We start from the raw sequence: 54,895 nt of genomic DNA on the forward strand, positions 1-54,895 counted from the left end.
CAACATTGCGTTATCATGCCGGGCCCATGAAAACGCGATGTTGGTTTTTCTGTCATGACCCTCCCGTCCGATCTGCCCGCTGAACTCGCCCATCGCGGCGTGCGCCCGGCCGATCGCCTCGGTTTTACCCTGTTTCTCGCGGCGCTGATTCACCTGGCGCTGCTGCTCGGTGTCGGCTTCACCATGGTCGAGCCGCAGCAGATCAGCAAAACCCTGGAAATCACCCTGGCCACCTTCAAGGCCGAGAAGAAGCCGGAAAAGGCAGATTTTCTCGCTCAGGAAAACCAGGAAGGCAGCGGCACGCTGGACAAGAAAGCCCTGCCCAAGACCACCGAAGTCGCGCCGTTCCAGGACAATCAGGTCAAAAAGGTCACCCCGCCGCCCGCCGCCAAGCCAGTGGTGCAGGAAGCCGCACCCAAGGCAGCGGTGACCACCGTCGCGCCGAAACCGAAAAAGGCGCCGACCAAGAAAGAAGAAAGCAAAACCGAAGTCAAACCGACCGTCGACGCGCCGGTGTTCGACAGCTCGCAGTTGTCCAGCGACATCGCCAGCCTCGAGGCGGAGCTGGCCAAGGAACAACAGCTGTACGCCAAGCGCCCGCGCATCCACCGCTTGAGCGCGGCCTCGACCATGCGCGACAAGGGCGCCTGGTACAAGGACGACTGGCGCAAGAAGGTCGAGCGCATCGGCAACCTCAACTACCCCGAAGAAGCACGACGCAAGCAGATCTACGGCAATTTGCGCCTGATGGTCTCGATCAATCGCGACGGCTCGCTGTATGAAGTGCTGGTGCTGGAATCCTCCGGCCAGCCGCTGCTCGATCAGGCGGCGCAGCGCATCGTCCGCCTGGCCGCGCCGTTTGCACCTTTTACCGGCGATCTGTCGGACATCGACCGCCTGGAAATCATCCGCACCTGGAAATTTGCCCGGGGCGACAAGCTCTCAAGCAACTGATATTTATGTGGCGAGGGGATTTATCTGTGGCGAGGGGATTTATCCCCGCTCGGCTGCGCAGCAGCCGCAAAACCATTCCATATGGAGTGTCAGGCAGAACCCATCAAGCGATTCAGGGGCGCTTCGCGCCCCAACGGGGATAAATCCCCTCGCCACAGATAAATCCCCTCGCCACAGATAATTCCCCTCGCCACAGATAAGTCCCCTAACCACAGATAAATCCCTTCACCACAGATAAATTCCCTGAGCACAGATAAATCCCCTAACCACAGATAAACTCCCTCACCACAGCAAATCCCCTCGCCACAAAAGCTCTGTTCCAATAATGGATCTGTGTTGTTGTCAGCATCTCCAGCTTGTCAGTTCGCCCCTCGAACGCCACACTAGCGCTCATGAAAAACGTCAGCCCCAGCTACCTCAAGCATCACTTCCTGATCGCCATGCCACACATGGCCGACCCGAACTTTGCCCACACCTTGACCTACATCGTCGAGCACACGGCCAATGGCGCGATGGGGCTGGTGGTCAACAGGCCGCAAGACTTGAACCTGGCCGACATCCTCGAACAGCTGCGCCCGGACATCGAGCCGCCGGCACGCTGCCAGGATGTGCCGATCTTCATCGGCGGGCCGGTGCAGACCGATCGCGGTTTCGTCCTGCACCCGGCGGGCCAAACGTTCCAGGCCACGGCGCAGCTGGACGGCGACCTGGCCCTGTCGACTTCGCAGGACGTGCTGTTTGCCATCGCTGACGGCGTCGGCCCCGCGCAGAGCCTGATCACCCTCGGTTACGCCGGTTGGGAAGCCGGACAACTGGAAGCCGAACTGGCCGACAACGCCTGGCTGACCTGCCCGTTCAACGCCGACATCCTGTTCAACACCCGCAGCGAATTGCGCCTGGAAGCAGCAGCGCGGCACTTGGGCATCGATCTCAATCTGCTCACCAGCCAGGCAGGTCACGCCTGATGGCCCTGCGCCTGATTCTCGGCTTCGACTACGGCACCAAACAGATCGGCGTCGCGGTCGGCCAGGTCATCACCGGCCAGGCCCGCGAGCTGTGCACCCTCAAAGCACAGAATGGCGTGCCGAACTGGGATCAGGTCGAAGCGCTGATAAAAGAATGGAAACCCGACGCCGTAGTGGTCGGCCTGCCGCTGAACATGGACGGCACGCCGAGCGAGATGTGCGTACGCGCGGAGAAATTCGCCCGCCGCCTCAACGGCCGCTACAACCTGCCCTTCTATACCCACGACGAACGCCTGACCACCTTCGAAGCCAAGGGCGAGCGACTGGTGCGTGGCGGGCAGAAAGGCAGTTACCGCGACAACCCGGTGGACGCCATCGCCGCTGCCCTGCTGCTGCAGGGCTGGCTCGATGAAAACACTGCATTGTTTGAATCCTGACAAGCGCTTCGGCGCTTTTCTTTTGGTTATAAACCGAGCTTCGTCCGGCAGGACGCAGCGCGGAATCACGAAGGAGCAACCATGAGCCTGCCCAATCCCGCCGATCTGATCAGCCAGATGGCGACCCGCCTCAAGGCGCACCTTGCCCAGCGTGACATCAGCGAACCGCGTTACATCGGCATCCGCACCGGCGGCATCTGGGTCGCGCAGGCGCTGCTCAAGGAACTGGCCAGCGATGCGCCACTGGGCACGCTGGATGTGTCCTTCTACCGCGACGACTTCAGCCAGAACGGCCTGCACCCGCAAGTGCGCCCGTCCGCCCTGCCCTTCGAGATCGAAGGCCAGCATCTGGTGCTGATCGACGACGTGCTGATGAGCGGTCGGACCATCCGCGCCGCCATGAATGAACTGTTCGATTATGGCCGCCCGGCCAGCGTTACCCTGGTCTGCCTGCTGGACCTGGACGCCGGCGAGCTGCCGATCCGCCCGAACGTGGTCGGCGCCACCCTGACCCTGGCCGGCAACCAGCGGGTCAAGTTGTCCGGCCCCGAGCCGCTGACGCTCGAACTGCAAGACGTCACCCTTTAATCCGCCCTATTGAGAGTCCCCCTCGCGATGACGCCTCTAGATACCAAGCGCCCGCTGCAGCTCAATGATCAGGGCCAGCTGCGCCACTTCCTCTCGCTCGACGGTTTGCACCGCGAGTTGCTGACGGAAATCCTCGACACTGCCGACTCGTTCCTTGAAGTCGGCGCCCGGGCGGTGAAGAAGGTCCCGTTGCTGCGCGGCAAGACCGTGTGCAACGTGTTCTTCGAAAACTCCACGCGCACCCGCACCACGTTTGAACTGGCGGCCCAGCGGCTGTCGGCGGACGTGATCACCCTGAACGTGTCGACATCGTCGGCGAGCAAGGGCGAAACGCTGCTCGATACCCTGCGCAACCTTGAAGCGATGGCTGCCGACATGTTCGTCGTGCGCCACGGCGACTCGGGCGCGGCGCACTTCATCGCCGAGCATGTCTGCCCGCAGGTGGCGATCATCAACGGCGGCGACGGCCGGCATGCGCACCCGACCCAGGGCATGCTCGACATGCTCACCATCCGTCGGCACAAGGGCGGTTTCGAAAACCTCTCGGTGGCGATCGTCGGCGACATCCTCCATTCGCGGGTAGCGCGCTCGAACATGCTCGCGCTGAAGACCCTCGGCTGCCCGGACATCCGCGTGATCGCGCCGAAAACCCTGCTGCCGATCGGCATCGAGCAATACGGCGTCAAGGTCTACACCGACATGGCCGAAGGCCTGAAGGACGTCGATGTGGTGATCATGCTGCGTCTGCAACGTGAGCGCATGACCGGCGGCCTGCTGCCCAGCGAAGGCGAGTTCTATCGCCTGTTCGGCCTGACCACCGCACGTCTGGCCGGAGCCAAACCCGATTGCATCGTCATGCACCCGGGGCCGATCAACCGTGGCGTGGAGATCGAGTCGGCGGTGGCCGACGGCCCGCACTCGGTGATCCTCAATCAAGTGACCTACGGCATCGCGATTCGTATGGCCGTGCTGTCCATGGCCATGAGCGGGCAGACTGCGCAACGTCAATTCGAGCAGGAGAACGCCCAGTGAAGCTCAGCATTCTCGGCGCACGCGTCATCGATCCCAGCAGCGGCCTGGATCAAATCACCGACATCCACGTTGAAGCCTGCAAGATCGTCGCCCTCGGCGCCGCACCGGCCGGTTTCAGCGCAGTGGAAACCATCGATGCCCAAGGTCTGGTCGCCGCGCCTGGCCTGGTCGACCTCAACGTTGCCCTGCGCGAGCCGGGCTACAGCCGCAAAGGCTCGATCGTCAGCGAAACCCGCGCCGCCGCTGCCGGTGGCGTGACCAGCCTGTGCTGCCCGCCGAAGACCAGACCGGTGCTCGACACATCCGCCGTGGCCGAACTGATCCTCGACCGCGCCCGCGAGGCTGGCAACACCAAAGTGTTCCCGATTGGCGCGCTGAGCAAAGGCCTCGACGGCGAACAACTGGCCGAACTGGTCGCGCTGCGCGACGCCGGTTGCGTGGCGTTCGGCAACGGTCTGGAGAGCTTCCGCAACAGCCGCACCCTGTGCCGGGCGCTGGAATACGCGGCGACTTTCGACCTGACAGTGATCTTCAACTCGCAGGATCACGATCTGGCCGAGGGCGGTCTCGCTCACGAAGGCGCGGTCGCCAGTTTCCTAGGCCTGCCGGGCATCCCGGAAACCGCCGAAACCGTGGCGCTGGCTCGCGATCTGCTACTGGTCGAGCAGACCGGCGTGCGTGCGCACTTCAGCCAGTTGACCAGCGCGCGCGGTGTGGCGCTGATTGCCCAAGCGCAGGCCCGTGGCCTGAAAGTCACCGCCGATGTCGCGCTATATCAGTTGATCCTGACTGACGAAGCACTGATCGACTTCAACAGCCTCTACCACGTGCAACCGCCGCTGCGCACCCGTGCCGACCGCGATGGCCTGCGGGAAGCGGTGAAATCCGGGGTGGTTTCGGCGATCTCCAGCCATCACCAGCCCCACGAGCGCGACGCCAAACTGGCACCGTTCGGCGCGACCGAGCCGGGCATTAGCAGTGTTGAGTTGCTGCTGCCGCTGGCGATGACGCTGGTCGAGGATGGTTTGCTCGACTTGCCGACGCTGCTGGCACGTCTCAGCGCAGGCCCGGCCGAAGCCCTCCGCCTGCCGGCGGGCAAACTGGCGGTAGGTGGTGCGGCGGATATCGTGCTGTTCGATCCGAAGGCATCGACGGTGGCCGGTGAGCACTGGCTGTCGAAGGGCGAGAACTGCCCGTTCATCGGGCACAGTCTGCCGGGTGTCGTTCGCTATACGCTGGTGGATGGGCGGATTACCCACCAGGCATGACCTGCTACTGAGGGAGATTGTGGCGAGGGGATTTATCCCCGTTCGGCTGCGTAGCAGTCGCGAAGGCATTGCACGCGGTGGAACAAATCCACCGCGTTCTCGGATTCAGGACCGCTTCGCGGCCCAACGGGGATAAATCCCCTCGCCACTACTTACTGAAAGGCGCCGCGATTCTGCGCGTTGCGCACCGACACCTGATCGTTCAGGGTCCAGAAGTCATACAGCACACCAATAAAGAACAACCCGCCGGTCAGCAGATACAGCAAGCCGCTGATCCATTTGCCCTGATACATCCGGTGTACGCCGAACACACCGAGGAAAGTCAGCAGAATCCACGCGACGTTGTACTCGATCGGCCCGGCAGCAAAGCGCAAATCCGCTTCGCGATCCATCGCCGGGATCAGAAACAGGTCGATCAGCCAGCCAATCCCCAGCAAACCGAAGGTGAAGAACCAGATCGTCCCGGTCACCGGTTTGCCGTAATAAAAGCGGTGCGCGCCAGTGAATCCGAAAATCCACAGCAGGTAGCCGATGACTTTGCTGTGAGTGTCTTTTTCTTTCACGCGTGGGAGCTGATAGCTGTTCATTAAGGCCTCATTGCACTCGATAGATAAATATTCTTCATTTCTTTGTGACTTTTTTACAGGTGGCCGACGTATGGCAAATGTTACCGTTGCTAGCGCGAAACCCTTGTAGAACCTGACTTCTGTCGGACAATTGCGTACTTTTTGAGCGTTTTTGGTTCCGTAGCCGGCGGAATGAATCGATGAACGGCCTCGGAACGGCAAAAAAAACTGTTATAAAGTTGCGCGCTATCACTTATGAGCCACGCCTAATGCGACCATTTTTCAAGACATGGCTGACTATTTGCCTATTAATGCCACTGGCCGCCCACGCCACCAATCGTGAGCAACGTCTTCCTAACGTCAACGGCTTCACCCCAAAATCCCATGCTTCGGCTCCTTCGAGCAAAAGCAGCAAGAGCAAGACCACCACGCTGAGCAGCAAGAGCCGCAGCAAGCTGGTGCCACCGATGGCGAGCAAGGAAAGCAGCAATGTGCTGAGCCGTGCGGTAAACGTCCTCGGTACACCTTATCGTTGGGGCGGCAGCAGCCCAAGTAAAGGCTTCGATTGCAGCGGTCTGGTGAAATATGCGTTCAACGACGCTACGTTCGACCTGCCACGCACCTCCAATGCCATGGCCAGCGGTCACGGCGAGAAAGTCGAGCGCAAGGATCTGAAGCCGGGCGATCTGATTTTCTTCAACATCAAGAGCCGTCGGGTCAATCACGTTGCCATCTACCTGGGCAACGACCGCTTCATCCACGCCCCGCGCCGGGGCAAAGCGGTGAGCATCGACACGCTGAACAAGCCGTACTGGGAAAAGCATTACGTCGTCGCCAAGCGCGTGTTGCCGAAAGAGCAACAGCAGCTGCGGGTAGTCCAGCGCTAACACCATACCGATCGTTCCCACGCTCCGCGTGGGAATGACTCAATGGACGCTCCGCGTCCGCTTCGGCAGGGACGCAGAGCGTCCCGGGCTGCATTCCCATGCAGAGCGTGGGAACGATCACTCCCTCAAAAGTTATCCGGGGTGCGCGCTTTCTCGCGTGCATGCTCGCGGCTGATCAAGCCCTTGGTGACCAGATCCTTCAGGCACATATCGAGTGTCTGCATGCCCAACGACCCACCGGTCTGAATCGCTGAATACATCTGCGCCACCTTGTCCTCGCGAATGAGGTTACGGATCGCCGATGTCCCGAGCATGATTTCATGCGCCGCCACCCGCCCGCCGCCGATCTTCTTGATCAACGTCTGCGACACCACCGCCAGCAACGACTCCGACAGCATCGAACGGACCATCGACTTCTCGTCGCCGGGAAACACGTCGACCACGCGGTCGATGGTCTTCGCCGCCGAGGTCGTGTGCAGCGTGCCGAACACCAGATGCCCGGTCTCAGCGGCGGTCAGCGCCAGGCGAATGGTTTCCAGATCGCGCATCTCGCCGACCAGAATCACGTCCGGGTCTTCACGCAGGGCCGAGCGCAGTGCAGTGGCGAAGCTGCGGGTATCTCGATGAACTTCGCGCTGATTGATCAGGCATTTGCGCGATTCATGGACGAACTCGATGGGGTCTTCGATGGTGAGAATGTGGTGATGGCGATGGGTGTTGAGGTAATCGATCATCGCCGCCAGCGTGGTCGACTTGCCGGAGCCGGTCGGCCCGGTGACCAGCACCAGCCCGCGCGGCGCATCGGTGATCTTGCGGAAAACATCGCCCATGGCGAGGTCTTCCATGCTCAGCACTTTCGACGGAATGGTGCGGAACACCGCGCCGGCACCACGATTCTGGTTGAATGCGTTGACCCGAAACCGCGCCACGCCGGGTACATCGAAGGAAAAATCCGTTTCCAGATTTTTCTCGAATTCGATGCGCTGGGTGTCGTTCATGATGTCGTAGATCAGATCGTGCACTTGCTTGTGGTCCAGCGCCGGCAGATTGATCCGTCGCACGTCCCCATCGACGCGAATCATCGGCGGCAGGCCGGCCGACAGGTGCAGGTCGGAAGCGCCCTGTTTGGCGCTGAAGGCCAGCAGTTCAGTGATATCCATAGCGTCCCTCAATTCCAGTAGAATGCCGCGAACCTACAGACCGCCGGCGCCTCTTGATGTCCACGATAGCAGACAACATCCTTCAGGTTAGTTCGCGCATCCAGGCAGCGGCCAAAGCTGCGCACCGCGACGAAAACAGCATCCATTTGCTCGCCGTGAGCAAGACCAAACCCGCCCAGGCCCTGCGGGAAGCCTATGCGGCGGGCCTGCGCGACTTCGGCGAAAACTACTTGCAGGAAGCCTTGGGCAAACAGCTGGAGCTGGCCGACCTGCCCTTGATCTGGCACTTCATCGGCCCCATTCAATCGAACAAGACTCGCGCGATTGCCGAGCATTTCGACTGGGTGCACTCCGTGGATCGTCTGAAAATTGCCCAACGCCTGTCCGAACAACGCCCGGCCGAACTGCCGCCACTGAACATCTGCATTCAGGTCAATGTCAGCGGCGAGGCGAGCAAATCCGGTTGCACCCCGGCCGATCTGCCAGCACTGGCCGAGGCCATCAGCGCGCTGCCACGCTTGAAACTGCGCGGACTGATGGCGATTCCCGAGCCGACCGAGGAGCGCGCTGAACAGGACGCTGCCTTCGCCGCCGTACAGGCATTGCAGGCGAGCCTCGCTCTGCCGCTCGACACACTGTCCATGGGCATGAGCCACGACCTTGAGTCGGCCATCGCCCAAGGCGCCACCTGGGTGCGGATCGGTACCGCGCTGTTTGGCGCCAGAGATTATTCCCAGTCTTGAACGTTTCCAGATAAGGACCACACATGAGCAACACACGTATTGCGTTTATCGGTGCGGGCAACATGGCGGCCAGTCTGATTGGCGGCTTGCGCGCCAAAGGTCTGGAAGCGGCGCAGATCCGCGCCAGCGATCCGGGCGAAGACACCCGCGCCAAGGTCAGCGCCGAACACGGCATCGAAACCTTCGCTGACAACGCCCAGGCCATCGACGGCGTCGATGTCATCGTGCTGGCGGTCAAGCCCCAGGCGATGAAAGCCGTGTGCGAGGCGATTCGCCCGAGCCTCAAGCCCAACCAACTGGTGGTGTCGATCGCCGCCGGCATCACCTGCGCGAGCATGACCGCGTGGCTCGGCGAACAGCCAATCGTGCGCTGCATGCCCAATACTCCGGCGCTGCTGCGTCAGGGTGTCAGCGGTTTGTACGCGACCAGCGAAGTGAGCGCCGAGCAGCGCCAGCAAGCCGAAGAGCTGCTGTCCGCCGTCGGCATTGCGCTGTGGCTGGAAGAAGAACAGCAACTGGACGCAGTCACCGCAGTGTCCGGCTCCGGCCCGGCGTACTTCTTCCTGCTGATCGAAGCCATGACCGCCGCCGGCGTCAAACTTGGCCTGCCAAAAGAGATCGCTGAGCAACTGACCGTGCAGACTGCTCTGGGCGCCGCGCACATGGCGGTGTCCAGCGATGTCGACGCCGCCGAACTGCGTCGCCGCGTGACCTCGCCGAATGGCACCACGGAAGCTGCGATCAAATCATTCCAGGCTGGCGGCTTCGAAGCGCTGGTTGAAACCGCACTCGGCGCCGCCGCGCACCGCTCGGCCGAAATGGCCGAACAACTGGGCAAATAAAGGAGCCTTACATGATCGGATTGAACACCGCAGCGGTTTACGTGCTGCAAACCCTCGGCAGCCTGTACCTGCTGATCGTGCTGCTGCGCTTCGTCCTGCAACTGGTGCGGGCGAACTTCTACAACCCGCTGTGCCAGTTCGTGGTCAAGGCCACTCAGCCGCTGCTCAAGCCTTTGCGCCGGATCATCCCGAGCCTGTTCGGCCTCGACATGTCGTCGCTGGTGCTGGCGATTCTGGTGCAACTGCTGCTGATGGCGCTGACCCTGCTGCTGACCTACGGCACCACTGGCAACCCGCTGCAACTGGTGATCTGGTCGCTGATCGGCGTCACCGCGCTGTTCCTGAAGATCTTCTTCTTCGCCCTGATCATCAGCGTGATCCTGTCGTGGGTCGCACCGGGCAGCCACAATCCGGGCGCTGAACTGGTCAACCAGATCTGTGAACCGGCGCTGGCACCGTTCCGCCGCTTCCTGCCGAATCTCGGTGGCCTGGACCTGTCGCCAATCTTCGCTTTCCTTGCGCTGAAATTGATCGACATGCTGGTGATCAACAATCTGGCGGCGATGACGATGATGCCGGAGATTCTGCGTTTGCTGATGTGAGGTGAGAGGGATTGGCGCTCGGCTTGATATGGCGTCGTCTGCGCCCCTCACCCCAGCCCTCTCCCAAGGGAGAGGGAGCCGATTTGTGTTGAGCTCAAGATTGGAGTTCGACTCGCAATTATCAGGTCGGCGCAGTTCGACAGAACACCTTGGTCAGTCCCCTCTCCCTCTGGGAGAGGGTTAGGGTGAGGGCTGCTTGCCGCTAACCCCCCCGGTCTTTAGACTTACGCCTCATTTCAACGAGAGCAGGGTCGATGCCAACTGCCTTTCCCGCCGATTCTGTTGGTCTGGTAACGCCGCAAACCGCGCATTTCAGCGAACCGCTGACGCTGGCCTGTGGCCGTTCGCTGGCCGCTTATGACCTGATTTATGAAACCTACGGCACGCTGAACGCCCAGGCGAGCAACGCCGTGCTGATCTGCCACGCGCTGTCCGGTCATCATCACGCCGCTGGTTATCACAGCGTCGACGACCGCAAGCCCGGTTGGTGGGACAGCTGCATCGGCCCCGGCAAGCCGATCGACACCAACAAGTTCTTTGTGGTCAGCCTGAACAACCTCGGTGGCTGCAACGGCTCCACCGGCCCGAGCAGTATCAACCCGGAAACCGGCAAGCCGTTCGGCGCCGATTTCCCGGTGCTCACCGTGGAAGACTGGGTGCACAGCCAAGCGCGTCTGGCTGACCTGCTCGGCATCCGCCAGTGGGCAGCGGTGATCGGCGGCAGCCTCGGCGGCATGCAGGCCCTGCAATGGACCATCACCTACCCGGATCGCGTACGTCACTGCCTGGCGATCGCCTCGGCGCCTAAATTGTCGGCGCAGAACATCGCCTTCAACGAAGTCGCGCGTCAGGCGATCCTCACCGATCCGGAATTCCACGGTGGTTCGTTCCAGGAAGCGGGCGTGATCCCCAAGCGCGGGCTGATGCTCGCGCGCATGGTCGGGCACATCACCTATCTGTCCGATGATTCAATGGGTGAGAAATTCGGCCGTGGCCTGAAGAGCGAAAAGCTCAACTACGACTTCCACAGTGTCGAGTTCCAGGTCGAAAGCTACCTGCGTTATCAGGGCGAAGAGTTCTCCGGGCGCTTCGATGCCAACACCTATCTGTTGATGACCAAAGCGCTGGATTACTTCGATCCAGCGGCTAACTTCGACGATGACCTGGCGAAAACCTTCGAAAACGCCACGGCCAAGTTCTGCGTGATGTCGTTCACCACCGACTGGCGCTTCTCCCCGGCGCGCTCGCGGGAACTGGTGGATGCGCTGATGGCCGCGCGCAAGGACGTCAGTTATCTGGAAATCGACGCGCCCCAGGGCCACGACGCCTTCCTGATTCCGATCCCGCGCTATTTGCAGGCGTTCGGCAATTACATGAACCGCATTTCGTTGTGAGAAAGCCATGAGAGCTGATCTGGAAATCATCCAGGAATGGATCCCCGCCGGCAGCCGCGTCCTCGACCTGGGTTGCGGTGACGGCGAGCTGCTGACCTGGCTGCGCGACAACAAGAACGTCACCGGTTATGGCCTGGAAAACGACGCCGACAACATCGCCGAGTGCGTGGCCAAGGGCATCAACGTCATCGAGCAGGATCTGGACAAGGGGCTGGGCAACTTCGCCAGCAACAGTTTCGACATCGTCGTCATGACCCAGGCCCTGCAAGCCGTGCACTACCCGGACAAGATCCTCGACGAAATGCTCCGGGTCGGCCGTCAGTGCATCATCACCTTCCCCAATTTCGGCCACTGGCGCTGCCGCTGGTATCTGGCGAGCAAGGGCCGCATGCCGGTCTCGGAATTCCTGCCCTACACCTGGTACAACACGCCGAACATCCACTTCTGCACCTTCGAGGATTTCGAAGAACTGTGCCGCGAACGTGACGCCAAGGTCATTGATCGGCTTGCCGTGGATCAACAGCACCGCCACGGGTGGGCCAGTAAGCTATGGCCTAATCTGTTAGGTGAAATCGGTATCTACCGCGTCAGCAGTCCGCAGTTGGCGGACCACCGAGTCGCGGTCTGAGCCTGGGCATTCGAAGGAGCACGAACATGAGTCGTCTAGCGTTGCTGTTACTCACCGCCTGCCTGAGCGCCAGCGCCATGGCGGCGGACGTCATCAAAGGTGAACGCAAGGAAACCTTCGGCGACATCACGGTGCACTACAACACCTTCAACTCGACGTTCCTGCAACCGGACATCGCCAAGGCTGCCGAGCTGATCCGCAGCAAGAATCAGGGCGTGATCAACGTCTCGGTGGTCAAGGACGGCAAACCGGTGATCGCCAGCGTCACCGGCACGATCAAGGATCTGACCAGCAACAGCGTGGCGCTGAAATTCCGCCAGGTCACCGAACAGGGCGCGATCTACTACATCGCCCAGTACCCGGTGCCGCAACAGGAAACCCGCACCTTTGAAATCAAGGTGCAGAACGGCGACAAGATCAACACCATCAATTTCAACCAAGAACTCTTTCCCGGCGAATGATGAACATCAAGCAGCTCGTACTGGCCAGCCATAACGCCGGCAAACTCAAAGAACTCCAGGCCATGCTCGGCGACTCGGTGCAACTGCGCTCGATTGGCGAGTGGAGCAAGGTCGAACCGGAAGAAACCGGCCTGTCGTTTGTCGAGAACGCGATCCTCAAGGCCCGCAATGCCGCGCGCATTTCCGGGCTGCCGGCACTGGCCGACGATTCCGGGCTGGCAGTGGACTTCCTCGGCGGCGCACCGGGCATCTATTCGGCGCGTTACGCCGACGGCCAGGGCGACGCGGCGAACAACGCCAAACTGCTCGATGCGCTGAAGGACGTGCCGCAAGCTGAGCGCGGCGCGCAGTTCGTCTGCGTGCTGGCACTGGTGCGCCACGCCGATGATCCGCTGCCGATCCTCTGCGAAGGCCTGTGGCACGGGCGCATCCTCACCGCTGCCAGCGGCGAGCACGGCTTCGGTTATGACCCACTGTTCTGGGTGCCGGAGCGCGACTGCTCCAGTGCCGAACTGAGCCCGGCCGACAAGAACCAGATCAGCCACCGCGCCCGTGCAATGGATCTGCTGCGCCAGCGTCTGGGCTTGAAATGACCACTGATTCTTGCGCGTCGTCGCTGATCATCGGCGGCGCCGCGTCCTCGCCTCGGGCACCGCTGCCCACCCTGCCGCCCCTGGCGCTGTACATCCACATCCCGTGGTGTGTACGCAAATGCCCGTATTGCGATTTCAACTCGCACACCGCCAGCCCGGTGCTGCCGGAGCAGGAATACGTCGACGCGCTGCTGGCCGATCTCGACCAGGATCTGCATGCGGTGTATGGCCGTGAGCTGACCTCGATTTTCTTCGGTGGCGGGACGCCGAGCCTGTTCAGCGCCGAAGCCCTCGGACGCTTGTTGCAGGGCGTCGAACAGCGCATCCGGTTCGCAGCCGACATCGAAATCACCCTTGAGGCCAATCCGGGCACCTTCGAGCAAGAGAAGTTTGTTGCTTATCGCAAGCTGGGGATCAATCGCCTGTCGATCGGCATCCAGAGTTTCCAGCAGGAAAAGCTAGAAGCCCTCGGCCGCATTCACAACGGTGACGAAGCCGTGCGTGCGGCGGACATGGCCCGGCAGGCCGGGTTCGATAACTTCAACCTCGACCTGATGCATGGTTTGCCCGATCAGTCGCTGGACGATGCCTTGAGCGATCTGCGCCAGGCCATTGCGCTGAAGCCGACGCACATTTCCTGGTATCAACTGACGCTGGAGCCGAACACGGTGTTCTGGAACCAGCCGCCAGTGCTGCCGGAAGACGACACCCTGTGGGACATTCAGGAAGCCGGTCAGGCGCTGCTGGCCGAGCACGGTTACGCGCAGTACGAAGTTTCGGCGTATGCCCAGGCCAGTCGCCCGGCGCGGCATAACCTCAATTACTGGAGTTTTGGCGATTTCATCGGCATCGGCGCCGGTGCCCATGGCAAGCTGAGTCATCCGGACGGGCGCATCGTGCGCACGTGGAAAACCCGCCTGCCGAAGGATTATCTGAACCCGGCGAAGAGTTTTCAGGCTGGCGAGAAATCGCTGAGCAATGACGAGATGCCGTTCGAGTTCCTGATGAACGCCCTGCGCCTGACTGCCGGGGTCGAATCGCGCCTGTATCCGGAGCGCACCGGCCTGTCGCTGGAGACCCTCGCCGAAGGCCGGCGCGAAGCCGAACAAAGCGGCCTGTTGCAGGTCGAACCGTCACGCCTGGCGGCGACCGAACGCGGCCAGCTGTTTCTCAACGATTTGCTGCAACAATTTCTGAACTGACTTCAGCTCAAAGGGAAAACGCATGGATTTGATACTCGACCTGCTGGCCACCGTCTCCCGCTGGAGCCGCAGCAATCTCTCGGAAATCGCTTTGGCGCTGGTCGGTTGCCTGCTGGTGCTGTTCGGCGCTGACTTCAAAGGCTGGGTCGAGCAACGCCTGGGCAGCATCGCCGGCGCCCTGCGCGTGCCCCTGATGGCCCTGCTCTGCCTGATCGGCAGCGGCGCCGCGCTGATCTACGCCACGCCGTGGGTGATCAAAGGCCTGAGCCAGTTCAACAACTACAGCCTGGCTCCGGTGCTGTTGGTGGTACTGGTACTGATCGGCGTCGTCGCCGACCGCCGCTGACCCCGCAAACACCCCAAAACGAAATGTGGGAGCGAGCCTGCTCGCGAAGTCGTCATGACATCCAACATCATCGTTGATTGTCAGACCGCTTTCGCGAGCAGGCTCGCTCCCACAGTTTTTATTGCGTGATGCTTAAGCGATCTTTTCGAACTTCAGATCCCACACGCCATGGCCAAGACGTTCGCCGCGGCGTTCGAACTTGGTGATCGGGCGTTCGGCCGGGCGCGGGACGCATCTGCCGTCTTCGGCGAGGTTGCGGTAGCCCGGGGCGACGTTCATCACTTCCAGCATGTACTCGGCGTACGGTTCCCAGTCGGTGGCCATGTGCAGAATGCCGCCGACCTTGAGCTTGCTGCGCACCAGTTCGGCGAACGAGGCCTGGACGATGCGGCGCTTGTGGTGGCGGCTCTTGTGCCACGGATCCGGGAAAAACAGCATCAGGCGATCGAGGCTGTTGTCGGCGATGCAGCGGTTGAGCACTTCGATCGCGTCGCAATCGTAGACCCGCAGGTTGGTCAGCCCTTGGGTCAGCACGCCATTGAGCAGCGCGCCGACACCCGGGCGGTGCACTTCCACACCGATGAAATCCTGCTCTGGGGCAGCTGCGGCCATTTCCAGCAGCGAGTGGCCCATGCCGAAACCGATTTCCAGCGAGCGCGGTGCCGAGCGGCCGAACACCTGGTCGTAATCGACCGGCGCATCGGCCAGCGGCAGCACGTACAGCGGCGCGCCCTGGTCCAGGCCGCGTTGCTGGCCTTCGGTCATGCGCCCGGCGCGCATCACGAAACTCTTGATGCGGCGGTGTTGGCGCTCGTCGCCTTCGTCCGGCTGGACAGGCGTGTCGTTCGATTCAGTCATCAATGGCTCTTACTTGATCAGACCATCCAGCGGCGAAGAGGCGCTGGCATAGAGTTTTTTCGACATGCGGCCGGCGAGGTACGCCAGGCGACCAGCGACGATGGCGTGCTGCATGGCTTGCGCCATCATGACCGGTTGCTGGGCGTGGGCGATGGCCGAGTTCATCAATACGGCGTCGCAACCCAGTTCCATGGCGATGGTCGCGTCGGAAGCGGTACCGACACCGGCATCCACCAGCACCGGGATCTTGGCTTCTTCGAGGATGATCTGCAGGTTGTACGGATTGCAGATGCCCAGACCGGAGCCGATCAGACCCGCCAGCGGCATCACGGCGATGCAACCGATTTCGGCCAACTGGCGAGCGATGATCGGGTCATCGCTGGTGTAGACCATCACGTCGAAGCCTTCCTTGACCAGGGTTTCGGCGGCCTTGAGGGTTTCGATCACGTTGGGAAACAGGGTTTTCTGGTCGGCCAGCACTTCCAGCTTCACCAGGTTGTGGCCGTCGAGCAGTTCACGCGCCAGGCGGCAGGTGCGCACGGCTTCGATGGCGTCGTAGCAACCGGCAGTGTTCGGCAGGAAGGTGTAGCGATCCGGCGACAGCACTTCGAGCAGGTTCGGCTCGCCTTCGATCTGGCCCAGGTTGGTGCGGCGCACGGCGAAAGTGACGATCTCGGCACCCGAGGCTTCGATGGCCTGGCGGGTTTCTTCCATGTCACGGTACTTGCCGGTACCGACCAGCAAACGCGACTGGTAAGTACGACCGGCCAGCACAAAAGGCTTGTCGCTACGAACGATGCTCATGGGGAATCCTCTTTAAGGGTGAGGGTCTTGCAGAATTCTGTGCCCTTGCGGGCCGGGACAATCAGCCGCCGCCGATGGCGTGGACCACTTCGACGTTGTCGCCGTCGTTCAACGTGGTGTCGGCATGCTGGCTGCGCGGGACGATGTCCAGATTGAGCTCGACCGCCACGCGACGTCCGGCCAGATCCAGACGGGTGATCAGGCCCGCAACGGTTTCACCGTCGGGCAATTCAAAGGACTCGCCGTTCAACTGAATGCGCATGCACAACGCCGCCATCATTTTTAGGGGCTGGCATTCTAGCCCGATCATGACCTAAAGGTCAGTACCAAGCGTCAAGCGGTTGGCTGCAAGCGCCAGGCGGCGAGGCCGAGGCAAACCCAACCGATGAGAAACGCCAGGCCTCCGAACGGCGTGATGATGCCGAGTTTGCTGATGCCGGTCATGGTCAGCAGATACAGGCTGCCGGAGAACAACACAATGCCGACGGTGAAGGACAGGCCGGCCCAAGTAATCAGGCGCCCCTGAATCTGCGTGGCCAGCAGCGCAACGCCGAACAGCGCGAGTGTGTGCACCAGTTGGTAGGTGATGCCCGTGTGGAAAATCGTCAGGTATTCCGGCGTCAGACGGTTTTTCAGGCCGTGAGCGGCAAACGCACCGAGCGCAACACCGGTGAATCCGAAAAAAGCGGCCAGCATCAAAAAGCCACGCAGCATGGGGAACTCCAGTCAGACGCCATCGGCAGGGTCTGTATAATGGCCCGCTCCACGGGTTCGGCCAAGCCATCTCTATGCTGCGTTCAATTTTCCGTCGTCTCACGAAGGCTCTGCTCTGGTTCGCCGGCGGCAGCGTCTTGCTGGTGCTGGTGTTCCGCTTCGTGCCACCGCCGGGTACGGCGTTGATGGTCGAGCGCAAGGTCGAATCCTGGGTCGACGGCGAGCCGATTGATCTGCAGCGCACCTGGAAACCGTGGGACCAGATCTCCGATGACCTGAAAGTGGCGGTGATTGCTGGCGAAGACCAGAAATTCCCCGAGCACTGGGGCTTCGATCTGCGCGCGATTCAGGCCGCTCTGGCCCACAACGAACTGGGCGGCTCGATTCGCGGCGCCAGCACCTTGAGCCAGCAGGTGTCGAAAAACCTCTTTCTCTGGTCGGGCCGCAGTTATCTGCGCAAAGGCCTGGAGGCGTGGTTTACCGCGCTGATCGAGGTGTTCTGGCCCAAGCAGCGGATTCTTGAGGTGTACCTGAACAGCGTCGAGTGGGATGACGGCGTGTTTGGCGCTGAAGCGGCGGCCCGCCACCACTTTGGCGTGAGCGCGAAGTCATTGTCGCGCCAGCAGGCGAGTTATCTGGCCGCCGTACTGCCCAACCCACGGGTGTGGAGCGCGAGTCATCCGACCGGTTATGTATCGCGACGTGCCGGGTGGATTCGGCAGCAGATGAGTCAGTTGGGCGGGGACAGTTACTTGCTCGGGCTGAATGATTCGCGACGGGCGCCTTGGGCTGAATAACACCCACATGGGTTTTGCGTAAAGCCAGAAATAAAAACGCCCCGACCATCGCTGATCGGGGCGTTTTTTATTGCTGATGCGCCGGTTACGCGGCGATCGACAACTTGAGCTTGTTCATCGCGCTCTTTTCGAGCTGACGGATTCGCTCGGCCGACACGTTGTACTTCTGCGCCAGGTCGTGCAGCGTGGCTTTCTCTTCTGCCAGCCAGCGCTGGTAGAGGATGTCGCGGCTACGCTCGTCCAGCACTTCCAGTGCTTCGTGCAAATTGGTGTTGGAGTTGTCGCTCCAGTCGGCATCTTCCAGTTGACGCGCCGGGTCGTACCGGTGGTCTTCCAAGTAGTTGGCCGGCGACTGGAAAGCGCTGTCGTCGTCGGCCTCAGCAGCCGGGTCGAAGGCCATGTCATGGCCGGTCAGGCGGCTTTCCATTTCGCGCACTTCACGTGGTTCGACGCCAAGGCTTTCCGCCACACGGTGGACTTCCTCGTTGTTCAGCCACGCCAGACGCTTCTTCTGGCTGCGCAGGTTGAAGAACAGCTTGCGCTGGGCCTTGGTGGTCGCGACTTTCACAATACGCCAGTTGCGCAGGATGAACTCGTGAATTTCCGCCTTGATCCAGTGCACGGCGAACGACACCAGACGCACGCCCATTTCCGGGTTGAAGCGCTTGACGGCCTTCATCAGGCCGACGTTACCTTCCTGGATCAGGTCAGCCTGAGCCAGACCGTAGCCGGAATAGCTACGGGCAATGTGTACGACAAAACGCAGGTGGGCGAGCACCATCTGCCGAGCCGCCCCCAAATCCTGCTCATAGTAGAGACTCTCGGCCAGTTCACGCTCCTGCTCCGGCGTCAGCAATGGAATGCTGTTGACGGTGTGCACATAGGCTTCCAGGTTCGCACCCGGAACCAGCGCATACGCAGGTTGCAAAGAATTGGTCATACGAAAAAACCTCCCACTCACATACTCGTGCCTCTCGGCACTGCGAAAAATTGACCGGGAACTCAGGTACAAGTTCCCATAAAAACCGCAAGGTCAATCACGCGCAAAAAAGATTCTACTTCGGCGCCAGCTCCCTGAGATGACGTGCGACTGCAATCCATGCACCGATATAACCCAACAGCACCGCGCCAAGCAAGAGCGACAGACCGTCGGCCACTGGCACGCCGGCCAGGGCAAAATCACTGCCGTACAAACCGGCCAGTCCGACCACCGCATCGTTCAGCCAGTTCAGGCCGAACGCCAATACACCCCAGGACAACAGCCCTGCACCGAAGCCATACAACGCGCCCATATACAGGAAAGGGCGGCGCACATAACTGTCAGTGCCGCCGACGAGTTTAATCACTTCTATCTCGGTGCGGCGGTTTTCAATATGAAGACGAATGGTATTGCCTATCACCAAAAGTAATGCAGACACCAACAACACCGTCAGACCGAAGACAAAGCGGTCGCCAAGCTTGAGGATGGCGGCCAGACGCTCGACCCAGACTAGATCAAGTTGCGCCTGTTGTACCTTCGGCAGCTCGGAAAGTTTTTGTCTTAATGCTTCGAGTGTCGGCTTGTCGACTTCGTTCGGTGTCACCAGCACCACACCCGGCAACGGGTTGTCAGGCAGCTCACGCAGGGCTTCGCCCAGGCCGGACTGCTGCTGGAATTCTTCCAGCGCCTGATCGCGGCCGACATATTCGGCATCAGCGACGCCGGGCATGCCTTTGATCTGCTCACGCAGCGCTTCACCCTGCTCCGGGCTGGCGTCGAGTTGCAGGTACAGGGAAATCTGCGCCGCGCGCTGCCAGGAACCGCCAAGACGCTCAACGTTGTTGAGCAACAGCGACAGCCCCATCGGCAGACTCAAAGCAACGGCCATCACCATGCAGGTGAAGAAGCTGCCGATAGGCTGTTTGCCGAGGCGGCGCAGGCTGTCGAGCAGGCTGGCGCGATGGCTTTCGATCCAGGCGTGAAACAGCGTGGCGAAGTCCGGGCCGTCGTCATCGTCGTGTTTTTTCTTCTTCTGCGGTTGCGGGTCGGCGGCCTTCGGGGCCACGCGCTCGGAAACCTTCGGACTGCGTGTCGCACTCATACCCCGGCCTCCCCGTCGCCGATCAGGCGGCCGCGTTGCAGGGTCAGCATGCGATGACGCATGCGCGCGATCAGTGCCAGGTCGTGACTGGCGATCAGCACGCTGGTGCCCAAACGGTTGATGTCTTCGAACACGCCCATGATCTCCGCCGCCAAGCGCGGATCGAGGTTACCGGTCGGTTCGTCCGCCAGCAGCAAGGCCGGGCGATGGACGATGGCGCGGGCAATGCCGACGCGCTGTTGCTGACCGGTGGACAGGTCGCCCGGGTACAGATCGGATTTTTCCGACAGCGCCACGCGCTCCAGCGCCGAATCGACGCGCTTGGCGATCTCGACCTTGGACAGGCCGAGGATTTGCAGCGGCAAGGCGACGTTGTTGAACACCGTGCGATCAAACAGCAACTGGTGATTCTGGAACACCACGCCGATCTGTCGGCGCAGGAACGGAATCTGCGCGTTGCTGATGGTGCTCAGGTCTTGCCCGGCGAGCAGCAATTTGCCGCTGGTCGGCCGCTCCATCGCCAGCAACAGGCGCAACAGCGTGGATTTACCGGCACCGGAGTGACCGGTGACAAACAAGAACTCGCCACGACGGACTCGAAAGCTCAGCTCATGCAAGCCGACGTGACCGTTCGGGTAGCGTTTACCGACCTGTTCGAAACGAATCATGAACGCTCCCGCTCGGCAAACAGCGCCTGGACAAAGGGTTCGGCTTCAAAGGTGCGCAAATCGTCGATGCCTTCACCGACGCCGATGTAGCGAATCGGCAAGCCGAACTGCTTGGCCAGGGCGAAAATCACCCCGCCCTTGGCGGTGCCGTCGAGCTTGGTCAGCGCCAGGCCGGTCAGTTCGACGGTCTGGTTGAACTGCTTGGCCTGGTTGATGGCGTTCTGGCCAGTGCCGGCGTCGAGCACCAGCAGCACTTCGTGCGGCGCGTCGGCGTCGAGCTTGCCGATCACCCGGCGAACCTTTTTCAGCTCTTCCATCAGGTTGTCTTTGGTGTGCAGGCGACCGGCGGTGTCAGCGATCAGCACGTCGATGCCACGGGCCTTGGCCGCTTGCACGGCGTCGAAGATCACCGAAGCGGAATCAGCGCCGGTGTGCTGGGCGATCACCGGAATCTTGTTGCGCTCGCCCCAGACCTGCAATTGCTCCACGGCCGCAGCTCGGAAGGTGTCGCCGGCCGCCAGCATGACTTTCTTGCCTTCCAGTTGCAGCTTCTTCGCCAGTTTGCCGATGGTGGTAGTTTTGCCGGCGCCGTTGACGCCAACCACCAGAATCACGAAAGGCTTGTTCTGCGAGGCGATTTTGAGTGGCTGTTCAACCGGCTTGAGCATCGCGGCCAATTCGGCCTGCAAGGATTTGTACAAGGCGTCGGCGTCGGCCAGCTCCTTGCGTGCGACTTTCTGGGTCAGGCGCTGGATGATCTGCGTCGTAGCCTCGACACCGACGTCGGCGGTCAGCAGTCGGGTTTCGAGGTCGTCGAGCAGGTCATCGTCGATGGTCTTGCGCCCGAGGAACAGGCTGGCCATGCCCTCGCCGATGCTGGCGCTGGTCTTCGACAGGCCTTGCTTGAGACGGGCGAAGAAGCCGGCTTTGGTTTCTTCGGTGCGCGGGGTTTCGACGGGCGCTTCTACAGGTGCTTCGACCGGCACGATCGGAGTGATAACCGGCGCAGCGGCAAGCGGTGCGGGCTCAGGCTCGGACGGCGGAACAACCGGGGCGGCGGGTTCAGAAATGATCGGCGCTGGCTCGACAACCGGCTCAGGCACAGGCTGCGCAGCCACTTCGGCAACCGGCGCAGGAATCACTGGCGTCACATGCGGCGCTGCTTCTTCAACCAGCGCGACCGGTTCTTCTGCCACTGGCAGGGTCAGCCACGGCTCGGCGGCGGGCGTCAGCGGCAACTCGGCAGCGGCCGGGGTTTCGGGCTCGGCGTCAACCTCCGGTTGCAGCACCGGCTCGGCGATCGGCAGCACAATCGGCGCCGGCTCTTCTTCTATTACAGGTGCTGGCGCGGGGGCCGGCTCAGGAATCGCGGGCGGCTGTTCGACGACGGGTTCTTGCGGTTTCTTCCGCAGCCATCCGAACAGGCTTTTCTTCTCGCCAGCCGCAGCTGGGCTCTTCTTGTCGTCGTTGGAACCAAACATGGAGGACGGCTATCTCACGGTAGCGACGCGCCAACAGGGCGCCCCGGCAAATAAATATTCGATGCAGAACAGACTGTGTTTCACCCAGCTTGTTCACGCGCAACATTTTGTCGAGGCACCGAAGGCACCTCAAACTTCAATTAACACGAAGGACTGGAGCGGCATCGTCGGCGAAAACGCGCAGTACAGATGAAAAACTGCTGCTATCCGCGACAAACCCATACAGCCTGACCGGGTATCGAAACCTGATAGGCGTGGCCGCCAGTAAAACGGATCAGTATCCTAGCACCCTCTCGCCCGCTGACGCTAAGACCAAGCGGGCAGCCCAACAGGTTGAAAAACGAATGAATGCTCTTGCCCGCCGCGCTGCTGGCCTGCTGCTCAGCGCAGTCTGCCTGCCCCTTTCGGCCCTGGCGGCCGACCCGCAACCGACCCATGAATTCACCCTCGACAACGGCCTCAAGGTCGTCGTGCGCGAAGACCATCGTGCGCCGGTGGTCGTTTCGCAGATCTGGTACAAGGTCGGCTCCAGCTACGAGACTCCGGGCCAGACCGGTCTGTCCCACGCGCTCGAGCACATGATGTTCAAGGGCAGCGAAAAAGTCGGCCCCGGCGAAGCTTCGCTGATCCTGCGCGACCTTGGCGCCGAAGAGAACGCCTTTACCAGCGACGACTTCACTGCTTATTACCAGGTGCTGGCTCGCGATCGCCTCGGCGTGGCCTTCGAGCTGGAAGCCGACCGCATGGCCAACCTGCGCCTGCCGGCCGACGAGTTCGCCAAGGAAATCGAAGTCATTAAGGAAGAGCGCCGCCTGCGCACTGATGACAAGCCGATGTCCAAGGCTTACGAGCGCTACAAGGCCATGGCCTACCCGGCCAGCGGTTACCACACGCCGACCATCGGCTGGATGGCTGACCTCGACCGCATGAAAGTCGAGGAACTGCGCCACTGGTACCAATCCTGGTACGCGCCGAACAACGCCACGCTGGTGGTGGTCGGTGACGTCACTCCGGACGAAGTGAAAACCCTCGCCCAGCGTTATTTCGGCCCGGTCGCCAAACGCGACGTGCCACCGGCGAAAAAACCGCTGGAACTGGCCGAGCCCGGCGAACGCCAGATCACCCTGCGCGTGCAGACCCAACTGCCGAGCCTGATGCTTGGCTTCAACGTGCCGAGCATTGCAACCGCTGAAGACAAACGCTCGGTCAACGCCTTGCGCCTGATCTCGGCGCTGCTCGACGGCGGCTACAGCGGACGCATCCCGGCGCAACTGGAACGCGGCGAAGAGCTGGTCTCCGGCGGCTCGTCGGACTATGACGCCTACACCCGTGGCGACAGCCTGTTCACCCTGTCGGCCACGCCGAATACGCAGAAGAAAAAGACCATCGCCCAGGCCGAAGCCGGCTTGTGGAAACTGCTTGAGCAACTGAAAACCACCGCGCCGTCTGCCGAAGAGCTGGAACGCGTCCGCGCTCAAGTCATCGCCGGCCTGGTCTACGAGCGTGATTCGATCACCAGCCAGGCCACCGCGATCGGTCAACTGGAAACGGTCGGCCTGTCGTGGAAACTGATGGACACCGAACTGGCCGATCTGGAGAGCGTGACCCCGCAAGACATCCAGAACGCCGCGAAAAAGTATTTCACCCGCGAACGTCTCAGCGTCGCCCACGTCCTGCCAATGGAGACGACTCATGAGTGAGCGCAAAACCCCACGCCTGATGCTGCTTGGCCTGATTGCTGTCGCAGTGATCGGCTCGGCAGCGGTTTATTTGTCGCCAAGCGCTGACAGCAAGGCCAGCGAAGCACTGGATAACGCCAAGTCCAGCCAGAAACTGCAATCGCTGGCCGAACTCGACGGCAAGGCTCCGGCCAGCCGCAAGCTCGACGTACAGACCTGGAACACCGCTGAAGGCGCGAAAGTGCTGTTCGTCGAAGCCCATGAGTTGCCGATGTTCGACATGCGCCTGATCTTCGCCGCTGGCAGCAGCCAGGATGGCAACGTCCCCGGCCTCGCGGTGCTGACCAACGCCATGCTCAACGAAGGCATTGCTGGCAAAGACGTCGGCGCCATCGCTCAAGGCTTTGAAAGCCTCGGCGCCGACTTCGGCAACGGTGCGTTCAAGGACATGGCGCTGGCTTCGCTGCGCAGTCTGAGCGCACCTGAGCAGCGTGAACCAGCGTTGAAGCTATTCGCCGATGTGGTCGGCAAACCAACCTTCCCCGCCGACTCCTTCGCGCGCATCAAGAACCAGCTGCTCGCCGGTTTCGAGTACCAGAAACAGAACCCCGGCAAACTCGCCAGCCTGGAGCTGATGAAGCGTTTGTACGGCGATCACCCATACGCGCATTCCAGCGATGGCAATGCCCAAAGCGTGCCGAAGATCACGGTCGAGCAATTGCGCGAGTTCCACGCCAAGGCCTACGCCGCAGGCAACGCTGTGATTGCACTGGTCGGCGACCTGTCGCGAGCCGAAGCCGAGGCGATCGCCAATCAGGTCTCCTCTGCCCTGCCGAAAGGCCCGGCACTGGCGAAAATCGCCGCACCGCAGGAACCGAAGGCTAGCGTCAACCACATCGAGTTTCCGTCGAAACAGACCAACCTGATGCTCGCGCAACTGGGCATCGATCGCGACGATCCGGATTACGCCGCGCTGTCGCTGGGCAATCAGATCCTCGGCGGCGGTGGTTTCGGTACGCGCCTGATGAGCGAAGTGCGCGAGAAGCGTGGCCTGACCTACGGCGTGTATTCGGCGTTCAGTCCGATGCAGGCCCGTGGCCCGTTCATGATCAATCTGCAGACCCGCGCCGAGATGAGCGAAGGCACCCTGAAACTGGTGCAGGACGTGCTCGCCGACTACCTGAAAACCGGGCCGACACAGAAAGAACTCGACGATGCCAAGCGCGAGCTGGCCGGCAGCTTCCCGCTGTCCACCGCGAGCAACGCCGACATCGTTGGCCAGCTCGGCGCGATGGGCTTCTATAATCTGCCGCTGAGCTATCTCGACGATTTCATGCGTCAGTCGCAAAGCCTGACCGTAGAGCAAGTCCGCGACGCCCTGAACAAACACCTGAGCACGGAGAAAATGGTCATCGTCACCGCTGGCCCGACCGTGCCGCAAAAGCCGTTACCGGCCCCATCTGATAAACCTGCCGAGCAACCGCTCGGGGTTCCGGAGCATTAATGGCCACTCGAGCACCGAAAAAACCTGTGCAAAACGTGCACAACGGCGTGAACCAGCTGCGCATCATTGGCGGCCAGTGGCGCAGCCGCAAGCTGAGCTTTCCCGACGCACCGGGCCTGCGCCCGACCCCGGATCGCGTGCGTGAAACCCTGTTCAACTGGCTCGCGCCGTATGTCGAAGGGGCGAAAGTGCTCGACCCGTTCGCCGGCAGCGGCGCGCTGTTTCTCGAAGCCCTGTCCCGTGGCGCGGCCACGGCCCAGGCGCTGGACGCCAGCAACGTTGCGGTTTCCAGCCTGAAAGAACACCTCGGCACCCTGCGTTGCAGCAACGGCCAGGTGCAAACCGCCGATGCGCTGCGCTACCTGGAAACCCAGACCGCGACGCCGTTCGATCTGGTGTTCCTCGACCCGCCGTTCAACCAGAACCTGTTGCCAGCGGTTTGTACCTTGCTGGAAGAGCGCCAATGGCTGGCGGCCGATTCGTGGATCTACACTGAAAGCGAAACAGCGCCATCGACGCTGGGCCTGCCGGGCAACTGGCGCCTGCATCGTGAACAGAAATCCGGTCGGGTTTTTTACGCGCTGTGGCAGCGCACGGCGGACATCGCCGGCTGACAAGGTCGCAAGCAACCTGCGGCGAGGGGGCAAGCTTCCTCGCCACAAGCCCATCGAGAATCATCGTGCCCCCTTCGCCAGAACGCTTCATCCCCGCCTTCGGCCTCGGCAATCCACATCTGCAAACCCTGTGGGGGCCGCTGTGGCGCAAGACTGTGCACATCGAGCGCGAACGCGAACGCCTGTGGCTCGAGGACGGCGACTTCCTCGACCTCGACTGGCACGGCCCGCACAGCGCCGAGGCGCCGTTGGTACTGGTGCTGCACGGTTTGACCGGCTCTTCCAATTCGCCCTATGTGGCGGGCATTCAAAAGGCCTTGGCCGACCAGGGCTGGGCCAGCGTCGCGCTGAACTGGCGCGGTTGTTCCGGCGAGCCGAATCTGTTGCCGCGCAGCTACCACTCCGGCGCCAGCGAAGACCTTGCCGAAGCCATCCAGCACCTGCGCGCGAAACGACCGTTGGCGCCGTTGTACGCGGTCGGCTATTCGCTGGGGGGTAATGTGCTGCTCAAGCATCTGGGCGAAACCGGCAGCAACAGCGGTGTGCTCGGCGCGGTGGCGGTGTCGGTACCGTTCCGTCTCGATCAATGCGCCGATCGCATTGGCCAAGGGTTTTCGCGGGTGTATCAGGCGCACTTCATGCGAGAGATGGTCGCCTACATCAGGAACAAGCAGCGTCAGTTCCAGCATGACGGGCGCGAAGACGGCCTGGCGAAACTGGCCGCGCTCGGCTCGCTGGAGAACATGCGTACGTTTTGGGATTTCGACGGCCGGGTTACCGCGCCGCTGCATGGCTTCAATGATGCCGAGGATTATTACCGCCGCGCCTCGAGCCGCTACTACCTCGGCGAGATCCGCACGCCGACGCTGATCATTCAGGCGGCGGACGATCCGTTCGTATTTCCCCACAGCCTGCCGCAAGCCGACGAGTTGCCAGCCTGCACCCGGTTCGAATTGCAGGCGCGTGGCGGTCATGTCGGTTTCGTCGACGGCTCGGTGCGCCGGCCCGGGTATTACCTTGAGCGGCGTATCCCGCAATGGCTGGCCGCACTCGGTCAATGAGCGCCGCATATCCCTTGCAGGAGTGAGCCTGCTCGCGATCGCGGTGTGTCAGTCTGGAAATTCAATGCCTGACAGGACGCCTTCGCGAGCAGGCTCGCTCCCACATGGGATCAGCGATGTTATTCGCCGGTGGCAATGCCGCGCGGCGGTTCGTTGATCCATTCGCTCCACGATCCGGCATACAGCGCACCCAGCGGGTAGCCGGCCAGGCACAGTGCAAACAGGTTGTGACACGCCGTCACCCCGGACCCGCAGTAGGCGACCAGTTCCGACGGTGAGCGATCGCCCAGTTTCGCGGCAAAGCGTTGCTTGAGCTGCTCGGCCGGCAAAAACCGTCCATCACTGCCGAGGTTGTCGGTGAACGCCGCGCACTGCGCGCCGGGAATATGCCCGGCGACCGGATCGATCGGTTCCATTTCGCCCTTGAAGCGCGGCAAGGCGCGGGCGTCGAGCAGGGTCAGGGTTGGCTGGCCGAGGCGTTGTTGCAATTGTTCGGCGCTGAGCAACAGGCTCATGTCCGGCTGACCACTGAAGCTGCCCGGCGTCACGCTCGGCGGATCCAGGCTCAGCGGCAGGCCGGCGGCGTGCCAGGCTTTGAGCCCGCCATCGAGAATGAATACGCCGTCGCGCTTGCCCAGCCATGCCAGCAACCACCACGCCCGCGCCGCGTATGCACCCGGGCCGTCGTCATACAGAACCACATCGCTGTCGTTGCTGATGCCCCAGGCTCGCAGGCGTTCGATCAGCGCCGCCGGCTCGGGCAACGGATGACGCCCGGTCACGCCCTTCTCGACTTTACCGCTCAGATCCCGTTCCAGATCGGCGAAACTCGCCCCGGCAATGTGCCCTTCGGCGTAGCTGCGCTGGCCGTAATCCGGATCTTCGAGGGCAAAACGACAATCAAGAATCACCAGCCGCGGCTGCTCTTTGCGAGCGTCCAGTGCTTGTGGGCTGATCAACTGCGCAATCGACATAACGGGCTCCTGTGGAATTCGGCTGAACGGTTTATTTCACGTCTTCAAGGGCCTGCGCCAGCGGCACGTAGAACTCGTCGAACAATGCGTTGACTTCATCCCGCGCCTGATCGGTAACAAACCCTGCTTCCAGCACCAGCACCTGATACACGCCACGCTTCACGGCCTGTTCGCTGAGGTGGTTGGAGTTTTCCCGCGTGGTGCACAGAAAACGCACCCACGAGGTCAGGATGATCCACGCATTGAGGGTCAGCGATTCGATCTGCACGCGATCCATTTTCAGGATGCCGGCGGCGACAAAACCTTCGTAGATTGCGGCCCCCTGGATCACGCAGCGCTGGGAGAAACGCCGATAACGCGCGGCCAGTTCCGCATCGCTGTCGAGCAGATGCTCGAGGTCGCGGTGCAGAAAGCGGTAGCGCCACATGGCCGAAAGCAGTTCCTTGAGATAGAAACGCTTGTCCTCGACGGTCGCCGGGCGGCCCTGAGGCGGACGCAGAAAGCTGTCCACCAGGGCTTCGTACTCACTGAACAACACGGCGATGATCGCCTGCTTGTTGGGGAAGTGGTAGTACAGGTTGCCCGGAGAAATCTCCATGTGCGCGGCGATGTGGTTGGTGCTGACGCTGCGCTCGCCCTGCTGATTGAACAGCTCCAGGCTGTTCTGAACGATGCGCTCGCTGGTTTTTATTCGTGGGGCCATGGCTTGAGCTTTAATTCAGAGTGCGTAGACGGCGCATCTTACGACCTAACCGGAAATGGATAAAACACTGACGTGCGCGGAAGTCGTTTGACTTTCTAGAGCTTAGACTCTAAAAAGTGCCCACTACAATAAAATCCGGAGCCCGCGATGACTGCCGACATTGCCTACCTGCAAACGCTGCAACAGCCTCTTGAAACCCTTGATCGGCAGTTCCAGGCACAACGCGCCGCGTACGCCGCCAACCCGATGCCACCGGCCGCACAGCGGCAACAATGGCTCAAGGCTTTGCGCGATCTGCTCAGCGCTGAGCGGCAGGCATTGATCGACGCGATCAGCGCCGATTTCAGTCACCGCAGCGCCGACGAAACCCTGCTCGCCGAGCTGATGCCGAGCCTGCACGGCATTCACTACGCCAGTCGTCACCTGAAAAACTGGATGAAGCCCTCGCGACGCAAGGTTGGCATGGCGTTCCAGCCTGCTTCGGCGAAGGTGGTTTACCAGCCGCTGGGCGTGGTCGGCGTGATCGTGCCGTGGAACTACCCGCTGTATCTGGCCGTGGGGCCGATGGTCGGCGCCCTGGCTGCCGGCAATCGGGTGATGCTCAAGCTCAGCGAGTCCACCCCGGCCACCGGGCTGCTGCTCAAAGAACTGCTGGCGCGAATCTTTCCCGAAGACCTGGTTTGCGTGGTGCTGGGCGAAGCGGATGTCGGCGTGGCGTTCTCGCGTCTGCCTTTCGATCACTTGCTGTTCACGGGCTCCACCAGCGTCGGCAAACACGTCATGCGCGCTGCGGCGGAAAACCTCACGCCAGTGACGCTGGAACTGGGCGGCAAGTCGCCGGCCATTGTCTCCACAGACGTACCGCTCAAGGACGCCGCCGAACGCATCGCCTTCGGCAAGACCCTCAACGCCGGGCAGACCTGCGTCGCGCCTGACTATGTGCTGGTGCCGGAAGACCGCGTCGGCGCTTTCGTCGAGGCCTATCGTCAGGCTGTGCAAGGCTTCTACCCGACCCTGGCCGACAACGTCGACTACACCGCGATCATCAACGAACGCCAACTGGCCCGGCTGAACGGATACGTCAGCGACGCGACCAGCAAGGGCGCGCTGCTGATCCCGCTGTTCGAACAAGGCCAGGGCCGACGCATGCCGCACAGCGTGCTGCTCAATGTCAGCGATGAAATGACCGTGATGCAGGACGAAATCTTCGGCCCATTGCTGCCAATCGTGCCCTACCGCGATCTGGAGCAGGCATTCGCTTACATCAATCAGCGGCCTCGTCCTCTGGCTCTTTACTACTTTGGCTACGACAAACGCGAACAGCATCGCGTACTGCACGAGACCCATTCCGGCGGCGTATGCCTGAACGACACCTTGTTGCATGTGGCTCAGGACGATATGCCCTTCGGTGGCATCGGCCCCTCGGGCATGGGCCATTACCACGGCCACGAAGGTTTCCTGACCTTCAGCAAGGCCAAGGGTGTGCTGATCAAACAGCGCTTCAACGCGGCCCGGCTGATCTACCCGCCCTACGGCAGATCGATTCAGAAACTGATTCAGAAACTGTTCATCCGCTAAACGTTCGTCGACGCCGGGTAATAACAACAATGCACCCAAGCCTGACCGAAACACCCGCCCTGTCGCGCCGTGGCCTGCTGAAATTCAGCCTCGGCGCCAGCGCGTTTCTCGCCACCGCCGGCCTTGGCGCCAGCCTCACCGGCTGCTCGTCGAGCGTCAGCGCTAACGGCTTTGTCGTTTTGCGCGACGGCGATCTACTGTTCCTGCGCGCGCTGATCCCGGCAATGCTCGACGGCGCCGTTGCCGCCGGGGAAATGCCCGCAGCGGTCGACGGCACGCTGAAGTCGCTGGACTACAGCCTCGATCACGTGTCGCCGGAAATGCTCAAGCTCACTCGGCAACTGTTCGACGTGCTGGGCATGGCCGTGACCCGTGGCCCGCTCACCGGCATCTGGGGCAGTTGGGAAAACGCCAGCCCTGAAGCGATGCGGCATTTCCTCGAACGCTGGGAGAACAGTTCACTGAGCTTGCTGCGCATGGGCCATAGCTCATTGCAGCAGATGGTGATGATGGCCTGGTACACCCGCGCCGAATCCTGGGCGCATTGCGGTTATCCCGGGCCGCCGAGGGTCTGAAACCGGGGCGCGGCCTTCGCGAGCAGGCTCGCTCCCATATTTGAAATGCATTCCCCTGTGGGAGCGAGCCTGCTCGCGAAGGGGCCAGCCGCCACACACACCCGCATCCAGAATAATAAAGAGAACCTGACCGATGCCCGTACCCGATCCCTTCCGCGAAGGCCTCGCCCGAGGCTGGAAAACCTACAACGGCGCGCAACTGAGCGACGACCTCACCCTCGAAGCCGACGTGGCGATCATCGGCAGTGGCGCCGGCGGCGGCACCACGGCGGAGATCCTCAGCGCGGCCGGCTACAAAGTCCTGCTGATCGAAGAAGGCCCGCTGAAGACCAGTTCGGATTTCAAACTGCTCGAAGACGAGGCCTACAGCAGCCTCTACCAGGAAGGCATCGGGCGCATGAGCAAGGACGGCGCGATCACGATCCTGCAGGGCCGCGCGGTCGGCGGTACGACGCTGATCAACTGGACCTCAAGCTTCCGCACGCCCGAGCCGACCCTCGAACACTGGGCCAGCGAGCACAACGTCAAAGGCCATAGTCCGGCAGAGATGGCGCCTTGGTTCGAAAGCATGGAGCAGCGCCTCGGCGTCGCGCCGTGGATGGTGCCGCCCAATGCCAACAACGATGTGATCCGCAAAGGCTGCGAGCAACTCGGCTACAGCTGGCACGTGATCCCGCGCAACGTGCGCGGCTGCTGGAATCTGGGCTATTGCGGCATGGGCTGCCCGAGCAACGCCAAGCAATCGATGATGGTCACGACCATCCCGGCGACGCTGGAAAAGGGCGGCGAGCTGCTGTATCTGGCGCGGGTGGAGAAACTGCTGATCAGTGGCGACAAGGTCACCGGCCTGCATTGCGTGGCGATGGACGAACGCTGCGTCGAGCCGACCGGGCGCAGCATCAGCGTCAAGGCACGGCATTACGTGCTGGCCGGCGGCGGCATCAACAGCCCGGCGCTGTTGCTGCGCTCCGACGCGCCGGATCCGCATGAGCGCGTGGGCAAGCGCACCTTTCTGCACCCGGTGAACATGTCCGCCGCGCGTTTCGCCGAGGTGGTCAATCCGTTTTACGGCGCGCCGCAGTCGATCTACTCCGACCATTTTCAGTGGAAGGACGGCACCACCGGGCCGATGGCATTCAAACTTGAAGTGCCACCGCTGCATCCGGCGCTGGCCGCCACACTGCTCGGTGGTTTCGGCAAGGAAAACGCCCAGCATATGGCCGACCTGCCGCACACCCACGCGATGCTGGCGCTGCTACGCGATGGCTTCCACCCGGACAGCAGCGGTGGCTCAGTGGAGCTGCGCGGTGATGGCTCGCCGGTGCTCGACTATCAGGTTTCGCAATACGCATGGGACGGTTTGCGCCGGGCCTTTCACGTCATGGCCGAAATCCAGTTCGCCGGCGGCGCGCAATCGGTGATGCCGATGCACGCCGACGGCCGCTATGTGAAGACCCTGGCCGAGGCGCGCTCAATGATCGATGGACTGAGCCTGGAGCTGTACCGCACGCGACTCGGTAGCGCCCATGTGATGGGTGGTTGTGCGATGGGTGAAGATCCGAAAAGCGCGGTTGCCGACAGCCTCGGTCGCCATCATCAACTGCGCAATCTGTCGATTCACGACGGCTCGCTTTTTCCCACCAGCATCGGCGCCAACCCGCAGCTGTCGGTGTATGGTCTGACCGCGCAACTGGCGACAGCCTTGGCTGACCGACTGAAAAACCCATGAAAAAGCAGAGTATTCCTATCGTCTATAGTGCTTTCTTACCCAACAGGCGACTTGGCCGACCGGGAAGGCTGCGATACCATCCGACTCCCCAACGGACTCCCGCCAGGACGACGCGATGAACCGAGTGTTGTACCCAGGTACCTTCGACCCTATTACCAAGGGCCATGGCGATCTGGTCGAACGCGCCTCGCGCCTGTTCGATCACGTGATCATTGCGGTCGCCGCCAGCCCGAAAAAGAACCCGCTGTTCCCGCTGGAACAACGGGTCGAACTGGCTCGCGAGGTCACCAAACACCTGCCGAACGTGGAAGTGGTCGGTTTCTCGACGCTGCTCGCGCATTTCGCCAAAGAGCAGAACGCCAATGTGTTCCTGCGTGGTCTGCGTGCGGTGTCGGACTTCGAATACGAATTCCAGCTGGCCAACATGAACCGCCAACTGGCGCCGGATGTGGAGAGCCTGTTTCTCACGCCGTCGGAGCGTTATTCGTTCATTTCCTCGACGCTGGTGCGGGAGATTGCCGCGCTGGGCGGCGATATCAGCAAGTTCGTCCACCCGGCCGTGGCCGACGCGCTGACCCTGCGCTTTAAAAAGTAGGAGCTGCCGCAGGCTGCGATCTTTGCTTTTGAAGATTGCAGTCTCGTGCCCTTGATCGCCCCCGCGTGCACTGCGCTCGCCAATGCGGCACAATTGCGCGCATTGATTTATAGCGCCCGGGCCTGCCGCCCCGGCTGGAGTTAGCATGTCCCTGATCATCACCGACGATTGCATCAACTGCGACGTCTGCGAACCCGAGTGCCCGAACGCCGCCATTTCCCAAGGCGAAGAGATCTACGTGATCGACCCGAACCTGTGCACCCAGTGCGTCGGCCACTACGACGAGCCGCAGTGCCAGCAGGTCTGCCCGGTGGATTGCATTCCACTGGACGAAGCCCATCCGGAGACTGAAGAACAGTTGATGGAGAAGTACCGCAAGATCACCGGCAAGGCCTGATCACATCAGCGCCAGTACCGAAGCCATCGCGGGCAAGCCCGCTCCCACAGAGTCTGTGGTGAAACACAAATTTGTGTGAACACCAAAACCCATGTGGGAGCGAGCCTGCTCGCGAATGGGCCATCAGCCACACCACTGAAACCCGATCAGCTCACTGGCGCTGCTCAAACCCCTCCCCTGTACACCCCAGACACCGCACAAACGCCGCTTTCGCCGGGTCAACCACCAGCGCCTGACCGGCATCGCCAACACCGCCGCCCAGCGCGGTAAACGGCAACGACACCACAAACGCTCCCGCACCGATCACCGTGGCCACCACCAGCAAGGGCCGGGCAATCAGCAGGTCGCCAAGCATGGCGTAGGCCGGGGGATTCTGGATGGTGTAACGCGGATCACCGCTGCCGGTATCCGAGGCCTGAACGGCCAGGCTGGAACACAACAGCAGCGTGACGAAGAAGACTTGCAGGACTTTCATGGCACGATCCTTCGGGCTGAGCAGTGAGACTTCTCACTATAGACCGAAGGATTTTTTCAGGTCTGGCAGCGCGGGCAAAACACGCTGGCGCGCTGGCCCAGCTTCACTTCGCGCAGGCCGCTACCGCAGACCTTGCAGTGCTGACCACCGCGGCCGTAGACAAACAGTTCCTGCTGGAAATAGCCCGGCTGACCATCTCCGCCAATGAAATCGCGCAGCGTCGTGCCGCCACGCTCGATGGCGGCGGCGAGGATGCGTTTGATCTCGATTGCCAGTTTCAAGTAACGCCCGCGGGAGATGCCCCCGGCTTCGCGGCGCGGATCGATGCCGGCGGCGAACAGCGCTTCGGTCGCGTAGATATTGCCGACCCCGACCACCACCGCGTTATCCATGATGAACGGCTTGACCGCCATCGAGCGCCCGCGTGACAGCTGAAACAGGCGCTCGCCATCGAACAGATCGGTCAGCGGCTCCGGCCCGAGGCGAATCAGCAGTTCGTGATTGAGCGGGTCGTTGCTCCACAGCATCGCACCGAAGCGTCGCGGGTCGGTGTAGCGCAGGGCCAGTCCCGACTCCAGTTCAATGTCGACGTGCTCGTGCTTCAACGCCGGCAACCCGGCCTCGACCAGACGCAGATTGCCGGACATGCCCAAATGGCTGATCAGCGTGCCGATCTCGGCGTTGATCAACAGGTATTTGGCGCGCCGCTCGACCAGCACGATGCGCTGCCCGGACAGGCGCACATCGAGGTCTTCGGGGATCGGCCAGCGCAGGCGCCGGTCGCGGACGATGACCCGGCTGACCCGCTGGCCTTCCAGGTGCGGGGCGATCCCGCGACGGGTGGTTTCGACTTCCGGCAGTTCAGGCATGGTGTCCTCGGATCAATGCGCGCCGAGGTCGCGAATCGTTTGTTTGAGTGTTTCGAAGTCGTAGTCCGACAGACCGACGTAATCGAGCACCAGCGGGCCGACCGCGCTCCACTCGAAATCCTCGCTCTGGTTGCCCAGCACGCGATAAGAGGCGCAGATGTGCTCGGCCATTTTCAGAATCGCCAGCAAATTCTTCAGTTGGCTGTTCTTCGACGATTCGTCGCTGAAAATCGCCAGCGCGTTGTGGTGGTTGGCGATGGCGGCGCTGACATGCTCCGGCAGGCGCCAGGACTTGGCGGTGTAGTAACCGACCACGGCGTGGTTGGTGTTGAACACACGGTTTTCCGTATCGACCACGCGGCATTCCGGGCTGGCGCTGGCGTAGGCCTCTTCCAGCACGGTCATGTAATTGGGGAAACGCTGCAGCATCAATGGCACGCCGCAATCGTGGAACAGGCCCAACGCATAGGCTTCGTCACCCGCCTGGGTGCCGATGCGCTTGGCCAGGGTCAGGCAGGTCATCGCCACATCCTGCGCGGTGTCCCAGAAACGGTTGAGGGTGACGATGGTGTCATCGTTCATCTCGCCCTTGATCGACTGCGCGTTGATCAGGTTGATGATCGAACGGCTGCCCAACAGGTTCACCGCACGCTGGATCGAGGTGATCTTGTTGCTCAGGCCGTAATACGGCGAGTTGACGATTTTCAGCAGCGCGCCGGACAGACCGGGGTCCTGGGAGATCAGTTTGGCGATCACCTCCAGGTCCGGGTCGGGCATGTACTGCTCCATTTGCAGATCCACCATGATCTGCGGTTGCGCCGGCACACTGATGCCTTGCAGCGATTGTTGAATCTGTTCGGTGGTCAGCTCTTGGGACATAAGTACACACTCCGGGGCAGGCGGCGATTCTAACCGCTGAAACCGCAGGGCGACACACCGATGGGCACATCGCCGGAACTTTCATCTGTGCGCAGGCTTCGGAATCTGTAGGGCGCATCGGACCTCAACGGTCCGATGCGAAGGCAAAATCTCCACAGACTCAGGAGCTTACCGATGGCAACTTCCCTCAATGGCAAACGCGTCGCTATTTTGGTTACCGATGGTTTCGAACAGGTCGAAATGACCGGCCCCAAGGATGCCCTCGAGCAGGCCGGCGTGCAGGTCGATATCCTCTCGGCCGAGTCCGGCACCGTCAAAGGCTGGAACCATGACAAACCGGCCGACGACTTCCCCGTCACCAACACTTTCCAGGCTGTGAGCGTCGATCAATACGATGCCGTGCTGCTGCCGGGTGGTGTGCAAAATTCCGACACCATCCGTATCGATCAGGATGCTCAGCATCTGGTCAAGACTGCCGCTTCGGCGGGCAAGCCGATTGCCGTGATCTGCCACGGCAGCTGGTTGCTGATCTCGGCAGGACTGGTCAATGGCAAGACCATGACCAGCTACAAAACGGTCAAGGACGATCTGGTCAATGCCGGGGTCAACTGGGTCGACCAGGAAGTGGTCAAGGACGGCAACCTGATCAGCAGCCGCCAGCCGGATGATGTGCCGGCGTTCAGTCAGGCCCTGATTGACGCACTGGCTGCATAAGAGCTGAAATCGCTTTCGCGAGCAGGCTCGCTCCCACAGGTGAATGCATTCCAAGTGTGGGAGCGAGCCTGCTCGCGAAGGGGCCCTCCGCTTTTCATCGCAGGCCAGACCGGAGCACGCGTCAACACGCTATACTCCCGCTCTTTTTTCCGGAGCGACGTCATGTCCCTGCCTAGCCTGCGCCTCAAAGCCAACGCCGACCGTCGCCTGCGCAACGGCCACTTGTGGGTCTACAGCAACGAAATCGACGTGGCCGCCACGCCTCTGCACGGCTTCAAGGCCGGCGATCAGGCGGTGCTCGAAGCCGCTGGCGGCAAGCCGTTGGGCATCGTCGCCATGAGCCCGAACAATCTGATCTGCGCGCGTCTGCTGTCACGCGACATCAAACTGGCACTCGACAAGTCGCTGCTGGTGCATCGCCTGAATGTCGCACTGTCGTTGCGCGAGCGTCTGTTCGACAAGCCGTTCTATCGTCTGGTCTACGGCGACTCCGACCTGCTGCCGGGTCTGGTGGTCGATCGCTTCGGCGACATCCTCGTGGTGCAGATCGCCTCGGCGACCATGGAAGCGCACAAAGACGACGTGATCGCCGCGTTGACCCAGGTGCTCAAGCCAAGCGGCATCCTGTTCAAGAACGATTCCGCCGCCCGCGACGCCGAAGGCCTCAACCGCTACGTCGAAACCGTATTCGGTCTGGTACCGGAGTGGGTCGCGCTGGAAGAGAACGGTGTGAAGTTCGAAGCGCCGGTCATCCAAGGGCAGAAAACCGGCTGGTTCTACGATCACCGTATGAACCGCGCGCGCCTGGCACCTTACGCCAAGGGCAAGCGCGTACTTGATCTCTATAGCTACATCGGTGGCTGGGGCGTGCAGGCCGCTGCGTTCGGCGCCAGCGAAGTGTTCTGCGTCGACGCCTCTGCATTCGCCCTTGACGGTGTCGAGCGCAACGCTGCGCTGAACGGCTTCGCTGACAAGATGACCTGCATCGAAGGCGACGTCTTCGAAGCGTTGAAGGAACTCAAAGCCAGCGAAGAGCGCTTCGACGTGATCGTTGCCGATCCGCCGGCCTTCATCAAACGCAAGAAAGACATGAAGAACGGCGAAGGCGCCTACCGTCGTCTCAACGAGCAAGCCATGCGCCTGCTGACCAAGGACGGCATTCTGGTCAGTGCTTCGTGCTCCATGCACCTGCCGGAAGACGATCTGCAGAACATCCTGCTGACCAGCGCCCGTCATCTGGACCGCAACATCCAGATGCTCGAACGTGGCGGTCAGGGTCCGGATCATCCGGTGCATCCGGCCATCGCTGAAACCCGCTACATCAAAAGCATCACCTGCCGCCTGCTGCCCAACAGCTGATTGCGCTTGAACACCGGGGAGCCACTGAGCTCCCCGTTTTTTTGCGCCTCCTCCGCCCTTTTTTCACACTCGACATGAGTGCCCTGCTCTCTTCCTACAACTTCTTTCTCGCCGCCTTGCAGGAAGTTTCGTCATGCCTGTAATTCATGGAAATTAAACCTACACAGTAAGCCTCCTGCAAAAGATCACTCCGACAAAATTACTGGAATATTCCTACCTAATATCCGCTTGCCAATATTCGATTACAAACTAATATGAAGTTGTCGCAACGAAGCGACTCCAACTACCAACGAACAAGGAGTTCACATCATGAAAACCATTTATCTCGAAACAGACAAACTCGCCAACCTGGCCTTTCTGGTTGCAGCCACCGGCCGCTAAGTAGCCTGGACGCTGGAGAGTGCCGGCACTCTGGCGTCCATCAGACTTTTCCTGAGTGATCTGAACCCATGTATATCAATCCTTTTCTTTTTATATTGCCGCGCCCGCCCGGACAAGTAGTCTGGAACTACAAGAACCATACTCAACACGAACTTGATCTTGAATACTCCCATCGCCTCGCCAGCCTTATACATAACCCTGATATATTTGACCCAAACAACATAATAGACAGACAACTTCTGGACGCAGGCATTCTAACAACTTCAAAAATAGACAGCCCGGATTGGGGCTGGGATGAACTGTCGAAGATCTATCACATCGGCACACAAAATATACCTTGCGCACATACGCCTCGGAATATCCACGAGTGGTCCAGGCAATATCTGGCGCACTGCAGCGAAGTGCTGGCAAAGCCGGAACCTGCGAACACCCCGGCGCCGCGATCAGTGCAGCCCTTGATTACCCTGCCCGTACCGGGCGCCATTAATGATGACAGCCTGACTCAGGCCCTGATGAGGCGCAAAACCTGTCGTTCCTACACCGGTGCGGCGGTGACACTGAACGAGGTCGGCACGCTGCTGTATCTGACCCTCGGCTATCTTCCCCCGCGCGATGATGCCCACGCCGATCCGGTCGCGCCGGGTCTCGAGGCCCGCCGGAGCTGCCCGTCCGGCGGCGGATTGAACGCCTGTGAGGGATTTGTCCTGGCGCAAAATGTCAGCGGGCTGGAACCCGGCATCTACGCCTACCACCCTGCCGAACACGCTCTGAGTCGGATCAATGCGCTGCCGGATCCGGAACTGGGCCAATTGCTCGGCGGCCAGCACTTCATCAACAACCTGCCGCTGGGCGTGTTCATCACCGCCAGGTTTGATCGTCTCTGGTGGAAGTACGAACACTCGCGCGCCTATCGCATGGCATTCATCGAGGCCGGTCATCTCTCGCAAACCTTTCAACTGGTAGCAACAACGCTGGGGCTGAACACCTGGCTGACCGGCGCATTTGCCGACGCACAGGTTGAAACCCTGCTCGGCATCGCGGGCAGCGCCGAGCAACCGTTGTTCTTCGTCGGTTGCGGACAAAGCGATGGCCAGGCCATGTGCCAGGAAATGCGTGATCTGCTCAGCGGAGCACAGTCATGATTCCCACGGCGATGGACGAGAGCGAAGCCCCGGTGTCATGGTCGCTGAAATTCACGCTTCCAGACTGGGAGAGCCGTGCATCGGTACGCAGCAGTACCCATGACTACCGGTTACCGGGCGATGTCGAGCAGCAATTGCAAACCCGCTACTGGTTCCCCCCGGCCTTCGTGCCCTATCTGGCGCATCCGGCCGTCCAGGCCAAAGGGCGCGAAACCCTGCACCGCCTTACCGCCAATCATCTGGTGTATTTCCTCGATTACACCACCCTGCTCGAACACCGCATCGTCAACCGCGCCGTGGAAGTCATTGCGCACCGCGAACTGCCCATTTACATACCGCTGCCGATGAAGCATGCGGCACTGCAGCTGTATACCGACGAGGGCTACCACGCGCTGTTTTCCAACCAGATTGCCGAGCAGATCGCTGCGTATTACAGCATCACCCGGCGTCCGGTCATTCCGAAGCGGATCAGCCGCATGAACGCCTTGATCGCGCGCACGCCGGAGAAAAACCGCGCTCTGGCCTGGTTCCTGCTGGGATTTGTCTCGGAAACGATCATTGCCCGCGAGTTGCTGGAGGTCTGCCGCGACACGCTGGTGTCCAGCGTGAACGACATGCTGCGTGATCACCTTGCCGACGAAGCCCGGCACAGCCGTTATTTCGCCGAAGCCTTCCATTATTTCTGGATTGCGATGAACAGTCGTCAGCGCCTGTTCGCCAGCAAGACCCTCGTGGAGATCATTTCCATCTTCTTCGAAGCAGATGAAAGCTGGCTGCAACAAAGCCTGCGTTCGGCCGGTATTGCCGAGATCGACGTGATGGAGATTGTCGGCAGCACGGTAACGGTGCAGGCCAACCGCGCTCGTGCACGTGCTGGCTGCAAGCCTACTGTGGAGGCCCTGCACAAGGCCGGCTTCTTTGCATTGCCCCATAACCAGACACTCTTCGCCAAAGCAGGATTGATCGATGGATAAACACAGCCGTGCAACCACCCGCCGACAACAGCGCGGAGCAATCAGCCTGCTGCTGGCGATGATCCTGCTAGGCGTGTTTCCGCTGGATGTGCTGCTGCCTTCCTTTCCGGCATTGGCAGCCCACTTTGGCCGATCGTCAAACGACATCGCGCTGTCGATCAGTCTGTTTGCCGTGGGCATCGCATTTGCCCAGTTGTTGATCGGCCCGTTATCCGATGTGATCGGGCGCAAAGGTCTGCTGCTTGCCGGCATGAGCGTGTCGCTGCTCGGCGCACTGGGCTGCGTGCTGAGCAATGACTACACGCTGTTCCTGATTTTCCGGGTGATGCAGGCGCTGGGATGCGGTTGCTTCGTGCTGTCCCAGGCACTGGTGCAGGACCTGTTCGAAGGCAACGAGCGTGATCGCCTGCGGATCCTGATGGTCACCGCCACGGGCATCTTCATTTCGGTATCACCATTGGCGGGCACGTTTCTGCAGGCCACGCTCGGCTGGCGCGGCAGCTTCTGGGTGTTCATCGCCTTGGCCGCCGTGGTTCTGGTGAAGACGTGGCGGCTGCTCGATAACAGCCGGCCCGTTCAGAATGGGCCACACGGGGGTTTCATAAAGCCCTACAGATTGGTGCTGAGCAATTTCGAATTCGTCGGCTGCTGGCTGATTTCTGCATTCGCTTTCGCCTGCCACTTTTCCTTCATTGTCATTTCCCCGCTGATCTTCATGGAGCAGCTGCAGATGGCACCTTACGATTTCGCCTTGATCCTGCTGATCTACGGCGCCGCCTATGTCTTTGGCGGCCTGTTCGCCAGCGTGCTGAATCGGCATATCAATGCGCAACAGCAGATTTTCACCGGGCTGAGTCTGATCCTGCTCTCGGGGCTGGTGATGCTCTATCTGGCGGCCAGTCATGATCTGTCAGCGGCGACTGTGTTGATTCCGATGCTGATCTGCACGGTGGGCACGACCATTTCACGACCACCGGCTACCTCACGCGCCATGAGCCTGTTCGCCGAAAATGCCGGCGCATCGGCGTCCGCCGGCAGCACCATCATCTTTATCTGTGGCGGGCTGGTCAGCGCCTTGATCAGCCTCGGCCCGGCCAACCTGCAAGCGACGCTGGGTTACGGCTTCGTGGTGTTGAGCGGCGTATCGCTGTTGCTCAACAGCGTGATTGGCCGTCGCGTCAGCAGCCGGCGCAGCAATCCGGTGATGCCGGGAGGCGACCACTGATCCTGCCAGTCGTCATCCCGCGTGCCTCTTCAGCGGGGGAACAACGCTTTGCGCCATTCCCTCGCGACGCCAGCGGTGTAGAATCGCCTCATTCATCGCCATTCATCCCCGGCGGGTTTATGAGCTCAGGCTGAGACCAGCGGCGATCCCGCAACGTCATCGGCAGCTTCCGGACACACGGCCATTTTTCGGGTGTTTCAGAGGTCAACAGAAGCTCACTCCCCTTTAGTACGTGATTAGCCGCCCGGAGTGCTCCATGCCAGATTACCGCTCGAAAACATCCACCCACGGCCGCAACATGGCCGGCGCCCGCGCACTGTGGCGCGCCACCGGCATGAAAGATGACGACTTCAAGAAGCCGATCATTGCCATCGCCAACTCGTTCACCCAGTTCGTCCCGGGGCATGTGCACCTGAAGGACCTGGGTCAACTGGTCGCCCGCGAAATCGAACGCGCCGGTGGCGTGGCCAAGGAATTCAACACCATTGCTGTCGATGACGGCATTGCCATGGGCCACGACGGCATGCTGTATTCGCTGCCGAGTCGCGAGATCATCGCCGACTCCGTCGAGTACATGGTCAACGCCCACTGCGCCGACGCCATCGTGTGCATTTCCAACTGCGACAAGATCACCCCGGGCATGCTGATGGCCGCGCTGCGCCTGAACATCCCGGTGATCTTCGTTTCCGGTGGCCCGATGGAAGCCGGCAAGACCAAACTCGCCTCCCACGGCCTCGACCTCGTCGACGCCATGGTGATCGCCGCCGACTCCAGCGCTTCTGACGAGAAAGTCGCCGAGTACGAGCGTAGCGCCTGCCCGACCTGCGGTTCGTGCTCCGGCATGTTCACCGCCAACTCGATGAACTGCCTGACCGAAGCACTGGGTCTGGCCTTGCCGGGCAACGGTTCGACTCTGGCCACCCACAGCGACCGCGAACAGCTGTTCCTCCAGGCCGGTCGCACCATCGTCGAGCTGTGCAAGCGTTACTACGGCGAGAACGATGACTCCGTGCTGCCGCGCAACATCGCCAACTTCAAGGCGTTCGAGAACGCGATGATGCTCGATATCGCCATGGGCGGTTCGACCAACACCATCCTGCACTTGCTCGCAGCTGCCCAGGAAGCCGAGATCGATTTCGACCTGCGCGACATCGACCGTCTCTCGCGCAGCGTGCCGCAGCTGTGCAAAGTCGCACCGAACATCCAGAAGTACCACATGGAAGACGTGCACCGCGCCGGCGGCATTTTCAGCATCCTCGGTTCGCTGGCCCGTGGCGGCCTGCTGCACACCGACCTGCCGACCGTGCACAGTCGCAGCATGGAAGAAGCCATCGCCAAGTGGGACATCACCCAGACCAGCGACGAAGCCGTGCATCACTTCTTCAAGGCAGGTCCTGCGGGCATTCCGACCCAGACCGCATTCAGCCAGTCGACCCGCTGGGAAACCCTCGACGACGACCGTGAAAACGGCTGCATCCGCAGCTTCGAGCACGCCTATTCGAAAGAAGGCGGCCTCGCCGTGCTCTACGGCAATATCGCGCAGGACGGCTGCGTGGTGAAAACCGCCGGGGTTGATGAGTCGATCCATGTCTTCGAAGGCAACGCGAAGATTTTCGAAAGCCAGGACAGCGCCGTGCGCGGCATCCTCGCTGACGAAGTGAAGGAAGGCGACATCGTCATCATTCGCTACGAAGGCCCGAAAGGCGGCCCGGGCATGCAGGAAATGCTCTACCCGACGTCCTACCTGAAATCCAAAGGTCTGGGCAAAGCCTGCGCGCTGCTCACCGACGGGCGTTTCTCCGGCGGCACTTCCGGCCTGTCGATCGGCCACGCTTCGCCAGAGGCTGCGGCCGGTGGCGCGATCGGTCTGGTGCAGGATGGCGACAAGGTGCTGATCGACATTCCGAACCGCTCGATCAACCTGTTGGTCAGCGACGAAGAACTGGCGGCACGCCGCGCCGAGCAGGACAAGAAAGGCTGGAAACCGGTCGAGGTGCGCCCACGCAAAGTGACCACCGCCCTCAAGGCCTACGCCCTGCTGGCGACCAGTGCCGACAAGGGCGCGGTGCGCAACAAGGCGATGCTGGACGGGCTGTAACCGTCAACTCGCCGATGCAAAAATGCCCCGCCATGTGCGGGGCTGATCGTTCCCACGCTCTGCGTGGGAATGTCTCAAGGGACGCTCCGCGTCACTGGCTGCATTCCCACGCAGAGCGTGGGAACGATCCAAAACAAGATCAAAAGATCGCAGCCTTCGGCAGCTCCTACATGCGATCGTGGGTTACTGGATTTCTTCCGGCTTGACGATCACCCAGTTCTTGTCCGCGGTCACCGGCAAGCCTTCCTTGGCCTGCGCCGCTGCGTGTTTGGCCATCATGCCGTTTATTTGCGTCATGTACTTGTCCTTGCGGTTGATCCACAAGTGAATGCCGCCCTTGGCCACATCGACATCGTGGAACAGCATGTAACCGTCGCTCGTCGGGGTATCGCCGCCGACCAGTACCGGTTTTTTCCATTCATCGATGTAGGTGAGGATCGCCGCGTGCTTGCCGGCCATCCAGGTTGCCGGGGTCCACAGGTACGGCGTCAGCTCCAGGCCCAGGTTGGCCTTCTCGTCATATTTGCCGGCAGTGATCTGTTTGCGCGCGGTGGTCAGCTCGCCGGTCTTCTGATCCTTGAGCAGCAGTGAAACGCCAATGACGTTCTGCGGTTTGACGTTGTAGCCATACTTGGGATCCGCCGCGACCATACGCACCAGTTCCTCTGAAGCGGCGGTCATCACGTAGACCTCGATGCCGTTCTCCATCAGTTTGTTATACAGCTCCTGCTGGCCGGTGAAGATCTTCGGCGGATTGACGTCGAGTTTCTTCACCACATCGCCTTCGTAATACGTCGCCGGCACCGGTTTGCCCGAAGCCATCAGTTCGTCAACGTAGCCCTTGAGCTCCTTGAGGGTGAAGCCGGAGAACACCTGCGCCACCCATGGGTAGCAGACCATGTCGTCGACTTCGCAGAGCCGGTAGTAATAACTGAACAGGCTTTCCTTGTGCTCGGCGGTGTCCTTGAAGGGCATCAGTTTCAACGAGGGGTCGAGCTTGTCGCGGGTAATAAGGCCTTTGTTTTCCATGAACGGCAGCAAGGATTCTTCGAGGTCGTAGCGGTAACTGGTGTTGTCCATGTCGAACACGGCGTAATTACCCTTGTTGGCGTTGGCAGCGATCATCGCGTCCAGCGCCTTGGCCTGATCTGCCGGCCAATGCTTGAGGTCCGTGGCCAATGCCTGGCCGGCGAGGCCAGCCGCCAGTGCCACAGCCAACAACGTGCGTGCAATTTTCATAGCGCTACTCCCCGATGCAAAGAGTTCGACGCTAACAAATCAGTGTGACAACCCTCGCCTGTCAGCGACCGCTTGCGTCCCCTGCGCGTCAGTTGCATTGCCGACAGCGACACGCGCTTATTCCAAAAACGACGGACGCCCTGCCATTTCGGTATTAAATCATTGCAAATCAAGCTGTTAGGCTTTCCGGTTCGCAGCAGCCCCGGACGGCTGTTGGCACAGTCTTTACTGGAGTTCTCATGAATCTACCGTTGATTCTCAACCTGCTGGTGTTCCTCGCCTTGCTCTTCGGTCTGGCGCAAACCCGCCACACCACTTGGAGCCTGGCGAAAAAAGTCCTGCTTGCACTGGTTCTCGGCGTGGCGTTCGGCGTTGCGCTGCACACGATTTACGGTGCCGGCAACCCGGTGCTGAAAGCCTCGATCGGCTGGTTCGATCTGGTCGGCAACGGTTACGTGCAGTTGCTGCAAATGATCGTGATCCCGCTGGTGTTTGCTTCGATCCTCAGCGCCGTGGCACGCCTGCACAACGCTTCGTCGCTGGGCAAAATCAGTTTCCTGACCATCGGCACGCTGCTGTTCACCACCGCCATCGCGGCGCTGATCGGCATCGGCCTGACCAATTTGTTCGGCCTTACCGCTGAAGGTCTGGTCGCCGGCACTCAGGAAATGGCGCGCCTGCAAACCATTCAGAACGACTACGCCGGCAAGGTCGCCGACCTCAATGTGCCGCAATTGCTGCTGTCGTTCATTCCGCAGAACCCGTTCGCCGACCTGGCCCGGGCCAAGCCGACCTCGATCATCAGCGTAGTGATCTTCGCCGCGTTCCTTGGGGTTGCTGCGTTGCAGTTGCTCAAGGATGACGAGGAAAAAGGTCAAAAAGTGATCAACGCCATCGACACCCTGCAAGCCTGGGTGATGCGACTGGTGCGTCTGGTGATGAAGCTGACCCCGTACGGTGTGCTGGCGCTGATGACCAAAGTGGTCGCCGGTTCCAACCTGCAGGACATCATCAAGCTGGGCAGTTTCGTCGTGGTCTCGTATATCGGCCTGGGTCTGATGTTCGTCGTGCACGGCGTACTGGTGTCGGCCGCCGGGATCAACCCGCTGCGCTTCTTCCGCAAGATCTGGCCGGTGCTGACCTTCGCCTTCACCAGCCGCTCCAGCGCGGCGACCATTCCGCTGAGCATCGAAGCGCAGACCCGCCGCCTGGGTATTCCGTCGTCGGTCGCCAGTTTCGCTGCCTCATTCGGTGCGACCATCGGCCAGAACGGGTGTGCCGGCCTGTACCCGGCGATGTTGGCCGTGATGGTCGCGCCAACGGTCGGCATCAACCCGCTGGATCCGTTGTGGATTGCGACGCTGGTAGCGATTGTCACGTTGAGTTCGGCCGGTGTCGCCGGGGTCGGTGGCGGCGCGACGTTCGCCGCCCTGATCGTGCTCCCGGCGATGGGCTTGCCGGTGTCACTGGTGGCCCTGCTGATTTCGGTCGAGCCGCTGATCGATATGGGCCGCACCGCGTTGAACGTGAGTGGCTCGATTACCGCAGGGGCGATTACCAGTCAGGTCATGCAGCAGACGGATAAAGCGCTGCTGGATGCCGATGAACACGCAGAGTTGGCCCAGGCATAGTTTCAAAGGATCGTTCCCACGCTCTGCGTGGGAATGCAGCCCGTGACGCTCCGCGTCACTGGACGCGGAGCGTCCCCTGAGGCGTTACCACGCAGAGCGTGGGAACGATCACGCGCGCTCCCAGACTTCGAAGTTGTACGCGGGTTTATCTTCAACCGCCGGGTTTTCAACATTCGACACCAGCTTCCATTCGCTCAGATCAAACTCCGGAAACCACGCATCCCCTTCCGGGCTCAGCGCCACGCGGGTCAGGTACAGCCGATCGGCCTGCGCCAGTCCCTGCGCATACAACTGCGCGCCGCCAATCAGCATCAGTTCATCAACGCCCTGGGCCTTCGCCCATTCCTCGGCGCGGGCCACGGCGGCTTCCAGCGACGGATAGACCTCGGCGCCTTCGAGTTGCAGATCGGTCTGGCGGCTGATCACGATGTTCAAGCGCCCCGGCAGCGGCCGGCCGAGCGAATCCCAGGTCTTGCGACCCATGATGATCGGCTTGCCGAGCGTGGTCGCCTTGAAGTATTTGAAGTCCCCCGGCAGGTGCCAGGGCATGCTGTTGTCGACGCCGATCACGCGGTTTTCACCGAGGGCTGCGATCAGGCTGAGGGGCAGTGATTTAGTCATGCCGGCGAGGATACCAGAGCCGCGCTTACCCCGATAAGCGCCACAGCGGTTATGCTCAGCGCTCGATTTAGCGACGGGACGCCGCGTGACTGAACTGACTCCACTGCAAAACCTCTGGCTCACCGAAACCATCCGCCTGCGCGAAGAACACGCGGGGCCGCTGGATGATCTGGAAGCCAATCGTCTGGCCCGCGCCGCTGGCGGCGATCTGCCGAGCCGCATTGCGCGCCGGGCGCTATGGCTGGCCGAGCGTGACGGGCTGACCGCCGCGCTCAAGCACTGGCTGCAAGGCGCGCGTCTGGCGCTGGTGCTGTTGATGATTTTCGCCGTGCTCAGCGGCGCCGGCCTGGCTTTCGCCGCACTTGGCCAAACGCCGGTGAATGTGTTCTGGGCGCTGGGCAGTCTGCTCGGGATCAATCTGATTTTGCTGCTGAGTTGGGCGCTGGGCTTGATTTTCGCTGGCGAACACGGCGCCACCCTTGGGCGCTTGTGGCTGTGGCTCAGCGAAAAATTCGCCCGCGACGCCAAAGCCGCGCAACTGGCGCCGGCCCTGCTGTTGCTGCTGCAGCGCAAGAAACTCAACCGCTGGGCGCTCGGCGCGTTGGTCAATGGTCTGTGGCTGCTGGCGATGCTCAGCGCGCTGATTCTGTTGCTGACGCTGATGGCCACGCGGCGCTACGGCTTTGTCTGGGAAACCACAATCCTCGGTGCCGACACCTTTATCCATGTCACCCAGGCCCTTGGCTATCTGCCGTCGCTGCTCGGCTTCAACGTGCCGACCGAGGAAATGATCCGCGCCAGCGGCGCCGGCGCACTGGATATTGAAAGCGCACGACAAGCCTGGGCGACCTGGCTGGTCGGTGTGCTGGTGGTCTACGGCGTGCTGCCGCGCCTGCTGCTCGCGCTGTTCTGCCTGTGGCGCTGGAACCGCGGCAAAGCTGCGCTGCGCCTGGATCTGAACCTGCCCGGCTACGCGCAACTGCGCGAACGGTTGATGCCAACCAGCGAGCGCCTCGGCGTCAACGACCCGGAGCCGGCGCAACTGCATCGCGTCGAAAGCAACGTCGGCGAACTGGCCAGTGAAGGCGCGCTGCTGGTGGCGATCGAGTTGGACGAACAGCGTCCGTGGCCACCCGCGCTGCCGAAAAACGTCGGCAACGCGGGCATCCTCGACAGTCGCGAATCGCGGCACAAACTGCTCGAGCAACTCAGTCGCTTCCCGCCGGCGCGGCTGGCCATCGCCTGTGATCCGCGACGTTCGCCGGATCGCGGCAGCCTTGCGCTGATCGCCGAACTCGCGCGCAACGCTGGCGCCACTCGCATCTGGCTGCTGCAAGCGCCGCCTGGCGAAGCGCTGGACGGGCAACGTCTGGGTGACTGGCACGCGGCGCTGCAACAACTGAACCTGCCGTTTGCCGATTGCGCGCCGATGAACTGGCTGGAGAGCGGACATGACTGATGCACGCAAAGCCCCGCTGAAACTCGCGGTGGTCGGCCACACCAACGTCGGCAAGACCTCGCTGCTGCGCACGCTGACCCGCGATGTCGGCTTCGGCGAAGTCTCGCATCGGCCGAGTACCACCCGGCATGTCGAAGGCGCGCGGTTGTCGGTGGACGGCGAGCCGTTGCTCGATCTGTACGACACGCCGGGGCTGGAAGATGCCATCGCCCTGCTGGATTTTCTCGAGCGTCTGGAACGCCCCGGCGAACGCCTCGACGGCCCGGCACGACTGGCACGGTTTCTCGACGGCAGCGAGGCGCGCCAGCGGTTCGAACAGGAAGCCAAGGTACTGCGGCAATTGCTCGCTTCCGACGCTGGTCTGTATGTGATCGACGCCCGTGAACCGGTGCTGGCCAAGTATCGCGACGAACTGGAAGTGCTCGCCAGTTGCGGCAAACCGCTGCTGCCGGTGCTGAATTTCGTCAGCAGCGCCAACCATCGCGAACCCGATTGGCGCGAGGCGCTAGCGCGGTTGGGGCTGCATGCGCTGGTACGTTTCGACAGCGTCGCACCGCCCGAAGATGGCGAGCGGCGCTTGTACGAGAGCCTCGCCCTGCTTTTGGAAAACGCCCGGCCGCAACTGGAGCGGTTGATCGCCGACCAGCAGGCGCAGCGCCTCGCCCGTCAGCAAAGCGCCGCACGCCTGATTGCCGAATTGCTGATCGACTGCGCTGCGTGCCGGCGCAGTGTGGTCAGCGAAGCCGAGCAGGAACAGCAGGCGATCAGCGAGCTGCGCAAAGCCGTACGCCAGCGTGAGCAGAAGTGCGTTGAGGCGTTGCTCAAGCTCTACGCGTTTCGCCCGCAGGACGCGGCGGCCAGTGACTTGCCGTTGCTCGACGGGCGCTGGGGCGATGACCTGTTCAACCCGGAAACCCTGAAGCAACTGGGCGTGCGCGTCGGCGGTGGCATTGCTGCCGGTGCAGCGGCCGGGGCTGGGGTGGATTTGCTGGTCGGCGGGATTACCCTCGGCGCAGCAGCATTGGCCGGCGCGATTGCCGGCGGTGCGCTGCAAACCGCGCGCAGTTATGGCAGTCGCCTGCTCGGCAAGATCAAAGGCCAGCGGGAATTGACGGTGGATGACGCCGTGCTGCGCCTGTTGGCGTTGCGCCAGCGCCAGTTGTTGCTGGCACTCGATCAGCGCGGGCATGCGGCGATGGACAGCATTCAGGTGGCCACGCCTGTGGATAAAACCTGGCGCGAAGGCAAGTTGCCGGAAGCGCTGAACAAGGCGCGCGCGCATCCGCAGTGGTCGTCGCTCAATCCGCAGGCGAAGTTGAATCAGGCGGAAAGGCAGGAGCAGGTTGAGGCGTTGGTTGATCGGGTGCTTGAGCTTTAGATCGCTACCCCCTCACCCCAGCCCTCTCCCGGAGGGAGAGGGGGCCGACTGTGTTGCTCTTGGGTCATACACCGACCTGAGATATCCAGTCGAACTCAGGTTTGAAAAGCATGGAGATCAGCGCCCTCTCCCTCCGGGAGAGGCTGGGGTGAGGACTGCAATCACTCAGCCGACAACAATTTCTCAGCCTTGCGCTTTAACACACTCAGATTCACCAGCGGCACTGCAACCTCCTTCGCCAACTCATCCCAGCGCCGCATGCGCAAACTCAGCGCACACAACGGATCAGCCTCGAACGCATCCGCCTCAGCCTCGCTCATCACCCCGCCCTGATATTCCAGGGTGCGCCGACTCGCCTCACTCAACCGCGCGTAATAACCCGGCTCGCGTAACGTCAGATAGCGTTTGGCCTGAACGTGATATTCCACCAGTCGCGCCAGCCGTTCACTGAAACCTGCCTCACGCAGATAATCCGCACCGAGCCGTTCATGGCTGACCACGCCATAACCGCCCATGTTTTCCGCGCCCTCGGCACACAAATGGCCGATGTCATGAAAAAACGCCGCCAGCACCACTTCATCGTCACAGCCTTCAGCCATGGCCAGTTCTGCGGCCTGGGACATGTGCTCGAGTTGCGACACCGGTTCGCCGATGTAATCGCTGGCGCCGAAGCGTTCATACAGGCCGAACACCCGGGCGATCACCTGTTCGTGATTCATGCCTCCTCCAGTAACTGCGCGATGTTGCGTTCGGCCAGCGCCGGGCCGACGCTCATGCCGACGCCGGTGTGCATCAGCGCCACGCTCAGGCCCGGTGCCGGGCGCAGGAAAGAAAACGGCCCTGGCCCCCGAGAACCATAGACGCCCTGCCAGCGTTCGACCACTTGCACCTGGCAGCCCAGCGTCTGCTCGGCAAGTTCGAGCATCCAATTGTCGACCTGTTCGGCGTTGAACGGTGACGCATCGCTGCCGTAATGATGCGAATCGCCAATGATCAGTTCGCCATACGGCGTCGGGCTGATCAGCAGGTGAATGCCGTTGGCGTGCAGGTGCGGTTGCTCACGGATGATCTGCGCCTGCACCGCTGCGGCTTGCGGCAAATCGGCGAAGGCGCCGTAGTGCACGCAGCTCAGGCCGGTGAGCACGGCGTGTTGCAGGTTCAACTCGATGCTTGGTCTGGCCCGCAGCATTTGCAAACGACAGATCTGCGGATTGAGCGCAGCAATCGGCTCGGCCAGCAGGGTCTGATAATCGTGGCCGGAGCAGACGATGATCTGCTTGCCGGTAAAACTGCCGGCGGTGCTGTGCAGACGCCCCGGTTCGACGTCGCGCACCAGCGTGGAAAAGTGAAACTCGACACCGAGGTCACGGCGCAAGTAGTCGATCAGCGCGGGAATCGCTTCGCGCGAGTACAACTGCTGATCATCGATACCGTGCAGCGCGGCGCGGTGATGGCTGAACTGGCCGCCATACAGATCACGCAACGCCGCGCCGCGCAGCAGCTCGACGTTGTAGCCGTGCTCGATCGCGCGGCCGGCGCAAAAGGCTTCGAGCAGGTGTTCTTCGGCCTCGCTGCGGGCGAACAGGTATGAGCCGTTGCGCTTGACCTGCAGGCCGGCAAGTTGCGCCCAGTCGCCCCAGATATCGCGGCTGGCCTTGGCCAGTTCGAGCATGATGCCGGGCGGCTGACCGGTGACCAGCGCCTGGCCGAAGTTGCGCACCGAAGCGCCGAGGGGCGTGGCGGTGCGTTCGAATACCGCGACTTTCAGGCCGCGTTTGGCGGCGGCATAGGCGTGGGACAGACCGAGGATGCCGGCGCCGATGATGAGCAGGTCTTTGGGTTGTGTCATGTAGAGGTGCTCTGAATGAGAAACCGCTTTCGCGAGCAGGCTCGCTCCCACAGGGGACAGCATTGCAACTGTGGGAGCGAGCCTGCTCGCGAAGGGGCCTTGTCAGTCGATAAAGATCTTACTTGGCGACAACTTTCTCGGACTTGCCGTCATACCGCTTGCGCCATTCGGCCAGGATCTCGTCGCGATTCTTCGAGGCCCAGGCAAAGTCGTTCTTGATCAGACGCTGCTCATAGTCGGCCGGCAATTCGGTCTGCGGCTTGGCGATACCCGGCTGCGCGAGCACTGCGAAGTTTTCCTTGTACAGATCCATCGCCTCGGCGCTGGCGGAGAAATCGGCGAGTTTCTTCGCCGCTTCTTCATGCGGTGTGCCTTTGATCACCGCCGTCGCTTCGATCTCCCAGCCCAGACCTTCCTTCGGCAGGATGATATCCAGCGGCGCGCCCTGGCGTTTCAACTGTACGGCTGGATATTCAAAGGAAATCCCGATCGGAAACTCCCCCGCCGCCGCCAGCTTGCAAGGCTTGGAACCGGAGTGGACGTACTGGCCGATGTTCTGGTGCAGGCCGTCCATATACGCCCAGCCCTGCTTCTCGCCGAAGGTTTGCAGCCAGGCGCTGACGTCGAGGAAACCAGTGCCGGACGACGCCGGGTTGGGCATGACGATCTTGCCCTTGTACTCAGGCTTGGTCAGATCCTGCCAACTGACCGGTTTGCTCAGCCCCTGCTTCTCGGCTTCGACAGTGTTGAAGCAAATGGTCGCGGCCCAGACGTCCATGCCGACCCAGGCTGGCGGGTTGGCGGCGTCGCGGTAGTTCGCGCCGATCTTGCCGAGATCCTTCGGTGCATAGCTTTGCAGCATGCCTTGCTGGTCGAGAATCGCCAGGCTCGACGCGGCCAGGCCCCACACCGCGTCAGCCTGCGGACGAGCCTTTTCGGCGAGCAGTTTGGCGGTGATGATCCCGGTGGAATCGCGCACCCATTTGATCTCGACGTCCGGGTTGGCCTTTTCGAAAGCGTCCTTGTAGGACTTCAGCTGTTCGGCTTCGAGTGCGGTGTACACCGTCAACTCGGTTTTTGCCGCGAAGGCATTCAGGCTGAAAGTCGCGAGCACAGCAGCGGCCAGGGCCATAGGCTTGAACATGAGCGTTTTCCTGTAGATGAGTTGATCGGGTTTGCAATCAGTGACCTGGCGCGGTTTGCCGCCAGGCCTGGGAACGGCGCAACAGGCCGCGCGAAGCCCACGCCAGCAGCAGCGACACGCCGGCCGAAGTGAACAGAATCAGGGTCGACATCGCCGCCGCACCGCCGACGTTGCCGGCGTCGTCCATGTTCAGTACCGCCACCGCCGCAAGGATGGTGTCGGGGCTGTAGAGGAAGATCGCGGCGGAAACCGTGGTCATTGCCGAGACGAATAGGTAGCGCACGATGTCCAGCAACGCCGGCAGGCAGATCGGCACGGTCACGCGCAGGTAATGCCGGTACAGCGGCGCCTTCAGCGACAGCGCCGCCGCTTCAAACTCGGCGTCGAGCTGGCGCAGCGCGGTGGTCGCGGTCATTTGTGCGGTGGTCAGGTAGTGCGCAATGGTGCAGACGATCAGCAGCGTCATCGTCCCGTACAGCACGTGCAGCGGATTGCCGCTGAGGTTGAAGAAGAAAACGTAACCCAGGCCCAGCACCAGCCCCGGCACCGCCATCGGCACGAAGCTGAGCATGCGCAAAGCCAGGTTCAAGCCGCGCTGGGTGCGGGTTTTCTCCATCAGATAGGCGCCAGTGAAAATCAGCACGCTGCCAATCAGCGCGGTGCCCAGCGCCATTTTCAGACTGTTGCTGTAGGCGAGCCAGCCACCGCCGGCGGTCTCGTTGAACTGATAGTGGTTGAGCGACAGCGACAGGTTGTACGGCCAGAACTTCACCAGCGACGAGAACACCGCCATGCCGAACACCAGCAGCAGCGCGGCGCAAATCAGCAAAACGATCGCCAGATAGCAGCCGTCGCGCATTTTCGACGGCAGCGGTTTGAACACCTGCGCGCGCCCGCTCATGGAGTCGCCATGGCGGCGACGCAACCACGCATCGACACCGAAACTGAACAGCGCCGGCAGCAACAGCACCATGCCGATCAACGCGCCGCGACCGAATTGCTGCTGGCCGACCACGGCTTTGTAGGCTTCCAGCGCCAACACTTGATAGTCGCCACCGACCACCACCGGCACACCGAAATCGGTGATGGTCAGGGTGAACACCAGACAGAACGCAGCGAACACCGCCTGGCGGGTCGCCGGCCAGGTGATGCTGCGAAACGCCTTGGCCGGACTGGCGCCCATGCTCGATGCGGCATCGAACAGACGTGCATCGGCCAGCGACAATGCCGAGAGCAAAATCATCAGCGCATGGGGGAAGGTGTAGATCACCTCGCCCAGCACAATGCCCCAGAAGCCATAGATATTGTCCGAGAGCAGCCCACGCAGCATGCCCTGGTTGCCGAACAGATAGACCAGCGCAATTCCCGGCAGCATCGACGGCGCCATCAGCGGCAGCAGCGAGATCCCGCGCCAGATGCCTTTGCCCGGAATCAGCGTGCGTTGCAGCGCGTAGGCAAACAGGTAGGCCAGCGGTACGACAATGGCCGCCACGCTGAGGGACACTTTCAGGCTGTTGCCGAGCAGCCAATGGAAATTGGCACTGGTCACCAACTCCTTCGCCGCGAGCCAGCCACCGCCCTGCCCGGCGTCATTGCTGAAACCGCGCCAGAAGATCGCCAGCAACGGCAGCAGCACCGCGAGGCCGAGCAACACCAGCAGGAGGATTTTGCCGCCGAGCACGAACAGGCGATCGCCGATCTCGGCTTTCGAGGACTGTCGCACCTGCTTGTGCGGTAGCGGCAGCGCGAGGTTGCTGTTCATCAGGCGAACACCTGCAAACTGCGCGGCGGCAAGGCGACCATGATCTGCTGGGCGCCGAGGCGCGGCATGGCTTCTGGCGCGAGCTCGGCGAGCAGCGCATGGCCTGGCAGTTGATCGAGTTCGAAGCTCATCCGGCAGCGGTTGCCGAGAAAAGTGATTTCGCGAACCCTGGCCGGGAACAGGTTCTCTTCGTGCACCAGCGGGTTGACGTTGATC

General features: G+C 61.6%; 58 protein-coding genes (1 of these 58 only partly in view). 36 read left to right on the forward strand and 22 right to left on the reverse strand.

What is annotated here, in order from left to right:
- Positions 1-54 precede the first annotated feature (54 nt).
- From ACYSTU_RS05075 to ACYSTU_RS05100, 6 genes are all read left to right on the forward strand, one after another.
- Entirely contained in the window at positions 55-954 is a 900-nt protein-coding gene (locus tag ACYSTU_RS05075) for an energy transducer TonB (protein WP_039757551.1), read from the forward strand.
- Between the two features lie 392 nt (positions 955-1,346).
- The gene (locus ACYSTU_RS05080) at positions 1,347-1,919 is read left to right on the forward strand and encodes a YqgE/AlgH family protein (protein ID WP_016772739.1); all 573 of its coding nucleotides are present in this window, start codon (positions 1,347-1,349) and stop codon (positions 1,917-1,919) included.
- Positions 1,919-2,356, forward strand: a complete 438-nt coding sequence (gene ruvX / locus ACYSTU_RS05085; protein WP_016772738.1) for a Holliday junction resolvase RuvX — start codon at positions 1,919-1,921, stop codon at positions 2,354-2,356. The genes ACYSTU_RS05080 and ruvX overlap by 1 nt, the downstream gene beginning before the upstream one ends.
- 81 nt (positions 2,357-2,437) lie before the next feature.
- Positions 2,438-2,944, forward strand: a complete 507-nt coding sequence (pyrR, locus tag ACYSTU_RS05090; RefSeq protein ID WP_024014655.1) for a bifunctional pyr operon transcriptional regulator/uracil phosphoribosyltransferase PyrR — start codon at positions 2,438-2,440, stop codon at positions 2,942-2,944.
- 27 nt (positions 2,945-2,971) lie between these two features.
- Positions 2,972-3,976, forward strand: a complete 1,005-nt coding sequence (locus ACYSTU_RS05095) for an aspartate carbamoyltransferase catalytic subunit (protein WP_123441731.1) — start codon at positions 2,972-2,974, stop codon at positions 3,974-3,976.
- Positions 3,973-5,244, forward strand: a complete 1,272-nt coding sequence (locus ACYSTU_RS05100) for a dihydroorotase (RefSeq protein ID WP_042606567.1) — start codon at positions 3,973-3,975, stop codon at positions 5,242-5,244. Before ACYSTU_RS05095 ends, ACYSTU_RS05100 begins: the two co-directional genes overlap by 4 nt.
- A 152-nt stretch (positions 5,245-5,396) precedes the next feature.
- On the opposite strand, the gene ACYSTU_RS05105 is transcribed toward ACYSTU_RS05100, so the two are convergent.
- Positions 5,397-5,831: an NINE protein gene (locus ACYSTU_RS05105; RefSeq protein WP_016772734.1), complete on the reverse strand. Its 435-nt coding sequence runs from the start codon at positions 5,829-5,831 to the stop codon at positions 5,397-5,399.
- Positions 5,832-6,079: 248 nt separating this feature from the next.
- Between ACYSTU_RS05105 and ACYSTU_RS05110 the strand changes: the two genes are divergently transcribed.
- On the forward strand, positions 6,080-6,697 hold the full coding sequence (locus ACYSTU_RS05110; RefSeq protein ID WP_024014657.1) for a C40 family peptidase: 618 nt from the start codon (positions 6,080-6,082) through the stop codon (positions 6,695-6,697).
- Positions 6,698-6,822: 125 nt separating this feature from the next.
- Here ACYSTU_RS05110 and ACYSTU_RS05115 read toward each other — a convergent pair whose 3' ends face one another.
- The gene (locus ACYSTU_RS05115) at positions 6,823-7,857 is read right to left on the reverse strand and encodes a type IV pilus twitching motility protein PilT (protein ID WP_016772732.1); all 1,035 of its coding nucleotides are present in this window, start codon (positions 7,855-7,857) and stop codon (positions 6,823-6,825) included.
- 56 nt (positions 7,858-7,913) lie between these two features.
- Between ACYSTU_RS05115 and ACYSTU_RS05120 the strand changes: the two genes are divergently transcribed.
- The 9 genes from ACYSTU_RS05120 (at position 7,914) to ACYSTU_RS05160 (ending at position 14,668) form a co-directional block, all read left to right on the forward strand.
- On the forward strand, positions 7,914-8,600 hold the full coding sequence (locus tag ACYSTU_RS05120) for a YggS family pyridoxal phosphate-dependent enzyme (protein ID WP_016772731.1): 687 nt from the start codon (positions 7,914-7,916) through the stop codon (positions 8,598-8,600).
- Between the two features lie 23 nt (positions 8,601-8,623).
- Positions 8,624-9,442 carry a pyrroline-5-carboxylate reductase gene (gene proC / locus ACYSTU_RS05125; protein WP_016772730.1) on the forward strand — a complete coding sequence of 273 codons (819 nt, stop codon included), beginning with the start codon at positions 8,624-8,626 and terminating at the stop codon, positions 9,440-9,442.
- 11 nt (positions 9,443-9,453) lie between these two features.
- Complete coding sequence (locus ACYSTU_RS05130; protein ID WP_016772729.1) at positions 9,454-10,044, forward strand: YggT family protein; 591 nt, start codon at positions 9,454-9,456, stop codon at positions 10,042-10,044.
- Positions 10,045-10,298: 254 nt separating this feature from the next.
- Entirely contained in the window at positions 10,299-11,438 is a 1,140-nt protein-coding gene (gene metX, locus ACYSTU_RS05135; protein WP_130888301.1) for a homoserine O-succinyltransferase MetX, read from the forward strand.
- Positions 11,439-11,445: 7 nt separating this feature from the next.
- Positions 11,446-12,066 (forward strand): methionine biosynthesis protein MetW, encoded by a 621-nt coding sequence (metW, locus tag ACYSTU_RS05140; protein ID WP_024014659.1) that lies wholly within the window; start codon positions 11,446-11,448, stop codon positions 12,064-12,066.
- Between the two features lie 26 nt (positions 12,067-12,092).
- Positions 12,093-12,527 (forward strand): DUF4426 domain-containing protein, encoded by a 435-nt coding sequence (locus tag ACYSTU_RS05145; protein WP_016772726.1) that lies wholly within the window; start codon positions 12,093-12,095, stop codon positions 12,525-12,527.
- Positions 12,524-13,120, forward strand: a complete 597-nt coding sequence (gene rdgB / locus ACYSTU_RS05150) for an RdgB/HAM1 family non-canonical purine NTP pyrophosphatase (RefSeq protein ID WP_024014661.1) — start codon at positions 12,524-12,526, stop codon at positions 13,118-13,120. The genes ACYSTU_RS05145 and rdgB overlap by 4 nt, the downstream gene beginning before the upstream one ends.
- Positions 13,117-14,322 (forward strand): radical SAM family heme chaperone HemW, encoded by a 1,206-nt coding sequence (gene hemW, locus ACYSTU_RS05155; protein WP_498996560.1) that lies wholly within the window; start codon positions 13,117-13,119, stop codon positions 14,320-14,322. The genes rdgB and hemW overlap by 4 nt, the downstream gene beginning before the upstream one ends.
- A gap of 22 nt (positions 14,323-14,344) precedes the next feature.
- On the forward strand, positions 14,345-14,668 hold the full coding sequence (locus ACYSTU_RS05160) for a DUF3392 domain-containing protein (protein ID WP_008083808.1): 324 nt from the start codon (positions 14,345-14,347) through the stop codon (positions 14,666-14,668).
- Positions 14,669-14,800: 132 nt separating this feature from the next.
- On the opposite strand, the gene trmB is transcribed toward ACYSTU_RS05160, so the two are convergent.
- The 4 genes from trmB to ACYSTU_RS05180 all read right to left on the reverse strand — a co-directional run bounded on the left by trmB (position 14,801) and on the right by ACYSTU_RS05180 (position 17,044).
- Positions 14,801-15,526, reverse strand: a complete 726-nt coding sequence (gene trmB / locus ACYSTU_RS05165) for a tRNA (guanosine(46)-N7)-methyltransferase TrmB (protein WP_110603636.1) — start codon at positions 15,524-15,526, stop codon at positions 14,801-14,803.
- Between the two features lie 9 nt (positions 15,527-15,535).
- A complete protein-coding gene (locus tag ACYSTU_RS05170; protein ID WP_498996564.1) occupies positions 15,536-16,330 on the reverse strand; it encodes a thiazole synthase in 795 nt (264 codons plus the stop codon).
- Positions 16,331-16,391: 61 nt separating this feature from the next.
- The gene (thiS, locus tag ACYSTU_RS05175) at positions 16,392-16,592 is read right to left on the reverse strand and encodes a sulfur carrier protein ThiS (RefSeq protein ID WP_038861193.1); all 201 of its coding nucleotides are present in this window, start codon (positions 16,590-16,592) and stop codon (positions 16,392-16,394) included.
- Positions 16,593-16,663: 71 nt separating this feature from the next.
- On the reverse strand, positions 16,664-17,044 hold the full coding sequence (locus ACYSTU_RS05180) for a DUF423 domain-containing protein (protein WP_498996567.1): 381 nt from the start codon (positions 17,042-17,044) through the stop codon (positions 16,664-16,666).
- Between the two features lie 74 nt (positions 17,045-17,118).
- On the opposite strand from ACYSTU_RS05180, the gene mtgA reads away from it, so the two are divergent.
- A complete protein-coding gene (mtgA, locus tag ACYSTU_RS05185; protein WP_024014666.1) occupies positions 17,119-17,841 on the forward strand; it encodes a monofunctional biosynthetic peptidoglycan transglycosylase in 723 nt (240 codons plus the stop codon).
- A gap of 85 nt (positions 17,842-17,926) precedes the next feature.
- Here mtgA and rpoH read toward each other — a convergent pair whose 3' ends face one another.
- From rpoH to ftsY, 4 genes are all read right to left on the reverse strand, one after another.
- The gene (gene rpoH / locus ACYSTU_RS05190) at positions 17,927-18,781 is read right to left on the reverse strand and encodes an RNA polymerase sigma factor RpoH (protein ID WP_016772717.1); all 855 of its coding nucleotides are present in this window, start codon (positions 18,779-18,781) and stop codon (positions 17,927-17,929) included.
- A gap of 115 nt (positions 18,782-18,896) precedes the next feature.
- On the reverse strand, positions 18,897-19,922 hold the full coding sequence (gene ftsX, locus ACYSTU_RS05195; RefSeq protein ID WP_122612362.1) for a permease-like cell division protein FtsX: 1,026 nt from the start codon (positions 19,920-19,922) through the stop codon (positions 18,897-18,899).
- A complete protein-coding gene (ftsE, locus tag ACYSTU_RS05200) occupies positions 19,919-20,590 on the reverse strand; it encodes a cell division ATP-binding protein FtsE (protein WP_476307553.1) in 672 nt (223 codons plus the stop codon). The genes ftsX and ftsE overlap by 4 nt, the downstream gene beginning before the upstream one ends.
- On the reverse strand, positions 20,587-22,071 hold the full coding sequence (gene ftsY, locus ACYSTU_RS05205; RefSeq protein ID WP_350482209.1) for a signal recognition particle-docking protein FtsY: 1,485 nt from the start codon (positions 22,069-22,071) through the stop codon (positions 20,587-20,589). Before ftsY ends, ftsE begins: the two co-directional genes overlap by 4 nt.
- On the opposite strand from ftsY, the gene ACYSTU_RS05210 reads away from it, so the two are divergent.
- The 5 genes from ACYSTU_RS05210 (at position 22,070) to ACYSTU_RS05230 (ending at position 26,929) form a co-directional block, all read left to right on the forward strand.
- Complete coding sequence (locus tag ACYSTU_RS05210; protein WP_016772713.1) at positions 22,070-22,264, forward strand: hypothetical protein; 195 nt, start codon at positions 22,070-22,072, stop codon at positions 22,262-22,264. The genes ftsY and ACYSTU_RS05210 overlap by 2 nt on opposite strands.
- Positions 22,265-22,415: 151 nt before the next feature.
- A complete protein-coding gene (locus ACYSTU_RS05215; protein ID WP_123441741.1) occupies positions 22,416-23,771 on the forward strand; it encodes a M16 family metallopeptidase in 1,356 nt (451 codons plus the stop codon).
- On the forward strand, positions 23,764-25,254 hold the full coding sequence (locus ACYSTU_RS05220) for a M16 family metallopeptidase (protein WP_498996574.1): 1,491 nt from the start codon (positions 23,764-23,766) through the stop codon (positions 25,252-25,254). Before ACYSTU_RS05215 ends, ACYSTU_RS05220 begins: the two co-directional genes overlap by 8 nt.
- Positions 25,254-25,868: a 16S rRNA (guanine(966)-N(2))-methyltransferase RsmD gene (gene rsmD / locus ACYSTU_RS05225; protein WP_016772711.1), complete on the forward strand. Its 615-nt coding sequence runs from the start codon at positions 25,254-25,256 to the stop codon at positions 25,866-25,868. The genes ACYSTU_RS05220 and rsmD overlap by 1 nt, the downstream gene beginning before the upstream one ends.
- 65 nt (positions 25,869-25,933) lie before the next feature.
- The gene (locus ACYSTU_RS05230; protein ID WP_498996577.1) at positions 25,934-26,929 is read left to right on the forward strand and encodes a hydrolase; all 996 of its coding nucleotides are present in this window, start codon (positions 25,934-25,936) and stop codon (positions 26,927-26,929) included.
- 119 nt (positions 26,930-27,048) lie between these two features.
- On the opposite strand, the gene ACYSTU_RS05235 is transcribed toward ACYSTU_RS05230, so the two are convergent.
- Entirely contained in the window at positions 27,049-27,903 is an 855-nt protein-coding gene (locus tag ACYSTU_RS05235) for a sulfurtransferase (RefSeq protein ID WP_498996579.1), read from the reverse strand.
- Positions 27,904-27,934: 31 nt separating this feature from the next.
- The gene (locus ACYSTU_RS05240) at positions 27,935-28,606 is read right to left on the reverse strand and encodes a TetR/AcrR family transcriptional regulator (protein ID WP_016772708.1); all 672 of its coding nucleotides are present in this window, start codon (positions 28,604-28,606) and stop codon (positions 27,935-27,937) included.
- Positions 28,607-28,753: 147 nt separating this feature from the next.
- Here ACYSTU_RS05240 and ACYSTU_RS05245 point away from each other — a divergent pair, with 147 nt between their 5' ends.
- The 5 genes from ACYSTU_RS05245 (at position 28,754) to ACYSTU_RS05265 (ending at position 33,480) form a co-directional block, all read left to right on the forward strand.
- Complete coding sequence (locus ACYSTU_RS05245) at positions 28,754-30,184, forward strand: coniferyl aldehyde dehydrogenase (RefSeq protein WP_498996584.1); 1,431 nt, start codon at positions 28,754-28,756, stop codon at positions 30,182-30,184.
- Between the two features lie 29 nt (positions 30,185-30,213).
- Complete coding sequence (locus ACYSTU_RS05250) at positions 30,214-30,759, forward strand: twin-arginine translocation pathway signal protein (RefSeq protein WP_498996587.1); 546 nt, start codon at positions 30,214-30,216, stop codon at positions 30,757-30,759.
- Positions 30,760-30,892: 133 nt separating this feature from the next.
- Positions 30,893-32,488: a GMC family oxidoreductase gene (locus ACYSTU_RS05255; protein ID WP_498996590.1), complete on the forward strand. Its 1,596-nt coding sequence runs from the start codon at positions 30,893-30,895 to the stop codon at positions 32,486-32,488.
- Between the two features lie 115 nt (positions 32,489-32,603).
- A complete protein-coding gene (gene coaD / locus ACYSTU_RS05260) occupies positions 32,604-33,083 on the forward strand; it encodes a pantetheine-phosphate adenylyltransferase (RefSeq protein ID WP_003229157.1) in 480 nt (159 codons plus the stop codon).
- A 145-nt stretch (positions 33,084-33,228) separates the two neighbouring features.
- Positions 33,229-33,480, forward strand: coding sequence for a YfhL family 4Fe-4S dicluster ferredoxin (locus ACYSTU_RS05265; protein ID WP_003195146.1), 252 nt, complete (start codon positions 33,229-33,231; stop codon positions 33,478-33,480).
- 151 nt (positions 33,481-33,631) lie between these two features.
- Here ACYSTU_RS05265 and ACYSTU_RS05270 read toward each other — a convergent pair whose 3' ends face one another.
- From ACYSTU_RS05270 to ACYSTU_RS05280, 3 genes are read right to left on the reverse strand one after another with little or no spacing between them, the layout of a single operon-like run.
- Positions 33,632-33,955, reverse strand: a complete 324-nt coding sequence (locus tag ACYSTU_RS05270; protein ID WP_498996597.1) for a multidrug transporter — start codon at positions 33,953-33,955, stop codon at positions 33,632-33,634.
- 56 nt (positions 33,956-34,011) lie between these two features.
- Complete coding sequence (gene mutM / locus ACYSTU_RS05275; RefSeq protein ID WP_122698599.1) at positions 34,012-34,824, reverse strand: bifunctional DNA-formamidopyrimidine glycosylase/DNA-(apurinic or apyrimidinic site) lyase; 813 nt, start codon at positions 34,822-34,824, stop codon at positions 34,012-34,014.
- Positions 34,825-34,836: 12 nt separating this feature from the next.
- The gene (locus ACYSTU_RS05280; RefSeq protein ID WP_160769650.1) at positions 34,837-35,649 is read right to left on the reverse strand and encodes an HDOD domain-containing protein; all 813 of its coding nucleotides are present in this window, start codon (positions 35,647-35,649) and stop codon (positions 34,837-34,839) included.
- A 228-nt stretch (positions 35,650-35,877) separates the two neighbouring features.
- Between ACYSTU_RS05280 and ACYSTU_RS05285 the strand changes: the two genes are divergently transcribed.
- The 6 genes from ACYSTU_RS05285 to ilvD all read left to right on the forward strand — a co-directional run bounded on the left by ACYSTU_RS05285 (position 35,878) and on the right by ilvD (position 43,596).
- Complete coding sequence (locus tag ACYSTU_RS05285; RefSeq protein WP_125916698.1) at positions 35,878-36,417, forward strand: type 1 glutamine amidotransferase domain-containing protein; 540 nt, start codon at positions 35,878-35,880, stop codon at positions 36,415-36,417.
- 162 nt (positions 36,418-36,579) lie between these two features.
- Entirely contained in the window at positions 36,580-37,776 is a 1,197-nt protein-coding gene (locus ACYSTU_RS05290; RefSeq protein WP_016772700.1) for a class I SAM-dependent rRNA methyltransferase, read from the forward strand.
- A 449-nt stretch (positions 37,777-38,225) separates the two neighbouring features.
- Positions 38,226-39,299 carry a SagB family peptide dehydrogenase gene (locus tag ACYSTU_RS05295; protein ID WP_498996606.1) on the forward strand — a complete coding sequence of 358 codons (1,074 nt, stop codon included), beginning with the start codon at positions 38,226-38,228 and terminating at the stop codon, positions 39,297-39,299.
- Entirely contained in the window at positions 39,296-40,273 is a 978-nt protein-coding gene (locus ACYSTU_RS05300) for a diiron oxygenase (RefSeq protein WP_130887358.1), read from the forward strand. The genes ACYSTU_RS05295 and ACYSTU_RS05300 overlap by 4 nt, the downstream gene beginning before the upstream one ends.
- Entirely contained in the window at positions 40,266-41,498 is a 1,233-nt protein-coding gene (locus ACYSTU_RS05305; RefSeq protein WP_130887357.1) for an MFS transporter, read from the forward strand. Before ACYSTU_RS05300 ends, ACYSTU_RS05305 begins: the two co-directional genes overlap by 8 nt.
- A 256-nt stretch (positions 41,499-41,754) precedes the next feature.
- Positions 41,755-43,596, forward strand: a complete 1,842-nt coding sequence (gene ilvD, locus ACYSTU_RS05310; protein ID WP_024014684.1) for a dihydroxy-acid dehydratase — start codon at positions 41,755-41,757, stop codon at positions 43,594-43,596.
- Positions 43,597-43,779: 183 nt separating this feature from the next.
- Here the strand turns inward: ilvD and ACYSTU_RS05315 are convergent, their stop codons facing one another.
- Complete coding sequence (locus tag ACYSTU_RS05315) at positions 43,780-44,835, reverse strand: HAD family hydrolase (RefSeq protein ID WP_024014685.1); 1,056 nt, start codon at positions 44,833-44,835, stop codon at positions 43,780-43,782.
- Positions 44,836-45,074: 239 nt separating this feature from the next.
- Between ACYSTU_RS05315 and ACYSTU_RS05320 the strand changes: the two genes are divergently transcribed.
- The gene (locus ACYSTU_RS05320) at positions 45,075-46,466 is read left to right on the forward strand and encodes an L-cystine transporter (protein ID WP_217878970.1); all 1,392 of its coding nucleotides are present in this window, start codon (positions 45,075-45,077) and stop codon (positions 46,464-46,466) included.
- 108 nt (positions 46,467-46,574) lie between these two features.
- Here ACYSTU_RS05320 and ACYSTU_RS05325 read toward each other — a convergent pair whose 3' ends face one another.
- Positions 46,575-47,087 carry a dihydrofolate reductase gene (locus ACYSTU_RS05325; RefSeq protein WP_264365904.1) on the reverse strand — a complete coding sequence of 171 codons (513 nt, stop codon included), beginning with the start codon at positions 47,085-47,087 and terminating at the stop codon, positions 46,575-46,577.
- A gap of 85 nt (positions 47,088-47,172) precedes the next feature.
- Between ACYSTU_RS05325 and ACYSTU_RS05330 the strand changes: the two genes are divergently transcribed.
- Together ACYSTU_RS05330 and ACYSTU_RS05335 are read left to right on the forward strand one after the other, a co-directional pair.
- Positions 47,173-48,546, forward strand: a complete 1,374-nt coding sequence (locus ACYSTU_RS05330) for a DUF2868 domain-containing protein (RefSeq protein ID WP_498996616.1) — start codon at positions 47,173-47,175, stop codon at positions 48,544-48,546.
- Positions 48,539-49,924: a GTPase/DUF3482 domain-containing protein gene (locus ACYSTU_RS05335; protein ID WP_024014689.1), complete on the forward strand. Its 1,386-nt coding sequence runs from the start codon at positions 48,539-48,541 to the stop codon at positions 49,922-49,924. Before ACYSTU_RS05330 ends, ACYSTU_RS05335 begins: the two co-directional genes overlap by 8 nt.
- 161 nt (positions 49,925-50,085) lie before the next feature.
- Here the strand turns inward: ACYSTU_RS05335 and ACYSTU_RS05340 are convergent, their stop codons facing one another.
- The 5 genes from ACYSTU_RS05340 to ACYSTU_RS05360 form a co-directional block, all read right to left on the reverse strand.
- Positions 50,086-50,643: a phosphonate degradation HD-domain oxygenase gene (locus ACYSTU_RS05340; protein ID WP_136493130.1), complete on the reverse strand. Its 558-nt coding sequence runs from the start codon at positions 50,641-50,643 to the stop codon at positions 50,086-50,088.
- Positions 50,640-51,773, reverse strand: coding sequence for a TIGR03364 family FAD-dependent oxidoreductase (locus ACYSTU_RS05345; RefSeq protein ID WP_136493131.1), 1,134 nt, complete (start codon positions 51,771-51,773; stop codon positions 50,640-50,642). The genes ACYSTU_RS05340 and ACYSTU_RS05345 overlap by 4 nt, the downstream gene beginning before the upstream one ends.
- Positions 51,774-51,891: 118 nt before the next feature.
- Positions 51,892-52,917: a putative 2-aminoethylphosphonate ABC transporter substrate-binding protein gene (locus ACYSTU_RS05350; protein WP_130900350.1), complete on the reverse strand. Its 1,026-nt coding sequence runs from the start codon at positions 52,915-52,917 to the stop codon at positions 51,892-51,894.
- Between the two features lie 37 nt (positions 52,918-52,954).
- Positions 52,955-54,679 (reverse strand): putative 2-aminoethylphosphonate ABC transporter permease subunit, encoded by a 1,725-nt coding sequence (locus ACYSTU_RS05355; protein ID WP_498996623.1) that lies wholly within the window; start codon positions 54,677-54,679, stop codon positions 52,955-52,957.
- Positions 54,679-54,895, reverse strand: partial view of a putative 2-aminoethylphosphonate ABC transporter ATP-binding protein gene (locus ACYSTU_RS05360; RefSeq protein WP_498996625.1) — the end only. The gene runs 860 nt beyond the window's last position; the window shows 217 of its 1,077 coding nt (coding positions 861-1,077); the start codon falls outside the window, past its right edge; its stop codon occupies positions 54,679-54,681. The genes ACYSTU_RS05355 and ACYSTU_RS05360 overlap by 1 nt, the downstream gene beginning before the upstream one ends.

The sequence above is a fragment of the Pseudomonas glycinis genome, assembly GCF_054871425.1.

Excerpts from the sequence above, each read along its gene's own strand:
- ACYSTU_RS05350 (WP_130900350.1), bottom strand. The coding sequence starts at position 52,917 with ATGTTCAAGCCTATGGCCCTGGCCGCTGCTGTGCTCGCGACTTTCAGC.
- ACYSTU_RS05115 (WP_016772732.1), bottom strand. The coding sequence starts at position 7,857 with ATGGATATCACTGAACTGCTGGCCTTCAGCGCCAAACAGGGCGCTTCC.
- ACYSTU_RS05215 (WP_123441741.1), top strand. The coding sequence starts at position 22,416 with ATGAATGCTCTTGCCCGCCGCGCTGCTGGCCTGCTGCTCAGCGCAGTC.
- ACYSTU_RS05170 (WP_498996564.1), bottom strand. The coding sequence starts at position 16,330 with ATGAGCATCGTTCGTAGCGACAAGCCTTTTGTGCTGGCCGGTCGTACT.
- hemW (WP_498996560.1), top strand. The coding sequence starts at position 13,117 with ATGACCACTGATTCTTGCGCGTCGTCGCTGATCATCGGCGGCGCCGCG.
- thiS (WP_038861193.1), bottom strand. The coding sequence starts at position 16,592 with ATGCGCATTCAGTTGAACGGCGAGTCCTTTGAATTGCCCGACGGTGAA.
- ACYSTU_RS05220 (WP_498996574.1), top strand. The coding sequence starts at position 23,764 with ATGAGTGAGCGCAAAACCCCACGCCTGATGCTGCTTGGCCTGATTGCT.
- ACYSTU_RS05295 (WP_498996606.1), top strand. The coding sequence starts at position 38,226 with ATGTATATCAATCCTTTTCTTTTTATATTGCCGCGCCCGCCCGGACAA.
- ACYSTU_RS05290 (WP_016772700.1), top strand. The coding sequence starts at position 36,580 with ATGTCCCTGCCTAGCCTGCGCCTCAAAGCCAACGCCGACCGTCGCCTG.
- mtgA (WP_024014666.1), top strand. The coding sequence starts at position 17,119 with ATGCTGCGTTCAATTTTCCGTCGTCTCACGAAGGCTCTGCTCTGGTTC.
- ftsE (WP_476307553.1), bottom strand. The coding sequence starts at position 20,590 with ATGATTCGTTTCGAACAGGTCGGTAAACGCTACCCGAACGGTCACGTC.
- ACYSTU_RS05080 (WP_016772739.1), top strand. The coding sequence starts at position 1,347 with ATGAAAAACGTCAGCCCCAGCTACCTCAAGCATCACTTCCTGATCGCC.
- metX (WP_130888301.1), top strand. The coding sequence starts at position 10,299 with ATGCCAACTGCCTTTCCCGCCGATTCTGTTGGTCTGGTAACGCCGCAA.
- ACYSTU_RS05255 (WP_498996590.1), top strand. The coding sequence starts at position 30,893 with ATGCCCGTACCCGATCCCTTCCGCGAAGGCCTCGCCCGAGGCTGGAAA.
- ilvD (WP_024014684.1), top strand. The coding sequence starts at position 41,755 with ATGCCAGATTACCGCTCGAAAACATCCACCCACGGCCGCAACATGGCC.
- ACYSTU_RS05180 (WP_498996567.1), bottom strand. The coding sequence starts at position 17,044 with ATGCTGCGTGGCTTTTTGATGCTGGCCGCTTTTTTCGGATTCACCGGT.
- ACYSTU_RS05315 (WP_024014685.1), bottom strand. The coding sequence starts at position 44,835 with ATGAAAATTGCACGCACGTTGTTGGCTGTGGCACTGGCGGCTGGCCTC.
- ACYSTU_RS05210 (WP_016772713.1), top strand. The coding sequence starts at position 22,070 with ATGGAGGACGGCTATCTCACGGTAGCGACGCGCCAACAGGGCGCCCCG.
- ACYSTU_RS05245 (WP_498996584.1), top strand. The coding sequence starts at position 28,754 with ATGACTGCCGACATTGCCTACCTGCAAACGCTGCAACAGCCTCTTGAA.
- ACYSTU_RS05110 (WP_024014657.1), top strand. The coding sequence starts at position 6,080 with ATGCGACCATTTTTCAAGACATGGCTGACTATTTGCCTATTAATGCCA.
- ACYSTU_RS05235 (WP_498996579.1), bottom strand. The coding sequence starts at position 27,903 with ATGTCGATTGCGCAGTTGATCAGCCCACAAGCACTGGACGCTCGCAAA.
- pyrR (WP_024014655.1), top strand. The coding sequence starts at position 2,438 with ATGAGCCTGCCCAATCCCGCCGATCTGATCAGCCAGATGGCGACCCGC.
- ACYSTU_RS05250 (WP_498996587.1), top strand. The coding sequence starts at position 30,214 with ATGCACCCAAGCCTGACCGAAACACCCGCCCTGTCGCGCCGTGGCCTG.
- ACYSTU_RS05335 (WP_024014689.1), top strand. The coding sequence starts at position 48,539 with ATGACTGATGCACGCAAAGCCCCGCTGAAACTCGCGGTGGTCGGCCAC.
- ACYSTU_RS05265 (WP_003195146.1), top strand. The coding sequence starts at position 33,229 with ATGTCCCTGATCATCACCGACGATTGCATCAACTGCGACGTCTGCGAA.
- rdgB (WP_024014661.1), top strand. The coding sequence starts at position 12,524 with ATGATGAACATCAAGCAGCTCGTACTGGCCAGCCATAACGCCGGCAAA.
- rsmD (WP_016772711.1), top strand. The coding sequence starts at position 25,254 with ATGGCCACTCGAGCACCGAAAAAACCTGTGCAAAACGTGCACAACGGC.
- ACYSTU_RS05320 (WP_217878970.1), top strand. The coding sequence starts at position 45,075 with ATGAATCTACCGTTGATTCTCAACCTGCTGGTGTTCCTCGCCTTGCTC.
- ACYSTU_RS05355 (WP_498996623.1), bottom strand. The coding sequence starts at position 54,679 with ATGAACAGCAACCTCGCGCTGCCGCTACCGCACAAGCAGGTGCGACAG.
- ACYSTU_RS05305 (WP_130887357.1), top strand. The coding sequence starts at position 40,266 with ATGGATAAACACAGCCGTGCAACCACCCGCCGACAACAGCGCGGAGCA.
- proC (WP_016772730.1), top strand. The coding sequence starts at position 8,624 with ATGAGCAACACACGTATTGCGTTTATCGGTGCGGGCAACATGGCGGCC.
- ACYSTU_RS05325 (WP_264365904.1), bottom strand. The coding sequence starts at position 47,087 with ATGACTAAATCACTGCCCCTCAGCCTGATCGCAGCCCTCGGTGAAAAC.
- trmB (WP_110603636.1), bottom strand. The coding sequence starts at position 15,526 with ATGACTGAATCGAACGACACGCCTGTCCAGCCGGACGAAGGCGACGAG.
- ACYSTU_RS05240 (WP_016772708.1), bottom strand. The coding sequence starts at position 28,606 with ATGGCCCCACGAATAAAAACCAGCGAGCGCATCGTTCAGAACAGCCTG.
- ACYSTU_RS05345 (WP_136493131.1), bottom strand. The coding sequence starts at position 51,773 with ATGACACAACCCAAAGACCTGCTCATCATCGGCGCCGGCATCCTCGGT.
- ruvX (WP_016772738.1), top strand. The coding sequence starts at position 1,919 with ATGGCCCTGCGCCTGATTCTCGGCTTCGACTACGGCACCAAACAGATC.
- ftsX (WP_122612362.1), bottom strand. The coding sequence starts at position 19,922 with ATGAGTGCGACACGCAGTCCGAAGGTTTCCGAGCGCGTGGCCCCGAAG.
- rpoH (WP_016772717.1), bottom strand. The coding sequence starts at position 18,781 with ATGACCAATTCTTTGCAACCTGCGTATGCGCTGGTTCCGGGTGCGAAC.
- ACYSTU_RS05145 (WP_016772726.1), top strand. The coding sequence starts at position 12,093 with ATGAGTCGTCTAGCGTTGCTGTTACTCACCGCCTGCCTGAGCGCCAGC.
- metW (WP_024014659.1), top strand. The coding sequence starts at position 11,446 with ATGAGAGCTGATCTGGAAATCATCCAGGAATGGATCCCCGCCGGCAGC.
- coaD (WP_003229157.1), top strand. The coding sequence starts at position 32,604 with ATGAACCGAGTGTTGTACCCAGGTACCTTCGACCCTATTACCAAGGGC.
- mutM (WP_122698599.1), bottom strand. The coding sequence starts at position 34,824 with ATGCCTGAACTGCCGGAAGTCGAAACCACCCGTCGCGGGATCGCCCCG.
- ACYSTU_RS05160 (WP_008083808.1), top strand. The coding sequence starts at position 14,345 with ATGGATTTGATACTCGACCTGCTGGCCACCGTCTCCCGCTGGAGCCGC.
- ACYSTU_RS05285 (WP_125916698.1), top strand. The coding sequence starts at position 35,878 with ATGGCAACTTCCCTCAATGGCAAACGCGTCGCTATTTTGGTTACCGAT.
- ACYSTU_RS05270 (WP_498996597.1), bottom strand. The coding sequence starts at position 33,955 with ATGAAAGTCCTGCAAGTCTTCTTCGTCACGCTGCTGTTGTGTTCCAGC.
- ACYSTU_RS05340 (WP_136493130.1), bottom strand. The coding sequence starts at position 50,643 with ATGAATCACGAACAGGTGATCGCCCGGGTGTTCGGCCTGTATGAACGC.
- ACYSTU_RS05075 (WP_039757551.1), top strand. The coding sequence starts at position 55 with ATGACCCTCCCGTCCGATCTGCCCGCTGAACTCGCCCATCGCGGCGTG.
- ACYSTU_RS05120 (WP_016772731.1), top strand. The coding sequence starts at position 7,914 with ATGTCCACGATAGCAGACAACATCCTTCAGGTTAGTTCGCGCATCCAG.
- ftsY (WP_350482209.1), bottom strand. The coding sequence starts at position 22,071 with ATGTTTGGTTCCAACGACGACAAGAAGAGCCCAGCTGCGGCTGGCGAG.
- ACYSTU_RS05300 (WP_130887358.1), top strand. The coding sequence starts at position 39,296 with ATGATTCCCACGGCGATGGACGAGAGCGAAGCCCCGGTGTCATGGTCG.
- ACYSTU_RS05095 (WP_123441731.1), top strand. The coding sequence starts at position 2,972 with ATGACGCCTCTAGATACCAAGCGCCCGCTGCAGCTCAATGATCAGGGC.
- ACYSTU_RS05105 (WP_016772734.1), bottom strand. The coding sequence starts at position 5,831 with ATGAACAGCTATCAGCTCCCACGCGTGAAAGAAAAAGACACTCACAGC.
- ACYSTU_RS05130 (WP_016772729.1), top strand. The coding sequence starts at position 9,454 with ATGATCGGATTGAACACCGCAGCGGTTTACGTGCTGCAAACCCTCGGC.